Annotated in this window: 66 protein-coding genes and 4 tRNA genes (1 of these 70 running past the window's edge); 41 read left to right on the forward strand and 29 right to left on the reverse strand. The window is 34.0% G+C overall.

Annotation, left to right across the window (positions count from 1 at the left end; translation table 11 throughout):
• The 3 genes from WDZ98_RS04615 to WDZ98_RS04625 form a co-directional block, all read right to left on the reverse strand.
• A partial coding sequence (locus tag WDZ98_RS04615; RefSeq protein WP_368059478.1) for an Ig domain-containing protein occupies positions 1-772 on the reverse strand: 772 nt, incomplete at its 3' end.
• Between the two features lie 79 nt (positions 773-851).
• The gene (locus WDZ98_RS04620; protein ID WP_368059476.1) at positions 852-1268 is read right to left on the reverse strand and encodes an archease; all 417 of its coding nucleotides are present in this window, start codon (positions 1266-1268) and stop codon (positions 852-854) included.
• 39 nt (positions 1269-1307) lie between these two features.
• Positions 1308-1673, reverse strand: a complete 366-nt coding sequence (locus WDZ98_RS04625) for a VOC family protein (protein WP_368059474.1) — start codon at positions 1671-1673, stop codon at positions 1308-1310.
• Between the two features lie 87 nt (positions 1674-1760).
• Here WDZ98_RS04625 and WDZ98_RS04630 point away from each other — a divergent pair, with 87 nt between their 5' ends.
• Positions 1761-2711 carry an alcohol dehydrogenase catalytic domain-containing protein gene (locus WDZ98_RS04630; RefSeq protein WP_368059472.1) on the forward strand — a complete coding sequence of 317 codons (951 nt, stop codon included), beginning with the start codon at positions 1761-1763 and terminating at the stop codon, positions 2709-2711.
• A gap of 217 nt (positions 2712-2928) precedes the next feature.
• Here WDZ98_RS04630 and WDZ98_RS04635 read toward each other — a convergent pair whose 3' ends face one another.
• The gene (locus WDZ98_RS04635) at positions 2929-3180 is read right to left on the reverse strand and encodes a hypothetical protein (RefSeq protein ID WP_368059470.1); all 252 of its coding nucleotides are present in this window, start codon (positions 3178-3180) and stop codon (positions 2929-2931) included.
• A 163-nt stretch (positions 3181-3343) separates the two neighbouring features.
• Between WDZ98_RS04635 and WDZ98_RS04640 the strand changes: the two genes are divergently transcribed.
• Positions 3344-3889 carry a DedA family protein gene (locus WDZ98_RS04640; protein ID WP_368059468.1) on the forward strand — a complete coding sequence of 182 codons (546 nt, stop codon included), beginning with the start codon at positions 3344-3346 and terminating at the stop codon, positions 3887-3889.
• 620 nt (positions 3890-4509) lie between these two features.
• Here the strand turns inward: WDZ98_RS04640 and WDZ98_RS04645 are convergent.
• Positions 4510-5982 (reverse strand): ATP-binding protein, encoded by a 1473-nt coding sequence (locus tag WDZ98_RS04645; RefSeq protein ID WP_368059466.1) that lies wholly within the window; start codon positions 5980-5982, stop codon positions 4510-4512.
• Between the two features lie 62 nt (positions 5983-6044).
• Positions 6045-6701 (reverse strand): uracil-DNA glycosylase, encoded by a 657-nt coding sequence (locus WDZ98_RS04650; RefSeq protein ID WP_368059464.1) that lies wholly within the window; start codon positions 6699-6701, stop codon positions 6045-6047.
• Positions 6702-7091: 390 nt separating this feature from the next.
• Between WDZ98_RS04650 and WDZ98_RS04655 the strand changes: the two genes are divergently transcribed.
• On the forward strand, positions 7092-8612 hold the full coding sequence (locus WDZ98_RS04655) for an ABC transporter substrate-binding protein (RefSeq protein ID WP_368059462.1): 1521 nt from the start codon (positions 7092-7094) through the stop codon (positions 8610-8612).
• A 200-nt stretch (positions 8613-8812) separates the two neighbouring features.
• On the opposite strand, the gene WDZ98_RS04660 is transcribed toward WDZ98_RS04655, so the two are convergent.
• From WDZ98_RS04660 to WDZ98_RS04670, 3 genes are read right to left on the reverse strand one after another with little or no spacing between them, the layout of a single operon-like run.
• On the reverse strand, positions 8813-10054 hold the full coding sequence (locus tag WDZ98_RS04660; RefSeq protein ID WP_368059460.1) for a sorbosone dehydrogenase family protein: 1242 nt from the start codon (positions 10052-10054) through the stop codon (positions 8813-8815).
• A 7-nt stretch (positions 10055-10061) separates the two neighbouring features.
• Complete coding sequence (locus WDZ98_RS04665) at positions 10062-11123, reverse strand: thermonuclease family protein (RefSeq protein ID WP_368059458.1); 1062 nt, start codon at positions 11121-11123, stop codon at positions 10062-10064.
• 41 nt (positions 11124-11164) lie between these two features.
• Positions 11165-11584, reverse strand: a complete 420-nt coding sequence (locus WDZ98_RS04670; RefSeq protein WP_368059456.1) for a hypothetical protein — start codon at positions 11582-11584, stop codon at positions 11165-11167.
• 761 nt (positions 11585-12345) lie between these two features.
• On the opposite strand from WDZ98_RS04670, the gene glnA reads away from it, so the two are divergent.
• Positions 12346-13791 (forward strand): type I glutamate--ammonia ligase, encoded by a 1446-nt coding sequence (gene glnA / locus WDZ98_RS04675; protein WP_368059454.1) that lies wholly within the window; start codon positions 12346-12348, stop codon positions 13789-13791.
• Between the two features lie 16 nt (positions 13792-13807).
• Here the strand turns inward: glnA and WDZ98_RS04680 are convergent, their stop codons facing one another.
• Complete coding sequence (locus tag WDZ98_RS04680; protein WP_368059452.1) at positions 13808-14026, reverse strand: hypothetical protein; 219 nt, start codon at positions 14024-14026, stop codon at positions 13808-13810.
• A gap of 50 nt (positions 14027-14076) precedes the next feature.
• Positions 14077-15060, reverse strand: a complete 984-nt coding sequence (locus WDZ98_RS04685; RefSeq protein WP_368059450.1) for an aldo/keto reductase — start codon at positions 15058-15060, stop codon at positions 14077-14079.
• Positions 15061-15094: 34 nt separating this feature from the next.
• Between WDZ98_RS04685 and WDZ98_RS04690 the strand changes: the two genes are divergently transcribed.
• From WDZ98_RS04690 to hisS, 3 genes are all read left to right on the forward strand, one after another.
• Positions 15095-15694, forward strand: coding sequence for an HD domain-containing protein (locus WDZ98_RS04690; protein WP_368059448.1), 600 nt, complete (start codon positions 15095-15097; stop codon positions 15692-15694).
• 24 nt (positions 15695-15718) lie between these two features.
• The gene (locus tag WDZ98_RS04695) at positions 15719-16138 is read left to right on the forward strand and encodes a hypothetical protein (RefSeq protein WP_368059446.1); all 420 of its coding nucleotides are present in this window, start codon (positions 15719-15721) and stop codon (positions 16136-16138) included.
• 81 nt (positions 16139-16219) lie between these two features.
• Entirely contained in the window at positions 16220-17503 is a 1284-nt protein-coding gene (gene hisS, locus WDZ98_RS04700; RefSeq protein WP_368059444.1) for a histidine--tRNA ligase, read from the forward strand.
• Here the strand turns inward: hisS and WDZ98_RS04705 are convergent.
• Entirely contained in the window at positions 17484-18149 is a 666-nt protein-coding gene (locus WDZ98_RS04705; RefSeq protein WP_368059441.1) for a translation initiation factor IF-6, read from the reverse strand. The two genes, hisS and WDZ98_RS04705, sit on opposite strands and share 20 nt — an antisense overlap.
• A 128-nt stretch (positions 18150-18277) precedes the next feature.
• On the opposite strand from WDZ98_RS04705, the gene WDZ98_RS04710 reads away from it, so the two are divergent.
• The 3 genes from WDZ98_RS04710 to WDZ98_RS04720 all read left to right on the forward strand — a co-directional run bounded on the left by WDZ98_RS04710 (position 18278) and on the right by WDZ98_RS04720 (position 19597).
• Complete coding sequence (locus tag WDZ98_RS04710; protein WP_368059439.1) at positions 18278-18787, forward strand: ferredoxin family protein; 510 nt, start codon at positions 18278-18280, stop codon at positions 18785-18787.
• A 105-nt stretch (positions 18788-18892) separates the two neighbouring features.
• A complete protein-coding gene (locus WDZ98_RS04715) occupies positions 18893-19441 on the forward strand; it encodes a ferredoxin family protein (protein ID WP_368059437.1) in 549 nt (182 codons plus the stop codon).
• 72 nt (positions 19442-19513) lie between these two features.
• Positions 19514-19597, forward strand: a tRNA-Ser gene (locus WDZ98_RS04720).
• 2 nt (positions 19598-19599) lie between these two features.
• Here the strand turns inward: WDZ98_RS04720 and WDZ98_RS04725 are convergent.
• Positions 19600-20550 carry a replication factor C small subunit gene (locus WDZ98_RS04725; RefSeq protein WP_368059435.1) on the reverse strand — a complete coding sequence of 317 codons (951 nt, stop codon included), beginning with the start codon at positions 20548-20550 and terminating at the stop codon, positions 19600-19602.
• A 193-nt stretch (positions 20551-20743) separates the two neighbouring features.
• Here WDZ98_RS04725 and WDZ98_RS04730 point away from each other — a divergent pair, with 193 nt between their 5' ends.
• Genes WDZ98_RS04730 through WDZ98_RS04750 form a run of 5 tightly spaced genes read left to right on the forward strand, consistent with a single transcriptional unit; the run spans position 20744 to position 26685 of the window.
• Positions 20744-21274 carry a hypothetical protein gene (locus WDZ98_RS04730; protein WP_368059433.1) on the forward strand — a complete coding sequence of 177 codons (531 nt, stop codon included), beginning with the start codon at positions 20744-20746 and terminating at the stop codon, positions 21272-21274.
• Positions 21255-23342, forward strand: coding sequence for a minichromosome maintenance protein MCM (locus WDZ98_RS04735; protein ID WP_368059431.1), 2088 nt, complete (start codon positions 21255-21257; stop codon positions 23340-23342). Before WDZ98_RS04730 ends, WDZ98_RS04735 begins: the two co-directional genes overlap by 20 nt.
• A complete protein-coding gene (locus WDZ98_RS04740; RefSeq protein ID WP_368059429.1) occupies positions 23339-25465 on the forward strand; it encodes a DEAD/DEAH box helicase in 2127 nt (708 codons plus the stop codon). Before WDZ98_RS04735 ends, WDZ98_RS04740 begins: the two co-directional genes overlap by 4 nt.
• A complete protein-coding gene (locus WDZ98_RS04745; protein WP_368059427.1) occupies positions 25466-26458 on the forward strand; it encodes a glycosyltransferase 4 family protein in 993 nt (330 codons plus the stop codon).
• Positions 26455-26685: a hypothetical protein gene (locus WDZ98_RS04750; protein WP_368059425.1), complete on the forward strand. Its 231-nt coding sequence runs from the start codon at positions 26455-26457 to the stop codon at positions 26683-26685. The genes WDZ98_RS04745 and WDZ98_RS04750 overlap by 4 nt, the downstream gene beginning before the upstream one ends.
• On the opposite strand, the gene WDZ98_RS04755 is transcribed toward WDZ98_RS04750, so the two are convergent.
• The 6 genes from WDZ98_RS04755 to WDZ98_RS04780 all read right to left on the reverse strand — a co-directional run bounded on the left by WDZ98_RS04755 (position 26682) and on the right by WDZ98_RS04780 (position 30891).
• Positions 26682-27158 carry an acyltransferase gene (locus WDZ98_RS04755; protein WP_368059423.1) on the reverse strand — a complete coding sequence of 159 codons (477 nt, stop codon included), beginning with the start codon at positions 27156-27158 and terminating at the stop codon, positions 26682-26684. The genes WDZ98_RS04750 and WDZ98_RS04755 overlap by 4 nt on opposite strands.
• Positions 27159-27162: 4 nt before the next feature.
• Entirely contained in the window at positions 27163-27432 is a 270-nt protein-coding gene (locus WDZ98_RS04760; RefSeq protein ID WP_368059421.1) for a Trm112 family protein, read from the reverse strand.
• Positions 27429-28364 (reverse strand): Gfo/Idh/MocA family protein, encoded by a 936-nt coding sequence (locus WDZ98_RS04765; RefSeq protein ID WP_368059419.1) that lies wholly within the window; start codon positions 28362-28364, stop codon positions 27429-27431. The genes WDZ98_RS04760 and WDZ98_RS04765 overlap by 4 nt, the downstream gene beginning before the upstream one ends.
• Positions 28365-29282: a branched-chain amino acid transaminase gene (locus tag WDZ98_RS04770; RefSeq protein ID WP_368059417.1), complete on the reverse strand. Its 918-nt coding sequence runs from the start codon at positions 29280-29282 to the stop codon at positions 28365-28367.
• Positions 29283-29380: 98 nt separating this feature from the next.
• Positions 29381-29995, reverse strand: coding sequence for a hypothetical protein (locus WDZ98_RS04775; RefSeq protein ID WP_368059504.1), 615 nt, complete (start codon positions 29993-29995; stop codon positions 29381-29383).
• 50 nt (positions 29996-30045) lie between these two features.
• Positions 30046-30891: a ferredoxin--NADP reductase gene (locus tag WDZ98_RS04780; protein WP_368059415.1), complete on the reverse strand. Its 846-nt coding sequence runs from the start codon at positions 30889-30891 to the stop codon at positions 30046-30048.
• A gap of 126 nt (positions 30892-31017) precedes the next feature.
• Between WDZ98_RS04780 and WDZ98_RS04785 the strand changes: the two genes are divergently transcribed.
• A tRNA-Ala gene (locus WDZ98_RS04785) sits at positions 31018-31091 on the forward strand.
• On the opposite strand, the gene WDZ98_RS04790 is transcribed toward WDZ98_RS04785, so the two are convergent.
• A complete protein-coding gene (locus WDZ98_RS04790; RefSeq protein ID WP_368059502.1) occupies positions 31073-31630 on the reverse strand; it encodes a HEAT repeat domain-containing protein in 558 nt (185 codons plus the stop codon). The two genes, WDZ98_RS04785 and WDZ98_RS04790, sit on opposite strands and share 19 nt — an antisense overlap.
• Positions 31631-31746: 116 nt before the next feature.
• Between WDZ98_RS04790 and WDZ98_RS04795 the strand changes: the two genes are divergently transcribed.
• Positions 31747-32034, forward strand: a complete 288-nt coding sequence (locus WDZ98_RS04795) for a DNA-binding protein (protein WP_368059413.1) — start codon at positions 31747-31749, stop codon at positions 32032-32034.
• A gap of 24 nt (positions 32035-32058) precedes the next feature.
• On the opposite strand, the gene WDZ98_RS04800 is transcribed toward WDZ98_RS04795, so the two are convergent.
• Both WDZ98_RS04800 and WDZ98_RS04805 read right to left on the reverse strand, forming a co-directional pair.
• A complete protein-coding gene (locus tag WDZ98_RS04800) occupies positions 32059-32907 on the reverse strand; it encodes an oxaloacetate decarboxylase (RefSeq protein WP_368059500.1) in 849 nt (282 codons plus the stop codon).
• A gap of 193 nt (positions 32908-33100) precedes the next feature.
• Positions 33101-33610: a PadR family transcriptional regulator gene (locus WDZ98_RS04805; RefSeq protein ID WP_368059498.1), complete on the reverse strand. Its 510-nt coding sequence runs from the start codon at positions 33608-33610 to the stop codon at positions 33101-33103.
• A gap of 95 nt (positions 33611-33705) precedes the next feature.
• Between WDZ98_RS04805 and WDZ98_RS04810 the strand changes: the two genes are divergently transcribed.
• From WDZ98_RS04810 to WDZ98_RS04825, 4 genes are read left to right on the forward strand one after another with little or no spacing between them, the layout of a single operon-like run.
• Positions 33706-35418: a succinate dehydrogenase/fumarate reductase flavoprotein subunit gene (locus WDZ98_RS04810; protein ID WP_368059411.1), complete on the forward strand. Its 1713-nt coding sequence runs from the start codon at positions 33706-33708 to the stop codon at positions 35416-35418.
• On the forward strand, positions 35419-35850 hold the full coding sequence (locus tag WDZ98_RS04815; protein ID WP_368059409.1) for a succinate dehydrogenase: 432 nt from the start codon (positions 35419-35421) through the stop codon (positions 35848-35850).
• 1 nt (position 35851) lies between these two features.
• Complete coding sequence (locus WDZ98_RS04820; protein WP_368059407.1) at positions 35852-36196, forward strand: succinate dehydrogenase; 345 nt, start codon at positions 35852-35854, stop codon at positions 36194-36196.
• 2 nt (positions 36197-36198) lie between these two features.
• The gene (locus WDZ98_RS04825) at positions 36199-36966 is read left to right on the forward strand and encodes a succinate dehydrogenase/fumarate reductase iron-sulfur subunit (protein WP_368059405.1); all 768 of its coding nucleotides are present in this window, start codon (positions 36199-36201) and stop codon (positions 36964-36966) included.
• Here the strand turns inward: WDZ98_RS04825 and WDZ98_RS04830 are convergent.
• Complete coding sequence (locus WDZ98_RS04830; protein ID WP_368059403.1) at positions 36963-37286, reverse strand: metal-sulfur cluster assembly factor; 324 nt, start codon at positions 37284-37286, stop codon at positions 36963-36965. The genes WDZ98_RS04825 and WDZ98_RS04830 overlap by 4 nt on opposite strands.
• Before the next feature lie 49 nt (positions 37287-37335).
• Between WDZ98_RS04830 and argH the strand changes: the two genes are divergently transcribed.
• The 3 genes from argH (at position 37336) to WDZ98_RS04845 (ending at position 40224) form a co-directional block, all read left to right on the forward strand.
• Positions 37336-38796, forward strand: coding sequence for an argininosuccinate lyase (gene argH, locus WDZ98_RS04835; RefSeq protein ID WP_368059401.1), 1461 nt, complete (start codon positions 37336-37338; stop codon positions 38794-38796).
• Between the two features lie 743 nt (positions 38797-39539).
• Positions 39540-39722, forward strand: coding sequence for a DUF1059 domain-containing protein (locus WDZ98_RS04840; protein WP_368059399.1), 183 nt, complete (start codon positions 39540-39542; stop codon positions 39720-39722).
• Positions 39723-40122: 400 nt separating this feature from the next.
• Positions 40123-40224, forward strand: coding sequence for a zinc-ribbon domain-containing protein (locus WDZ98_RS04845; RefSeq protein WP_368059397.1), 102 nt, complete (start codon positions 40123-40125; stop codon positions 40222-40224).
• Positions 40225-40333: 109 nt separating this feature from the next.
• On the opposite strand, the gene WDZ98_RS04850 is transcribed toward WDZ98_RS04845, so the two are convergent.
• Positions 40334-40407 (reverse strand) — tRNA-Lys (locus tag WDZ98_RS04850).
• 96 nt (positions 40408-40503) lie between these two features.
• Here WDZ98_RS04850 and WDZ98_RS04855 point away from each other — a divergent pair.
• The 3 genes from WDZ98_RS04855 (at position 40504) to WDZ98_RS04865 (ending at position 42520) form a co-directional block, all read left to right on the forward strand.
• Positions 40504-40581 (forward strand) — tRNA-Asp (locus WDZ98_RS04855).
• A 124-nt stretch (positions 40582-40705) separates the two neighbouring features.
• A complete protein-coding gene (locus WDZ98_RS04860) occupies positions 40706-41431 on the forward strand; it encodes a hypothetical protein (RefSeq protein WP_368059395.1) in 726 nt (241 codons plus the stop codon).
• Between the two features lie 12 nt (positions 41432-41443).
• Positions 41444-42520, forward strand: a complete 1077-nt coding sequence (locus WDZ98_RS04865; RefSeq protein WP_368059393.1) for a glutamyl-tRNA reductase — start codon at positions 41444-41446, stop codon at positions 42518-42520.
• A 5-nt stretch (positions 42521-42525) separates the two neighbouring features.
• Here WDZ98_RS04865 and WDZ98_RS04870 read toward each other — a convergent pair whose 3' ends face one another.
• From WDZ98_RS04870 to cas5, 4 genes are all read right to left on the reverse strand, one after another.
• Positions 42526-42693, reverse strand: coding sequence for a DUF1059 domain-containing protein (locus tag WDZ98_RS04870; RefSeq protein WP_368059391.1), 168 nt, complete (start codon positions 42691-42693; stop codon positions 42526-42528).
• Between the two features lie 90 nt (positions 42694-42783).
• Complete coding sequence (locus WDZ98_RS04875; RefSeq protein ID WP_368059389.1) at positions 42784-43626, reverse strand: FAD-binding oxidoreductase; 843 nt, start codon at positions 43624-43626, stop codon at positions 42784-42786.
• Between the two features lie 122 nt (positions 43627-43748).
• Complete coding sequence (locus WDZ98_RS04880) at positions 43749-44549, reverse strand: inositol monophosphatase family protein (protein WP_368059387.1); 801 nt, start codon at positions 44547-44549, stop codon at positions 43749-43751.
• 865 nt (positions 44550-45414) lie between these two features.
• The gene (cas5, locus tag WDZ98_RS04885; RefSeq protein WP_148704107.1) at positions 45415-45498 is read right to left on the reverse strand and encodes a CRISPR-associated protein Cas5; all 84 of its coding nucleotides are present in this window, start codon (positions 45496-45498) and stop codon (positions 45415-45417) included.
• Positions 45499-45756: 258 nt separating this feature from the next.
• On the opposite strand from cas5, the gene WDZ98_RS04890 reads away from it, so the two are divergent.
• The 5 genes from WDZ98_RS04890 (at position 45757) to WDZ98_RS04910 (ending at position 50886) form a co-directional block, all read left to right on the forward strand.
• On the forward strand, positions 45757-46914 hold the full coding sequence (locus WDZ98_RS04890) for an AAA family ATPase (protein ID WP_368059494.1): 1158 nt from the start codon (positions 45757-45759) through the stop codon (positions 46912-46914).
• Positions 46911-47222, forward strand: coding sequence for a hypothetical protein (locus WDZ98_RS04895; RefSeq protein WP_368059385.1), 312 nt, complete (start codon positions 46911-46913; stop codon positions 47220-47222). The genes WDZ98_RS04890 and WDZ98_RS04895 overlap by 4 nt, the downstream gene beginning before the upstream one ends.
• Positions 47223-47325: 103 nt before the next feature.
• Positions 47326-48873, forward strand: coding sequence for an acyl-CoA carboxylase subunit beta (locus WDZ98_RS04900; protein WP_368059383.1), 1548 nt, complete (start codon positions 47326-47328; stop codon positions 48871-48873).
• A gap of 6 nt (positions 48874-48879) precedes the next feature.
• Positions 48880-50367: an acetyl/propionyl/methylcrotonyl-CoA carboxylase subunit alpha gene (locus WDZ98_RS04905; RefSeq protein ID WP_368059381.1), complete on the forward strand. Its 1488-nt coding sequence runs from the start codon at positions 48880-48882 to the stop codon at positions 50365-50367.
• Positions 50368-50373: 6 nt separating this feature from the next.
• The gene (locus WDZ98_RS04910) at positions 50374-50886 is read left to right on the forward strand and encodes an acetyl-CoA carboxylase biotin carboxyl carrier protein subunit (RefSeq protein WP_368059379.1); all 513 of its coding nucleotides are present in this window, start codon (positions 50374-50376) and stop codon (positions 50884-50886) included.
• A gap of 6 nt (positions 50887-50892) precedes the next feature.
• Here WDZ98_RS04910 and WDZ98_RS04915 read toward each other — a convergent pair whose 3' ends face one another.
• Positions 50893-51357, reverse strand: coding sequence for a redoxin domain-containing protein (locus WDZ98_RS04915; protein WP_368059377.1), 465 nt, complete (start codon positions 51355-51357; stop codon positions 50893-50895).
• 155 nt (positions 51358-51512) lie between these two features.
• Between WDZ98_RS04915 and WDZ98_RS04920 the strand changes: the two genes are divergently transcribed.
• The 9 genes in view from WDZ98_RS04920 to WDZ98_RS04960 are tightly spaced (at most 40 nt apart) and all read left to right on the forward strand, a layout consistent with a single transcriptional unit that may run on beyond the window.
• Positions 51513-51845 carry an NADH-quinone oxidoreductase subunit A gene (locus WDZ98_RS04920; RefSeq protein ID WP_368059492.1) on the forward strand — a complete coding sequence of 111 codons (333 nt, stop codon included), beginning with the start codon at positions 51513-51515 and terminating at the stop codon, positions 51843-51845.
• A 40-nt stretch (positions 51846-51885) separates the two neighbouring features.
• Positions 51886-52410, forward strand: a complete 525-nt coding sequence (gene nuoB / locus WDZ98_RS04925) for an NADH-quinone oxidoreductase subunit B (RefSeq protein WP_179363006.1) — start codon at positions 51886-51888, stop codon at positions 52408-52410.
• Positions 52410-53000, forward strand: a complete 591-nt coding sequence (locus WDZ98_RS04930) for an NADH-quinone oxidoreductase subunit C (RefSeq protein WP_368059490.1) — start codon at positions 52410-52412, stop codon at positions 52998-53000. Before nuoB ends, WDZ98_RS04930 begins: the two co-directional genes overlap by 1 nt.
• Positions 53001-53002: 2 nt before the next feature.
• Positions 53003-54139 carry an NADH-quinone oxidoreductase subunit D gene (locus WDZ98_RS04935; protein ID WP_368059375.1) on the forward strand — a complete coding sequence of 379 codons (1137 nt, stop codon included), beginning with the start codon at positions 53003-53005 and terminating at the stop codon, positions 54137-54139.
• Positions 54140-55438: an NADH-quinone oxidoreductase subunit NuoH gene (gene nuoH, locus WDZ98_RS04940; protein ID WP_368059373.1), complete on the forward strand. Its 1299-nt coding sequence runs from the start codon at positions 54140-54142 to the stop codon at positions 55436-55438. It begins immediately after the preceding gene.
• On the forward strand, positions 55438-55935 hold the full coding sequence (locus WDZ98_RS04945) for an NADH-quinone oxidoreductase subunit I (protein WP_368059371.1): 498 nt from the start codon (positions 55438-55440) through the stop codon (positions 55933-55935). The genes nuoH and WDZ98_RS04945 overlap by 1 nt, the downstream gene beginning before the upstream one ends.
• On the forward strand, positions 55928-56440 hold the full coding sequence (locus WDZ98_RS04950) for an NADH-quinone oxidoreductase subunit J (protein ID WP_368059369.1): 513 nt from the start codon (positions 55928-55930) through the stop codon (positions 56438-56440). The genes WDZ98_RS04945 and WDZ98_RS04950 overlap by 8 nt, the downstream gene beginning before the upstream one ends.
• Complete coding sequence (nuoK, locus tag WDZ98_RS04955) at positions 56421-56726, forward strand: NADH-quinone oxidoreductase subunit NuoK (protein WP_368059367.1); 306 nt, start codon at positions 56421-56423, stop codon at positions 56724-56726. Before WDZ98_RS04950 ends, nuoK begins: the two co-directional genes overlap by 20 nt.
• Positions 56726-57671, forward strand: partial view of a NuoM family protein gene (locus tag WDZ98_RS04960; RefSeq protein ID WP_368059365.1) — the 5' portion only. The gene runs 608 nt beyond the window's last position; only the first 946 of its 1554 coding nucleotides appear in the window; its start codon is at positions 56726-56728; the stop codon falls past the right edge of the window. The genes nuoK and WDZ98_RS04960 overlap by 1 nt, the downstream gene beginning before the upstream one ends.

The following is a 57671-nucleotide window of genomic DNA, read 5'->3' on the forward strand; positions in this document are numbered from 1 at the left end:
TGTATCTGTCAACGTAGCTTTGCGGATCTATTGTTTCATCTACAAATGAAGCAATTCCTAATGGCTCTACTGGTGGAGGAGGTGGAGGTGGAGTTGTTACAGGTGGAGGTGTTGTTACTACTGGTTTGTCTACAACTGTTACGGTAATTGTTTCTCTATCTTCTAAAACTCCTGCTTTAACTATAATATCAAATACATATCCGCCAGATTGTGTATTAGTTGGAGTCCAAGTGAATACTCCTGTATCTTTGTTAATTATTGCACCGTTAGGCTGTTTATCAAGACTGAATTGTTCATCTATAATTTGAGAGTCTGTAATACTAGCTGTAAAAGTTAGTTCAGCTGTTTCATCTACTTGTTTATTTCCAATTGAATTTAAAATCACTTCATAATCTGGTAATAGTGTTGCAATACCATTACCATAATCTATCTTGATTACTGTTCCATTTTCTGGAATCTGATATTCTGTAAATACAGTGATTTCATAGATTCCTTTAGTTTGAAATAGGTCATCTGCATTTACTGGAAGAAATGAAAACTTTCCGTCATTGTCTGACATTGCAGTTCTTGTAAGTTTTTCAACTGATGGTCCTTTCATTGATGCAAGAAGTGTTACTTTGTTTATGTCATCAACAGTTCCTTGAACTGTAAATTTACTATCAATTGAAAAAGAAGCTTTGTCAAGAGTGGCACTAGTTACTTCTGCATGAACCGGAACGATCATTAGTAAAACTAGCGAAAACATTGCCACTAATCCTACTGTCATTTTCATAATATTAGCTCTAAACTCGAGTCTTTTAAAAAACACGTATAACTTGTTCTATGAATTTGCAAAGAATTATTCACAAAATCTACAAATCAAGCAAAAATCTCATGTAAACACCATCACCTTCTCTAATTTCCATGTCGTAAAACGTTGGAGCCTTGATTTCCACCTTGAAATTGTGCTTTTTGACATCTAATGTCTCGCCATATGCTATTGCATCAATGTTGTATCCATTGTTTTTCTCAATGTCAAATTCTAGTCTTTTTATTGCAAATCCTTCAGTAATTAGCACAAATGGGATTTCCTCAAGCCAACTAAATAAAAGATATCTCAAGTCTTTGCCTTTGGCAGAAAATTTTCTCTCTTCTTTTTCTTCCACTCTGTCTTGATCAAGTGTCAAATTGATTTCTGCATTAGCAGCTACTGCAAATGCTTCTTTGAGATCTTTTGCTGTAACCTCAATAATGGCATCAGTTGCATGATCTAAAAACTTGTAACTCAATTGAAATTTTGTAATCTTTCTGATTATTAATTCAGTCTATTACTCTGCTGTTTCATCCATTTCTATAATTCCAAACATGTTTCCTTCAGTATCCATACATTGTGCAAACCATCCAACTTTTAGAATTGGCATCTTTGGAATAATTATCTGACCTCCTTTCTCTGAAATTTTTTTGGAATATTTGTCAATTGATGGAACATTAATTGTATTAGTAATTCCAATCTGTCCTAGCATTCTCTTTGATAGTCCTCCATTGATTCCTGGTTCTTCAGTTCCAGTTGTTGCCATCCAATAATCCATTGATCCATCCCATTTCTCAAACTTCCAATTAAATACTTGCTTGTAGAATTTTTGTGCTCTTTGAGGATCATCAGCTGGAATGTCAAAGTGTGATATTCTTGGCATATTGGTATGGATATGCTAAATTATTTAAGATTAATCTTCTTTTGATAATTTCACTATTTTAAAATTGGAATGATTTGTAATCATTTTGTGAAAGCCACATACTTTGATGGAAAAAATCTAAACTATGATGATAATTACCCTGCATCAAAATCTGGTGAAACCTTAGTTAGAGTTAACTTGGCTGGAATTTGTGGAACTGATTTAGAGATACTAGATGGTTACATGAAATATCATGGTATACTAGGCCACGAGTTTGTAGGAATTGTGGAAAAATCTGAGAGTCCTGAATTAATTGGAAAACGAGTTGTAGGGGAGATTAATGTTGGATGTGGTGTTTGTGATTCATGTAAAAAAGGAATGGAAAGACATTGTCCTAACAGAACTGTACTTGGAATTCTAAATCGCAATGGTGCATTTGCTGAATTTCTCTCACTACCTGAAAAAAATCTACATATAATTCCTGATAGTATAACTGATGAGCAAGCAGTGTTTGTAGAACCGCTTGCTGCTGCATTTGAAATCAAAGAACAAGTCTTACTTCAACCACAATGGAGTATTGCAGTAGTAGGTGATGGAAGACTCGCTCAGCTAATTATCAAAGTTTTAAAATTATCTTGTCCCAACATTACTTGCTTTGGTAGACATCAAAGTAAACTTACAGGTATACTAACTGATGGTGTGAAAATAAAAATTGGCATAGAATCCTCTGATAAACAATCATTTGATTTAGTGGTAGAAGCTACTGGTAGTAATTCAGGATTCTCAGACACTATGAAACTGATAAAACCTCGTGGAATTGTTGTTTTAAAATCAACTATTGCATCTAGGGAAAATCTTGATTTGACTCCGACTGTAGTCAATGAAATTACTTTGGTTGGCTCTCGTTGTGGATTATTCAAGCCAGCAATTGATGCACTTGCAACTGGTATGGTCTCAGTTGATTCTATGATTGATTCTACATATCCACTGGAGAAATTCTCAGAAGCTATACAACATGCAAAAAAACCTGATACCTTGAAGGTTTTTCTAAAACCATAATTTACCTAAATTTCACAAAACATATCAAGACTCTATTCGTCTAACTCGTCATATTTTTCATCTTGAATGTATCCTTCTTGGAGTTCTAATTGATGAGATTCTTCTCTCATTTCTTCTTGATCTTTTGTTAACTCCTTTTCTGATTTAGACATTGGGATAAATTGTAAATCTTTACTTAATATTTTCAATCTTAATTTTCAGATTTGATACTGTAATTTTATTTCCAGCCTTTCCATCTGTCTTTGAATTCTATTTCATTTTTCTTTTCAATGATTTTTCTGCGCTTTTTTTCCAATATTTCCAACTTTTTTTGTAGTCTATTCCATTTTTTCTTGATATCTGCTCGAAATGTTGGATCTTTATTACTTCGATATTTATGCTTGAGTACTACCCATTGTTTTGAAACGTCATTGATTTTCTCATCAACTTTTTTCAAATCATTAATTGCATCTTCTAATTCACTAGTCATTTACTGATATTATGTCGAAATTCTGAACTTAAGCGTATTGTCTAAAACAACTATTACATTACAAATCAAGAGTAACTAGAATGTTTTGACCCAATCTTTAGGCACAAATACGGCTAAATTTTCACTCGTAAGGTAATTTAGTAAGATTTTGTTCTCAGAAACAATGGAGCCACTTGATTCTTTTTTGATATGGATTTCAGATTTCCTTGGAGACCATCTCTATGAAGGAATATTTCTAGCTGCATTACTTGAAACTATAATTCCACCTATTCCAACATTGGCAGTATTTCCAACAGCTGGATTCTTGGCATCACAACAAGGAATTTCTTTGATTGGATTAATTCCAATGATCATACTTGGTGCAATTGGTGCAACTATTGGAACCTCTTTAATCTATCTTATTGCATTAAAACTTGGACGAGTTGTTTTACTGCGCTATCTAAAATATGTCAAAGTATCAGAAAAAAAATTAACTAGAGTTGAAGTGTGGTTTGAAAAATACGGAGATAAGGCAGTATTTCTTGGAAGAATGGTTCCAGTAATGAGGGAGATGATCTCAGTTCCTGCAGGATTACTAAAAATGAGAATTCCAAAATTTATAATGTATACATTTGCAGGTTCTTGTATTTGGTCTACTGTAACAATTTTGTCTGGATATTATTTTGGTGAGACAATTGGACTTACCACCACAACATCACTTTTACCCTAAATATTTCACAAATATTTTTTAATATTCTCCTACACCGTTCTAGCATTCAATTTCTAAATTCTCTAATATTTATAATAAAAAGATTGGAACTTAAGACCAGCAACGATTAGTTACCTGGTGAAAGCTCCAACTAAATATGATGATCATATCATAGTATTTAGATCATTCTGATGATTAATCAGTATATGTTATATGCAAAATATTTTTGATAAAATAACTAGCCAACAATTTGATAGTAATTTTAACTAAAATTAGAAACGAGGATTATTGGAAAACCCATGATTTTAGATGCTTCCATCTTTTTCATGTTATCCTTTCTATCTCCCCACTTCCTCAAAGCTTATTCTTTGAATTTCAGCAGTCCTGATAGACCTCGTCATTAATCATATGTAAGAATAGAATTTAAGCAATACTGAATAAATTCTTTACATTCATTTGATTTTTTAATAAAATCAATACAAATTTTCATAATTTCATTGATCTGCTTTATTATTCATAATTGCATAATAATACCGAAGACAGAACATAGTGATATTCAAAGCACAGTATCCTATTGTCGTGTTACATGTCAACGCATACGGCTTGGCATGTAAAGGATATCAGTAGAAATCTTCTGTCTTCTATTTTGTTAATTTTTCAATGCTTGTTGGCAACTCAATGATAAATCTAGTTGGATTATTTTCGACTGATATCATTCCATGATGTTGCTCTATTAGTGATTTACAACTTGCTAATCCTAATCCTGTTCCTTCTTGTTTTGTTGTAAATAATGGCTCAAAGATTTTTTCCATTATTTCTTTCGGAATGCCTGGGCCACTATCTTCAATCTGAATTATTGCTTTATCGTCTCTGATCTTTGAACTGATCTTAATTATGCCATCATTATTTATTGCATGCATGGCATTAATTATTAGATTGATTAAAACAACTTTGATTGCTTCAAAATCACATTCTATTTCTATGTCTTCAGATATAATCTCAAATTTAACATCTTTAGATGCTGATATATCCCTCATTACAGAATCTAATATGTCTTTTAGTGAAGTTTTCTCAAATTTTAATGGCTTTCCTTTGATAAAATCAAGTACATTATCTATTTGATGTGTGATTCTATACATTGCTGAATCTACTCTCTCAAATCTTTCAATCTCTTCAGGAGTCAAATTCGTATTTTTTGCCTTTATGATATCTAATGTTACTTTGATTACTGTTAGTGGATTTCTAATATCATGTGCAAGACGAGATGCAAGTTCTCCTATTGATGATAATTTTTCTTGCATTAGTATTTTTGATTTATAATTTTCAAGTTCTAAAGACATTTTATTTAATGAATCAGCAATATCGTTTACATCCGTATTTGAATATCTTGTATACATTTTAACAAAGTTTCCCTTTGCGATCCTTTCAGTCATATCGATTAGGTCTTCAATAGGTTTTGAAACAAATTTTGTTGTAAAAATTACTATTATGGATGTTGTAATTATGGCAATAATTGCTGAACCACCAAATATTATTTTTATTCGTTCTTCTATTTCATTTACATTGCCTTGAATTTGTTCTATGGCAGTGACTTCCATTCTAGAACTCTTATCTATTACTTTGTGAAAATCTATCTTTGCCTCTTCTAATAATGAAATAATTTCATTATTGCTAATTTCATTATTTTGATATTGTTGAAATATTTTATCGTGAGTATCTACTGATTGTCTAATCATTGATACACAATCTATGATCCGTTCTCGAGCTTCTTGGGATGCAACAAACTCCCCATTTGACTTTGTAGTATGTACAAGTGAATAGTAATGATCGATATTCTTGTTTAATTCTGCTCTTGTTATTTGGTAAATCTCTGCAAATTCCTTATCATGATCATGTGATGTCTGATCATTAATCATTTGCATGTTTATCATGTGCATTTCTTGGAAATTTAGCTTGATTTGTTGAATTATTGTGATTATAGGAATACTCATTAATTTATGATATTCTGAAATTTCTTTGATTTCTTGAGAATATTGCCATTGCATGAAACTTGTAATTCCAAAAATTACAAAAAGTATCCCAATTCCAAAAATGACTAGTGTTTTTGTCCTCACGTTTTTTCTAATAATTGATGAGTTTTAAGCACTATCTGTCTAATTCATTATTTTTGAGCCTATTATTTTGTCAACCTCTTGGCTTTTGCAAATACTGCAGACCACTGGCTCCAAGTTAGTCTACCTGTTTGTGTGTTTTGTTTTGATGGATGGTACGATGTGAGAATCTTAAACTTATCATAAGAGAATAGTTTGTTATGACCAAACTTTTCTGGTTTTACTTTGTATAGTTTACATGTAGCGTCATATGCAATTTTTCCAAGACACAATATCACAGTAATGTTTTTTAGAATTTCTTTTTCTTGTTTTATGTATTCAAAACAAGCATCCATCTCTTGTCGTGTTGGTTTGTTTTGAGGTGGTGCACATCTAACTGCAGCTGTAATGTATGCATTGTGTAAAGTCAATCCATCATTGGAATGTTGACTGGTAGGAATTGATGCAAATCCATATCTGTGCATTGCTTTTGCTAACCAATCACCTGATGAATCGCCTGTAAACATTCTTCCAGTTCTGTTTCCACCATGAGCAGCCGGTGCCAGTCCTACAATTAGCAACTTTGCATTTACATCTCCAAATCCTGACAACGGTTTACCATAGTATTTTTCTTCTTTGAATCTTTTTACCTTGTTTTTTGCAATGTCTCTAATGTAGGATGATAATCTGGGACATTTTTTGCATCTCGTAATTTTTTTATTTAATGACTGAATTGTATTCAACTAGAATCTGTTTTGTTAAATTATTGTATTTATTTATTTCAAAAAATAGAATCAATGATTCCATTTTGAATCAAACACAAAAATATATTTTAAAAAAATCTTTTCAACAATAAATTTTGTAGAAAAATTATGCTTGGTTTGGATCTCTATCTAGATGAATCCCGACAGACTCTGCCCACTGTGATAGTTTCTCTACAAAATCTACATCTTTTAAATGCATGAGTAAACTGGCTAATTTTCTATAAAAGAAATTACTATTCACTTATCTTTTATCCATAAAATAATTCGTGCCTACAGGCGTGAATTTGGCAAAAAAATGTCTCATTTGTTATAATATTTGCGATGCACTGATCCGTTATTCTTTATATTCTGGAATTTTGAATTCAATTAATGAAAAGTACACAACTTCTAAGCGTTGTTTTTTCACTGATTATGTTTACAGGTGTAACCGCCGGTAACGCAGCATTTGCTGAATCAGATGATCTAGACGATATTCTAGAAACATTTTGTGAAATGACTATAGAGGAGCGTAGCGACATCATAGCTAAATTCGGTCTAGATGATTATGCAGAAAAACTTGCAATCATCTGTGACATTGATAATGATGATGAACGTGAAGAAGCCCTTGAATCAGTCATTGATACATTATCTCTAGAAGCAGGAATCGAAGACGAAGCTGACGATGAAACTTATGACGAAACTGATGGAGACGATAAAGATCGTGATTATGTCAGAGATGACAAACCTTACAATCTTGATGACAGACTAGCACATTTCTGTGACATGTCTGATGAAGATAAACGTCAATTCTTTGCTGATCATCCTAGACTTGCACAATTCTCAGAAAGACTAGCAAACTATTGTGGTTTGTCTGACTATTCAAGAGATAGCAAGATCAAAGACTTTATCAGAAACAACATCACTGATGAAGACCGTCAAAAAGTCAAAGAACACGTCAAAGACCTGATGAAAGATCATGTAAAAGACAATCTCACTGATGTAGACTTTAGAGAAAAACTAACTCAATGGTGTGTAATGTCTGACGAAGAAAAACGTGCAACAGCTGCTGAATATGATAAAACAGCAGACCAAGTAGCAAAAGCAGATAGATACTGCACACTTGTAGAATCAGATAGAGCATCTTTCATAGCTGAGAACATTGATGAATTCAGAGAACACATGAAAGCCAGAATGATGGACAAACCACATGCTGATTATGATCGATTCTGTGCTCTAACTGATGCTGAACTTGCAGCTGCAACATTTGATGCAGACTTTGTTGAGCGAGCCTCCAAATGGTGTGAAATGACACCTGAAGAAAGAGAGGAATACAAGAAAGAGCATCATGATGTCATGAAAGACAATATGCATGACAAGATGTCTGACGTTGCAAAAGACAAACTCAAAATGAAACTATCTGACAAGTCAGATCGCCTCAAGGCAATGATCATGACAAAGCATGACATTACTGATGAGAGAACAGACGAAATCAGAATGAAATATGAGGAAAAATACGGTGATCTTAATGAGGTAAAATCTGAACTTAAAATGAAGTTTCAGGATCACATGAAATCTGTCAAAGTCAAACTATCTGATGAGCGCAAAGCTTCAATTCATGATAGACTAGCAGAGATGAAGGCCTTCAAGGCAGAACTCCGCGAAAAAACATCTGAATTAACTGACGAGCAAAAGCAACAACTTAGAGAAGAATTCATTGAAAAGGCAAAAGACATGCAATTAGCATGGATTTCCCCACGTACACAAATTGCTGCCGGCGTTGATGTCGCAGAAGTAGAATGTCGTGAAGGATTCACCTTGGTAATGAAAGCATCAAACGGTGTTCCAATATGTCTTACATCTGACACAGCACTTAGAATGATAGATAAAGGTATTGCAGTTCCTGCAAACTAACTTTTTCTTTTTTATTTATTTTTAAAGTATTGCCTAGTTTATCGGCAATCAGTAAAAATAGTATCTCCCCTGTCTAAAGACCAGTATGTTTGGTGGGAAGCACTAGTTATGGAAATCGTAGGACCTGGAACTGTATACATTCAAACAAAGAATTTCATGGAGTTTGTACGCGCTATAATTCCATTTTTGCCAAAGAGAAACTAATTCTTCAATTTTTTATACACAAAAAATACAATGATCACTCCAACAAGAACCAAACCAGAATATGCATAAATCTCATTTGTGTAATTACCTGATTCTCGAAAATCATTAGGTTCTGGCTTTGTAATTGATTCTTTGATGGTATCGATACCATCCATTGGAACAACTCTTAGAATTCTATCATCATTGATTTCAGGAGATCCACGTCCGTCTTGATTGCTAGTTAACATGTACAGGAATCCATCTGGTCCTGTTTTAACATCTCGTAGTCGTCCAAACTCACCTTGAAATAGTTTTTCATGAGATATGACAGAATTGTTTTGAAAATCAAAATCAATCATGTGTAAATGATTTCCACGAAGTGTTGCAACAAAATATTTTCCAAACCACTGTGGAATTTTATCACCATAGTAAAATTCTGCACCTGATGGGGCCCATGTGTCATCACCAGTATGCAAAATTGGATTCTGCAAACCTTCCATTGTCTCATCACCTATTACATCAGGCCATCCATAATTTGCACCTAAAACTATAACATTGATTTCATCATGTGCAGTTCCTCGCCATCCAGAAGGCCCATGTTCAGTTGCAACTAGATTTCCTGAATCATCCCAATCAAGTCCTTGAGGATTTCTGTGCCCTATGGAATAGATTGGAGAATTCTTCCATGGATTATCTTCAGGTATCGTTCCATCTGAATTGATTCGTAGAATTTTCCCCCCCAATGAATTTAGATCCTGTGATAGTTCTGGGTTACCTGCCTCACCTGTTGTTATGTAGAGTTTTCCATCTGGTCCGAATTGAATTCGTCCTCCATCATGAAACGGACCTCCAGGAATTCTATCAATCAAAACTTTATCTTCATTTAACACTCCATCTTGTAATTGATAACGAACTAGATTGTTTGATGTTGAGAGAAATTCATTGTAAGTGTAATATACATAGATGTAATAGTTCTCTAAATAATTTGGATCCACTGTAACTCCAAGCATTCCCCCTTCTACACCTCCAACGTCTAGTGTTAGTAGTGGTTCTTGTAATAATTGCCCATTTTGAATAGCTCTTAGATTTCCATTTCTTTCAGTAAAGAGAATCATTCCATCTGGAGTCCAATCAATACTCCATGGTATGGTCAAATTTTGAGCCACAGTCTCTACCTTTACCCCAAGTTCAGGATATTCTTGAGCAAATGCCGTTGGAATTATTATTAATAATATCAAACTAGTGATGATCTCTTTCATTATCATTCTATCTTTTCATACATACTTTATTATTTTCACTTGTAATTCGAAATGTTTCTTTTTCGGCACTCCTTCCCTCTCCAGTAAACACATCAATATGTTTTCCAATAATTGATGGTCCAACATCAGATGCTGAGAAAACTATGTTGTTCCATGGCTCAGGCAATGTAGGAATAGTTAATTTTGAATTCTGTTCAATTACTGAACTATCTACTGCAATTGTCCCTACTATGAGATCATTTGCATGAAAATCAAGATATGTGTCAGATATAGTAAATGCATCATCGTACCAACCTAGATAATTTCCGGCGTTTGTTCTTCCCCACCCTTCAATTTTGACAACTTTTACAAAATCTTTCAGATAGTTTTGCTTAACACCATTTACTGAAATTCCCATTGTTTCTCCTGTGTAATCTGTTTCAATGGGTAGAAAATACCCCGTGATATACCAGCCTAAAGTACAATCACTTTGTGTTTGAATTAGACTTGATTCTGTAATTGCACATCCAAATCTTTGAGCCCATGGATAATTTGAAAATTCACTGATACTGCAATACTTTGTAGAAATTTCTGCATGACCATTATACAATAACGCAGAGTTTAATGATTTTCCATTACAAAAGACATTTGCAAGCAGTCTATCATACTGATCAAATAACTGTAAATCATCTTGATCAATTGTTACAAAACTTCCTACAGGACACATTTGAGCAGTAAATAATTTAGCCTCATAGAATCCTGACTCATTTTTCTCTGGAGTATCAACTAATGATAGCCTGATTTTATAATTTGCAGTGTAGATGGTATCACCATCAATTATTTCTGTAATCTTTTGTGAAATACATTTGGATTCTCCAATACATTTATGGGAATCAAAATCTTGATTTGATTGCATTGGTTCGTTCTTGTAAATGCTTTCAAACTGTTTTTGCCCTACTTCTTTAGCTGCAAGTCCTGTCTTTTCACCTGTAACAATATCTATGCCAGTCTGTGATTGATATACTAACGCAGCTGCAATAAACAACACAAAAGGTACAACAATCAAAACTGCAATGATTACTGGTTTCACGTTAATTTTGTAAAAAATATGAACTTAAGAGTTTTGATTAATCATGGTGATGTTAAAACAATGCATTCTCCTTTATACTCTATTTCAACTCCATGACATGCCGCATCTTCAATACCACAGGCATAAGTGACTCCATCTTTTCCACAAACAGGATCATACGCAAAACATTGAATCAAACAAGGCTCAAAATCAGATTCTTGTGGTGTGACAGGCGGATTCTGTCTTTGTTCTTCATCAATACGTTCAAAGCATTTTTTTAATTCATCTGATTGTCCAATGTATTTTTCTCTACATTCTTGTTCAAGATATGTTTTCTGTAGTAATTGCCATGCAGCTTCATCACTTTGTTTCTCAGATATTTTTTCAAGATCTTGCTGTGACGTTGATTGGATTAAAAAACCTGCAAAGATTATAGCCACAATGATGGGAATTACTATTACTATAATTATTACCGGTTTCATTTATTTTCCTTGTTGTCTTTTTTATTAAATATCAAATCAGAATCTCCTTCTTTCTTTTTAAATTCCTCAAACTCTTTTTTTTGCTTCATCATAATCTTTCTATACTCTTCTTCCATGAGATTTCTCAAGGAATTATCAACTTAAGCGTTTAGAGTTTGTTTTTCCCTATCTCGTTTACACAAACTACAATACTCTTCTGTTGAATTACTCTTTATTGGAGTCAAACAATCATTACAATATTTCACATCTGTCAAAGTTAAACCAAGTATATTAGAAATTTACACATCGTATTGGTATTTTTGCCATATCTCCATTTTAAGCCAACAACCATTACACACAGTTGGTATGTCTTTTGTTTGAGAATATGGATAGTTTTGATTACAAATCTTACAGGTAAAATACTGTGTAATCAATTCTGACATGAAGTATTTTTGAAATTATCACCTAAAAGCATCACTACTGAATTACAAGAATCATGACTAATATCCAACCCCTTTCTTTTTTTTGTTCCTCATTTGTGGTCAATTTCAAGATGGATCTCTAGTTTTCTTGGTATATCTAGTTTAACATTACAAATCAGACATCTATAACTCATAGAATCAAAACTAGGTAAATCAGAGTTTAAAGAGACCGGTTATTGTAAAAATCTGTTTTAGATTATTAAAAACCAAAATTTTCTAATTTAAAAATAGTTTTTCTGACTATCTAGACAATTCTGTCTTACAAGACCACATTAGTAAAATAATTTTCTAGTCATACTATTGAATGCAGATCAAGTGTTACAGACTATAGAAAATGAAAATGTGTCATTCATAGATTTTTGGTTTGTAGATATTTTTGGTGAACTTCATAGTGTAGGAATGCCAAGATATGCAATTGACAAAAATAGTTTTGTAAATGGTCTTGAAAAACTAGATGCAAGTTCTATTGTAGGATTCAAATCAGTAAATCATTCTGACATGATCTTGTTACCAGATCCAACATCGTTTAAAATTCTTCCAGGCGATTATGATCCTGGAAATAGAAAAAATGCCAGAATATTCTGTGATCTATATGATGGCAATACAAACAAAGAATCAAGGTATAATCGAGACTCAAGAGGTATTGCACATAAGGCAACAGAGAAACTCAAAGAGTTTGGGTTAACTCACACTTACTGGGGTCCTGAGGTTGAATTTTTTGTATTTGATACAATCAATGTATATCCATCACCTTATGCTGCAACACATTCTGGCGGTGGTTCAGGATATTCCATAGAATCAAAAGAATCTCCATGGGCAAAGGGAAACGTAAGCACTGCAATTGATTTCAAAGAAGGATATTATCCATCACAGCCTAAAGATACTCTTAATGGATTTCGAAAAGATGTATGTGATGATTTGTACAACTATTTTGGGATAAAAATTGAAGCAGAACATCACGAGGTAGCAACTTCTGGTCAATGTGAAATCAATCTAGTATATGATGAAATGATTACCATGGCAGATAATGTAATTGCAGTTAAAAATTTGGTAAAGGTCAAAGCTAAAAGGAAAAACAAAGTGGCAACTTTTATGCCAAAACCAATTTTCGGTGACAATGCATCTGCAATGCATACACATCAAAGTTTGTGGAAAGAAAACTCCAATGTAATGTATGATCAAAACGATAACATAGCACAATTAAGTCAAACTGGAAGATACTATATTGGTGGAATTCTAAGTCATGCATCTGCATTATGTGCAATTTCTAATCCTACAACAAATTCTTACAAGAGACTAGTTCCAGGATTTGAAGCACCTGTTAATGTTTGTTGGGGATTGGGAAATAGATCTGCTGCAATCAGAGTTCCAATGTATAACAGAAATCAAGAAAAAAGCAAGAGAATTGAATATCGTGTACCTGATCCTACTGCAAACATCTATCTTTTAGAATCTGCACTACTGCTAGCCGGATTAGACGGAGTAAAAAATAAAATTGATCCTGGGGATCCTGTTGAAGAAAATGTATACAAGCTATCTGCAGAAAAGAAACGAGAATATCGTATTGGGTCTCTTCCAGTATCACTAAAAGGTGCACTAGATTCTCTGTTAAGTGATTCAAAATTCTTAGAAGAAGTTTTCTCAAAAGATTTTCTTGATACGTATTCTGAATTAAAATACAAAGAATACACTTCATTTGCACAGACTCCTACTGCTTGGGAAGTCTCAATGTATGCAGATGCCTAGTAAGTTATGACTAATTTTACACTGTTAATACGTATTGGTTTGCCAAAATTTTCTTGATATCTTCAATGTATTGTCTTTTAGTGGTCTGAACAAATCTCCAACGCAACTCCATCTCGCCTTCTAGAATTTCATACACTAGATCAATATCTTTACCTGAATCAATCTCTTTTTTTGCTATGATGAGTAGTTCCTGCAATCGCAGTTTCTTTCTCCAAGTGTGCGCACAATCTGTCATTTGATTTTTTGATATCTTAATAATCTAAAAGCATCACTATTGATTCAAACTCATCTGTATTCATCACCGCAATCACCAATAGTGTCAAAAAGATCATTTGATTTTACAGTAACAGAACTAATTGATGAGATATCTTTCTCATCTAGTTTTACACCAAACACTTTGGCATTGTTTTCTTTGTGCTCTACAATTCCTAATCTTGCACCAATAATTACTCCCCCAACTTGTGGTTTATCCAAAATAAAGCGTGTTGCAACATTTGCAATACTACACTGGTGTTTTTTTGATATTTTATCTAATGTTAATAGTAATTCTTGGAATAATTGCCATCCTCCCCATATATCGATCATGTTTTTGTATTTTTGCAGACTGGCTGTAGTTAGATTTCCTCTATGTGGCTCGTCCACACCAAGATATTTTTCAGAAAAAAATCCTCCAAGTAATGTGCCATATGATAGAATCTTTATTCCGTGTTTTGCAAAAAATGTAGCCATCAATTTATCTGGTCTTTGATCTAAAATGGAATATTGAACTTGGTTTGATACAATGTTATGACCATGTTCTTTCATGATTCTTACATGTTCTGTATCAAAGTTTGTCAGTCCAATGTGTTTAATTTTACCTTCATTTTGTAATTTTGATAAATTGTTCATCGCGTCAAGATAACTTTGATTGTTATAATCCCACCAATGAAATTGAATCAAATCAATACAGTTTGTTTTCATTTTTTGCAATGACTGTTCTATATAGTAAGTTACAATACTATTACTCATTGGACCTGGATTCGGAACAAACTTTGTTAGTGCTTGAAAATTATCTCCAATCATTTCTCTAAATTTTCCAATTAATGATTCAGCAGGACCGTAAATGTCTGCTAAATCCCATGTAGTAAATCCAGACTCTTGATATTTTGCCATGTCTAATACTGCAGATTCTAAATCAATCTGGCCATGACCTCCTGCAACCTGCCACATTCCATTTAGAATTCTGCAAATCTCAAAGTCTTTGCCAAGTGTCGTTTTCTCTATTGGCATGATATTGTGAGATTTCTTTGAAATAATAGTTTACTTGGATAATATACAAGACACCATTCAAGGAATGTCAGCCTTGGATCTGGTAAAAAGTGCAGAACTGTTTGCAAAAAGTAAACATGCAGGACAATTCAGAGCAGATAATATCACTCCTTACTCAAAACATCTAGAAGATGTAGTGAACCGACTCAAAAGTTTGGGTGTAATTGATGAGGAGATTCTCTGTGCAGGATGGTTACATGATATAATGAACACCACAGAAACTAGTTTTGATGATTTACATGCCCAATTTGAAAGTGAAATTGCAGTGCTTGTATCATCCCTATCAAAAGACAAGTCATTACCTAGGAAAAAAAGAGAACAGGCATATGTTATTCAACTCAAAGAATCATCGTTTAATGCAAAGCTAATCAAACTATGCGATATCTCTGCAAGCTTGAGTGACTTGAAAAACTATGAAGCGTCAAAATCAAAGAAGATACGAGAAGTAAAACAAGTAAGACATTATCTGAGTGTTATCAAAAATGATCTTTTATCTAATCACAACTATCCCAAAATTCAGGCTCTGCTTGAGAGTGCAAATTTGATTTTCGTACGATACGGTCAGAGAGGCATATCACTTTTAGCTAAATCTTAAATTCATGAATCTTTTAGAAAATTTATGAGTGAAAGCAGAGAGACTAAAGGTGATTTTGAAGTAGAACAAATCGCAAAAAAATATTTCTCAGAGATAGAACATGCAGTTCCACACATCCAACAATCCATATTTGATTTACAAAACGAATCCTACAAGACATGGAAAAATGCAGTAGATGCAAACATTTTACTACAAAAAGAGTTTCTAACAAAAACTGGATTTAATTATGTAATCCCAGACTCTGCAAAATCTATTCTTGAGAATATGCTAAGAGAGGCAGTAAAGTTTAGAGAACTATCTAACAAAATTACTGTTAGCAGCATTGAATCAATAAAGAACAATTTCAAATCATGGAATAATAACGCAGAGTCATTTGTGGATTTGAATAGAAATATAATGAATTATTGGACATCTACTTTACTACCAAAAACAAACCAGTCCTAACTATCACCCTCATGTTTTGGTAACAATCTTAGCATTCATTACAGAAATATCTAAATCACAATCATTTGAGAACTAATTATCTTGGAACTGCCACGTGGAATGAAAGACTTTGAAGGTACAGAAAACGCAAACATTGAACATGTAAGATATCATTTTAAGAAATTATCAAATTTGTACGGGTTTTCATTTATGGATCCATCACCAATTGAGCTGTTATCCACACTTGAGACAAAGTCTGGTCCTGGAATTCGAGATGAGATTTACTATTTCAAGGACAAAGGAGATAGAGAAGTTGCACTACGATTTGATTTTACAATGGGATTGACAAGATATGCAGCGTCTCAAAAATCAATTAAACTTCCAGCCAAAATCTCTGCATTTGGAGGAGTGTTTCGATATGACGAACCCCAAAAAGGAAGATACCGATACTTTCATCAATGGGATGTGGAAATTTATGGTAAAGCCAGCCTTGAATCAGAATCAGAAATAATAGAGATTACATCCAGGTTATTTGACTCATTACTTCTCAAAGATATTGTAATTGATATCAATCACAGAAATTTAGTAGAGTCTTACATCAACAAAGTATTTTCATCTAAAGATCCAGAACTTGTTGCAGATATTCTAAGAGCAGTAGATAAAATTGCAAAAAAATCAAAACAAGATATTCTAAAAGAATTCCAAGAAAAAGGATACGAAACTGAAAAGCTAGAAAAAATTTTAGAGTTTTCACAAATAAAGGGAACAATACAACAAGTAGAGAAAACATTTGATGTGTCTGAGCTAGAATCTTGGGATGAACTAAAGCAGTTATTTGATTCGCTAGAGAACAGAGGAGTTTCAAATATAAGAATTAACTTTGGTATAGTTAGAGGGTTAGATTATTACTCTGGTATTGTCTTTGAAGTCTTTGATAAAAATTCTACTCTAGGTGCACTAGCTGGAGGTGGAAGATATGATACACTAACTAAAGCATTCAACAGAGAAGATATTGGTGCCACAGGAGTTGCAGGTGGTGTAGAGCGAATAATTCTAACAATGCAAGAGCAAAAAATAATTCCAGATATTTTACAAAATAGAGTTGCAGTGTTGTACATTAACGATGATATGCAAAAGGTTGCACATTCTATTACATCTCTGTTAAGACTAAACAACATCCCAACTGATATTGATCTTGCAGGACGCAACATGAAAAAGCAAATGGAGATTGCAAACAATGCAAAATTCTCAATAATTGTTGGACCACAAGAGATTGAGCAAGGAAATGTGGTTCTCAAAGATATGGTAAATGGAACTGAAGGAACAATATCTCTTGAGAAACTAATTGAAGACCCAAAGTCTATTCTTAATTTAGAAAAGCTCTAGTTAACATCATTATTTCAGGACCTGTTGTAAGTGACCCTACCACGATACAGTGATTGTTGGCTAAAATCCCAGATGACACGTATGGAATACCGTTGTTAATTGAGCACTGCTCAATTTTGACGCCTAAAACATTGGCTATGACCTTCATGTCTTCCTCATCTGCCTCTGGATGGATTGCGGCACCTGTCGCATTTGCAATTAGCACCACTCCTGTTTGATTAAATCCTGCAATTCTTTTTTGAATCACCTCAACTCCTAAAACATCTGAGATTGTTTGACAGTCTTGTTTTGATAACCATGGTGATACTATTGCTCCTTTATCATTTGCACAAATTACATTTCCTAGCGCATTAAATTTAGTATCTAAAACACCAACTTGCAAATCAGTTTCTTTTTTCAAATAGTCATATTCATTTTGATAAGCAGTTGTTGGTAACAAAATTCCTTTGTTGTTCATTACTGATAACGCACCAATCAATCGGGTGTTAGCAATTGCAGTGTTGTGAATTTCAATGTTCAAAAATTCTGCAAGCTTGTCCGATTTTGTTTTAGCAAAACCCATTGGGACTAAACCAATGCTGTCATTTACAGTAATGTATACTCCAAGGTTAGGCCCCCTGTACACATCATATTTGATAATATCCATATCATCAGAATTGATCGTTCAGCGTTATGAACGTAGGGGAATTTTTCTTCCTACTATGTCTATAGTTTATCTATGTGTTCATAATTCATTTATCTAGCTTTAAATAAGAACCATAAGAAAATTACAGTATGCCAATAGCAGAAAATTTCCCTGAAGGTCTAAAACCACTTGGAAAAATTAATCTCGATGATGGACATTTCCATATTATGTGGGGTCCAGGCAAAACAACAAACGTTGATGGCTCCCAAGCCGAAATGTTTGCAGATCCAGATGTTGTTGCAGCATATGCCGCAAGAGGCGAAGAACATGTTCCTCTTGGTGTTAGTGGTACAATGGTTGCAGTAGATTGGGATTCTTGTGTCGCTGATGGTGCATGCATCGAAGCTTGTCCTGTACAAGTTTTCCAATGGTATAGAACCGAAAAAGACATTCCAGCAAAAGATGTTATTGGTCAGACTTTCAAAGGAACTGGCAGTGACGTAAAAGATGAACGTAAAGATCTAACAGATAAAGCAGATCCAATCAGAGAACATGATTGTATTTGGTGTATGGCATGTGTTTCAGTATGTCCACCTGCAGCTATCAAAGTTGATCAATCAAATGTGGAAAAACACGAAAGAGCCGCAAAAACTTTGTAATTGTTACAATCTAAACCTGAAAATTTTTGATTTTTATATTTTTTTTTGAATTTAGTCCTAACTAATTTTGTCTAGATTTAAATAATATTCTGAAGTAATCAACTCATGGCAGAATTACAAATACCAGAAGACTTTTGTCACAATGATGTAAAACCAGTAGGAAAAACAAGCCATGCAGATGGTGAGAATTTTCATTGGATTTGGGGCAAAGGAAGAACTGATGGCGCAGCATTCTCAAACGAAGATGTAAAAGCAGCCTATGAATCTAGAGGAGAAAAACAAGTTCCTCTTGGAATTCATGGTACTACTGTTGCAGTAGATTGGGATTCCTGTGTTGCAGCTGGTGCATGCATGAGTGTATGTCCAGTTCAAACATTCGAATGGTTCAGAACCGAAAAAGATATTCCAGCAGCAGATTGCTTGGGTGCAACTTTTGATGGTACTGGAAAAACAGAACAAGATGAAAGATTAGACTATACTGACAAATCAATGCCAATCAGAGAACACGATTGCACTGTTTGTATGGCTTGTCAAGAAATCTGTCCTGAAGGAGCAATTCGTATCGAATCTTCTAACCAAGAATGGCACGAGAAAGCAGCCGGAACTTATGTACTAATGAAGTCCGGATCTGTAAATCCACACGCACACGATTAAAGAATTTTTTCTTTTTTCTTATTTTTCTATTTTACATCAACAGATTTTAATCGCTATTTTCTTAGATTTTTTGCAGAGGTCGCCTAGCTCGGTAGGGCGCGGGCCTTGAGAGCCTGTGTGCGCAAGCATACGGGGGTTCAAATCCCTCTCTCTGCGCTTTACTTTTCTATTTTTGCAAGTTCTGCAAGCATTGCAGCTAGTTGGATTTCAGAATTTGCACCAACTAAAACTCTATAATCATATTTCGCAATTACCTCTAGGATGTCAGACAGCTTGTCGTGTTTTGTTTTGAATACTGCTGAATTGATATATTTTAGAAAATCAGATTCTGACATTCCATAAACTTTGATTAGCTCAATCATTTTCTCTCTTGCTTCTAGAACTTTTCCAGCCAATGCCATCTTTAGAACTTCATCAACGTCACTAGTCTTTGTTAATCCTGCTGAAGCTTTTACATTTTCTTCAGTTACTGCACCAAGACTTGCAGTTGCTTGTAATAGATTAATGGCATGTCTCAAGTCTCCTTCAGAGTAATCATAAATTGCCTTGAGGCCCTTTTTGTCTGTCTTTACTTTCTCTTTTTTTGCAATTTCTTCCAGTCTACTAATAACATCTTCCTCTGGAATTGATGTAAACTTGAATGTAGCACATCTGCTTTGGATAGGATCAATGATTTTTGAGATATTGTTAGCTATGAAAATAAATCTGCAAATCTTTGCAGTGTCTTCTATTATTCGTCTCAGAGCTGTCTGAGCATCAGATGTCATCTCATCTGCTTCGTCTAAAATGATAATTTTAAAAGGAATCTGATCCATTCCGGCAAATCTTGAGAATTTCTTTACCTTCTCTCTTACCATTCCAATTCCTCTCTCATCTGATGCGTTTAGCTCAAGTGTGTAGTCTTTAGCAAAGTCTCCTAGAATTTGTCTTGAAATACATAATGCTGCAGTTGTCTTTCCAACACCGGCAGATCCTGAAAACATCAAGTGTGGCATATCTGTTGGATCTTTGATTAATGCTTCAAGACTACCAATTATTTCAGTCTGGTTTACAATTTCAGAAAGTTTTGTTGGACGATATTTTTCTACCCACATACCGGTTGCAGACATGTGTATCAAGTGCTAAATCCCATTAATAAATCCGAATTGGTTATTGTGATATACTATACTTTAAAATCAAAATTTACCGTAATTTGTACTGCGATCAGCCTGAAATTAATTAGGATCAATTGATCTCACTAAATTGTTAACAGAATTGATCGATCCGATACTTGAGGATCTAAATGAGGATAAGTGATCTCAAATGGAAATAGATAAAGTAGAAAAAGTACATTCTATAGGATACCGTCTAAAGGATGCTAAGTTTACAGTTAATCAAGATTTCAAATACAACGTGGCTGGTATGAAAATTGAAGGAACTCAGGGAGACACAAATAACATGCCTCAGTGGGTTGGAAAGATTCTATCTGATAATAAAATAGGATCTTTGGATACACCTGATATGATAACTGAGCTAAAACAAGCACTATCAAAAGAAAAGATGGTTGGTGAATACCAAATATCTATACTTGATCCTCACTTTTACATCAAACTAAAAGAATCAATGAAAATACTAAATCGTGATGATTTTGACAGAGTTGAAAGTATGATGTTAGAATTATTCCGAATGCGAAGAGGTAAACTAGTAAAACTTGCAGATTCCATTAAACTCAATTCTGAACTATACAACAAACTAACTGTTGAAGAAACTATTTTTTACAAAACAATTCATGATAATAGCGTAGAATTTGAAAAACAAATAACAGGAGATCTAAATGAGCAGCGCTCAAACTAGTACATTTACAGATTCTGCATTATCAGATAAAGTAAAAGAATTCCTCACTAGATTCAAGGATCGAAATGGCATCTACAAGTATGTTGATGCAATCGACGAGATGATGCCAAAAAATGCAAAATACATCATTGTTGATTACAATGATTTGGTTGTAGAACCACAAATTGAGATTATATTTTCTCAAAATCCTGATAGATTATTTGATGCATTTTCTAGAGCAATCAAAGAAGCATTACAAACAAGATTTAGCGATTATGCTGAAAAGATCAAAGATGAAGTTCGTGTAAGACTAATTAATTTTCCACTCGAGCGTAGTCTAAGACAAATCAATGCTGAAACCATTGGACACATCACAAGTGTTTCAGGTATGGTAGTTAGAGCATCAGAGGTAAAACCACTTGCAAAAGAACTAGTCTTTGTATGTCCTGATGAGCATAAAACCAAAGTAATTCAACTCAAAGGAATGGATGTAAAGATTCCAATAGTATGTGATAACCCAACTTGTAAACACAGAGATTTTGAATTAAAGCCAGAAGCAAGCAAGTTTATTGATTTTCAGATTCTGAGATTACAAGAACTTCCTGAGGACTTGCCTCCGGGACAACTTCCTCACTACATTGATGTTACAATTAGGCAGGATTTAGTAGATAATGCAAGACCTGGTGATAGAATTATCCTTACTGGTGTAGTAAGAGTGGAACAAGAATCTGTAGCAGGAATTCAGAGAGGTCATAGTGGATTGTACAGATTAAGAATTGAGGGAAACAACATTGAATTTTTGAGTGGACGTGGTTCCAAAACTGATAGAAAGATTGGAAGAGAAGAAATCTCTCCTGAAGAAGAAAAACTCATCAAGGCTCTCAGTCAAAGTTCTGATGTATATCAAAGATTAATTGATTCATTTGCTCCACACATTCAAGGTCAAGCATTAATCAAAGAAGCTATTCTCTTACTAATTGTTGGTTCTAATCAGAGGTTATTAGGTGATGGAAGCAAGATTAGAGGTGACATTAATATATTTCTTGTAGGAGATCCTGGTACTGCAAAATCCGAGATGCTAAAGTTTTGTGCAAGAATTGCGCCAAGAGGACTGTACACTTCTGGTAGAGGTTCAACAGCTGCAGGACTTACAGCTGCTGTAGTCCGAGACAAAACGGGAATTATGATGTTAGAAGCTGGTGCCGTTGTACTAGGTGATCAAGGTCTTGTAAGTATAGATGAATTTGATAAGATGAAACCTGAAGACAGAAGTGCTTTACACGAAGTCATGGAACAACAATCAGCAAGTATTGCAAAAGGTGGTATTGTAGCTACACTAAATGCAAGAACTTCAATTTTAGCTGCAGCAAACCCAATGTATGGAAAATATGATCCTTTCAAGAATATTACAGAAAATGTCAACTTACCAATACCTCTGCTTACAAGATTTGACTTGATCTTTGTTGTAAGAGATATTCCTACAAAAGAAAGAGATGAAAAGATTGCAAGACACATAATTCAAAGAAACACAACAAAAGGAACTGACAAAAAATCTGTAATTGAAGTTGACTTGCTAACAAAGTATCTCTCTTATGCAAAACGTGGTGTTCCAGATTTGACAAAAGAAGCTGAAGAGAAAATTTTATCGTACTATCTACAAATGAGAAATGTAGAATCTGAAGAGATGATTACAGTTACTCCTAGACAATTAGAGGGAATTATCAGACTTTCAACTGCCAGAGCCAGACTCCTAATGAAGGACAAGGTAGAGGAAGAAGATGCTGATCGTGCAATATTTCTGATTCAGAGCATGCTTCAGGATGCCGGTGTTGATGTCAATACTGGCAAAGTCGATCTTGGTGTATTACAAGGAAAACCAAGAAGTGAAGTTTCAAAGATGCAGTTGTTCATGGATGTACTCAAAAGTCTAGAAGGTGATAACAAGGTTCCAGTCGATGAGAAAACATTTGTCAAAGAGCTAGAAAAGAGTGAAAAATTCTCAGAGGAGGAAGCAAGAAACTATATCAGAAGAATGCTCAGAGAAGCATCTATTTATGAATCAAAACCCGGTCACTATAACCGAGTATGAACATAGAGAAACTAGAACTTTCTGATTCTGCAATTGAATTTTTAAAATCACAGGGTTTTACAAAATTATATCCACCACAAGCAGACAGCGTAAAGTCTGGACTGCTAGATGGTAAAAGTATTCTGGTGTCTGCTCCTACTGCAAGTGGAAAGACTTTGATTGCAATGCTTGCCATGCTTAACTATCTTTCAAAGAACAAAGGTAAAATAATTTATCTCAGTCCCTTACGTGCACTAGCTGCTGAAAAGTTTATAGAATTTAAAAAATTAGAAAAAATATCACTAGGAAATAAAATTAAAGTCGCAATATCTACAGGTGATTTTGAAACCATTGAAAAAAATTTAGACAGTAGCAACGTATTGGTTTTAACAAATGAAAAAATGGATTCAATTATTCGACATGGAACAGAGTGGGTTGAAGAAATTGGTCTAGTTATTTCAGATGAAGTGCATTTGATTGGGGATGAAAGCAGAGGTCCAACACTTGAGATGATTCTAACGCAACTAAAATTATTAGATCCAAAGCCTCAGATTGTAGGTCTTAGTGCAACAATTACCAATTCTGATGAGATTGCAAACTGGCTTGGTTGCACACTGGTAAAAAATGACTGGCGACCAGTCCCGCTAACTGAGGGAGTATGTGATGGGGGGCAAATAACGATGAATGATGGCAAAACCTTTGAGATTGAGCGTAGTCTGAGGGGAACTCCCATTGATTTAGGCGTACAATCAGTACAGCAAGGAGGTCAGTCTCTAGTGTTTGCAGAGACTAGAGTTCGCTCAAAAGCACTTGCAACAAAAGCAGCTGATGCCATCTCTCAGATACTAGAAAAAAAAGAAATTATAGAACTAGAAAAAACATCAAAGAAAATTCTATCTGAAAACGAACACACTGAATTGGTAAAGACACTTGCATTGCTTGTAAAAAAAGGAGTTGCATTTCATCATGCAGGATTGAACCAAAAGTGTCGAGAAACAATAGAGACCGAATTTCGTAAAGGTACAATCAAACTATTATCCTCTACTCCAACATTAGCTGCAGGTGTCAATCTTCCTGCAAGACGAGTTGTAATATCAAATGTAAATAGATACAATGCAAAAGTTGGGGCAAACAGACCAATCAGTATTTTGGAGTATAAACAGTTGTGTGGAAGAGCAGGAAGACCACAGTATGATGATTATGGAGAATCAATAATTGTCGGAAACGGAAATACTGAGGATCTAATGGAGTACTACATTAACGGAGAGCCAGAACCAATCGTATCTAAAATCACCGATGACAAATCTTTGCGAACTCACATACTTAGTGTTATAGTCACACATCCCGGAATAAAAAAAGAAGAAATTTTAGAGTTTTTTTTGCAAACATTAGGTGGATTACAATCAAGAAAACCAACAATAAAATTTGCAATTGATATTTCTCTGCGTTTTCTTTCAAGCAAATTTCTAATAATCAAAAAAGGTGATAGATATGCAGCCACTGAATTTGGAAAAAAAACATCAATGTTGTACATTGATCCGCTAACTGCAACATACTTTAGAGATTCAATAGAAAATATATCTCAAGAAAGAAAGCATACTTTTGGATTTTTACATTTAATTACAAACTGTGAAGACTTTTTCCCAAAATTCTCACTACGACAAAAAGACTATGAATCAGCAAGCTTGATGATAGAGAACAACTCCTCTCAACTCTTAGAGCCAATCTCAGAATATGATTGTTCAAGGAGTCTATTGGCCTTACAGTTTTGGATTACTGAATCCACTGAATTATCACTCTCAGATAACCTAGGAATAGAGTCTGGAGATATGCATAGGATGACTGAGAGTGCAAATTGGCTTGTATACTGCCTTAGGGAAATATCAAAACATGTTGAGCGAGCAGATTTACTAGAAGAACTAGGTGATTTGAGAAAAAGAATTGTTTATGGAATTCGAGAAGAATTGCTTGATCTAGTCAGGATTAAAGGAATAGGTAGGGTCAGAGCAAGAGCTCTTTACAAACACGGAATCAAAACTTTGGATGATTTGAGGAAGATTCCTGTGAATAAATTGGCAGATATTGATAAAATCGGTTCAACCATTGCAGATAAGATAAAAGACGAGTCACGAAAGGTTAGATAATTGACTGAGTTACTTATTCCTGCTGTAATATCATGTATTGTTGCGTTTTTTGTTGTGTATTTTATGACACCACCACTCATCAAAGTTTTAGAAAAAAGAAATTTTGCAGTAAAAGATATGAACAAAATAGAAGATATAATGGTAGTAAGACCTGGCGGACCATCAATTATCGCAGGAATCATTGCATCTGAGATTATTCTCTATGCATTTTTGCAACTCAATGAAATTCTTGCAATAATTATCACAACATCTGCAGCATTTGCAATTGGATATGTAGATGATAGAAGAGTAATGAGTGGATGGTTTAAACCTGCAGCACTTGCTGTTGCTGCAATTCCAATCATTGTTTTTGGTACATATGATTCAGAACTTGCGTTTCCGTTGTTTGGAGCAGTACAAATTCCAGCACTATATCTTGCATTGATAATCTTTATGATTCCAATTACTGGAAACACGATTAATTCAATTGATGTGTTAAACGGTGTTGCAAGTGGTTTTATGGTAATTGTAAGTTTTACATTATCTATCTGTTTGTTTATTGTACAAAATTATGAAATTGCAATAGTTAGCTTGCCGCTTGGTTTTGTCTCATTGGCATTTTACAAATATCATAAAATCCCAAGCAAAATTTTTCCTGGAGATTCTGGTGCACTAACACTAGGTGCAATGTATGGCGCAATTGCAATTGTAGGTGGCGTAGAAATCATTGCAGCAGTGGCACTATTGCCTGCAGTGATAAACTCATTTTTATTCTTGTCAAGCGTAAAACGCATAGTAGAACACAGAGAGATCAAGGGAAAACCAGTAATATTTACTAATAACAACAGATTAGAGGCAACAAACGACAAGACTGCCCCAATAACTTTGGTAAGATTGATTCTTGCAGGAGGACCATTGTCTGAAAAACAAATTGCATTTGTAATTTTCAAACTAGGAATATTTTCAGGAATCTTGGCAATAATTACAGCGTTTATGATGGGTGTCTCTCTTTGAAATCCGCGTTGTTTGGATTTTTGTTTGGAATGTGGGTCTTGATAATTATTGGAGGTGGAATTCTAGTTACAATTTTAGGACCAATTACTATTACTGGTTTTGGTGACCTTGATTGGTTTATTGGATCTGTAGTTAAAGGAGTAATTGCAATTGTTCTAGTTGTAATTTGGATTTTGATTCTATCAAAACTAAAAAACTTTATTTTCAAAAAAGAGATAAAGTCTTAACTTTCTTTCCACCGTCTTTGTTTCTTGTCGTACTCTGCTCTGGTATATCTGATTGTAGCTGGTGAACCAATAACCACAGAATCTTCAGGAACATCTCTTGTTACAACAGCACCCATTGCAACAACACTGTTCTTTTTTACAGTAACTCCTGCCTTGATTACTGCACGTGCACCAATTATTACATTATCTTCAATTGTAACTCCTATCATTTTGTCACACATTGGATAAGGATCATTTGTTAGTACTACTGCTGGACCAATGAAGACGTTTTTTCCAATTCTTGAAAGTGGTGGAATATATGCTTGACCTTCAATCTTTGTGTTTTCACCAATTTTTACATTATAATCAATATGTGCAAGGGATCCTATTTTCACATTATCTCCAATCTCTACATTGTCCCCAACATATGAAAAATGCCAAATACTTACATTCTTCCCGATTTTTGCTTTTTCTGAAATAAAATTAGTAACCATTATCTCACAAATGCCATGGGTTTGCCTTTGTAATAATTTTTTCAGGTAATTGATCTTTGTTCTTTTTTAGAAACTCCATTTCTTGTTTTTTGTTTCGTAGCTCGTCAGGAAGCATGATTGGAATTTCCTCAATTATCGGATAAAATCTAGAGCATTTTGGGCAAAATAGAGCTCCTTCTGAGACAACATTGTCTTTTTCTTTAATTTCAAATAATTCTAAAGGATGATTTTTGTCAATTGGGCATGCCAAAATATCCATCATTGTTTTGTTCATTTTAGATCCAGATAGATGGGAATTCCTTTTTGACTAGATAAAAGTGCAGCTTCGGCAATTTTAGTAACATTAACTGCTTGTTGTGCTGTTACTACTTGATTGTTTTTACCTTCAATTGCTCCAAGAAAACTCTTAATCTCTAACAGTAACGGCTCTTGTTTTTCATTTTGAACTGTTTGAGTCTCTTCATCTTTTTCTACGATTATTTCTTGACTGATAAAGTCTGATGAAATTATTGCATCTGAACACACTGCACTGAACTTTCTAACTTTTTTTGGAGTAATCCAATTTGATGAAATAATTGCTACTTTGTCATTTTTATATCCTAACATAATGCTTGCAAAATCTTCATGTTCATGTCTTATTTTTCCTGCTCTAGCAAATATTACCTGAGGCATATCATCAAACAACCAATTTGCAGTATCAATGTCATGTACTGAAGTATCATAAATAATTCCAACATCTTTAATGTGAAGAGGCATTCTATTCTCTCTATGAAATTCAAGCATAACTAATTCGCCAAATTTTTTCTCTTTGACCATTTTTTTTACTACATCCACTGCAGGATTGAATCTCTCTATATATCCACAAGTCAAAACAACTTTATTTTTTTCTGCAAGTTTTGCAAGTTTTTCACCGTCTTCTGATTTGTAAGTCATTGGTTTTTCCACAAAGACATGTTTTTTTGCCTCTAACAATTTTTTTGCAATTTCTGTGTGTGTTGATGTTGGTGTAACAACAAATGCACCATCAAATTCTTCAGAACGCAGCAATTCATCTAGTGATTCATAATGGTTTACTGAATATTTCTCTCCATATTCCTTGCTTTTCTGAGAATTAGCATCACATACTGCTACAAGTACACCTAATTGTGACAAAATACGTGTGTGATTCTTTCCCCATCCACCAGTTCCAATCTGAACAATTTTCATCTAATACACCTCAGTTAACCAATGAGTGTAATCATCATTTTTGTTCATTACTATGTTGTAATATTCTTGCATCATCTTTAGTGTGATGTCTCCTGGTTTACCGTCTCCTATCTTCTGTGAATCCATTGACACAATTGGTGTTATCTCTGCTGCAGTACCTGTCAGAAAGATCTCATCTGATATGGTTAACTCACTTCTTGTAATGTCTCTTTCAACAACATCTATGTCCAAATCCTTTGCAATTTTTATAACTGCATCACGAGTAATTCCCTCAAGTGCAGATGATGCAAGTGACGGTGTTACCAATTGTGCATTTCTTACGATAAAGATATTCTCTCCTGGTGCCTCACTGACATTTCCGTTATGATCAAGTAATATTGCTTCATCAAACCCATTTCTTTTTGCCTCTTGTGTTGCAATGATTGAATTAAGATAATTTCCTCCCATCTTTGCTTGTGGTGGAGTAGATATATCTGAGAATTTTCTCCAAGATACAACTCCTGCAGTAATACCATTTTTGTTAAATAAATCTCCAAAAGGAAATGTAAAGATTGCAACGTTTGTAGGTGCTTTCTCTGTTACATACAGATTAATTCCATAATCACCTATAAAGTAAAATGGTCTTATGTAGCATGATTTTGTTATCTTGTTTTTCTTACAAATTCCAATTATTGCATCTGTAATTTCTTGATCTGAGAAATGAAGTATAATGTTGTAAAACTGTCCTGACTTTCTAAATCGTTTTACATGTTCATCTAATCTAAACACGTTGAGATTTTTTCCATTCCAATATGCCCTTATCCCTTCAAATATCGATGTTCCATAGTGAAGTGCATGTGTTGTGATTGGAACTTGAGCTTTTTCTGTAAGGATATACTTTCCATCAAACCAAACATATTTTGAAAGTGGAAGTTTCATAGGAGCAATTTATGGTATGTGTATTAATCTATTTTCAATATTTCAAATTTTGTATAGTATTTTTAGCCACAACAATACACGAAATGTCTGATAAATAATTATGAACTAGTTTTTCGATCATATCCTTCTTTAGGAAATTTCATTCCTACAACTCGTGTAGTCATGTCTTCACTTTTTGCAAATTTTTCTACCACATTCCAATCCTCCTCAATTATTTTTGCTATTTTTTCAGGAACATCTTCTTTCCAAGAAGATTTTTCATTTAGTACTGCATCATACAGTTTCTCTTTAACTGATGTGGCAGAAAGAGATTTTCTCTCACCAATTTTTGGCTTTAATCCATAAAATTTTAGCATGTATCCCTCTATTTTGTCTCCAGTATATGAAAAAAATTCTCCTTCAACTCCTCTAAGAATTTGTTTTCTCAATTTCCATGATTTTGGGGTTAATAATGGAGGCAAGTATTTCTTAAATGGAGCAAAAAACGCATAGTCATCTGTGATTTGGATGGAATCACCAAATATTGAGACTAGCATTTTCTTTCTAGTCTCAAAGTTAAATGGAAAACTTTTACTGTTAACCTCTCTGTTCCCATCTTTGAAAACCACTGGCATCACTTTGACAATGTCTGCTTTCTTTTTTAACTCTGAAATAATTTCAACATGTGCATTTGTAACTGGATTTAGATGTGCAAGATATAATGCCGTAATCAACTTTATCACCTAAATGATTCTCATATTTCAATGATTGATTTTCTAAAATTTTATCCGTATGATTCGTATTTGACTTCAAAACTACCGTCTTCACGTTTGCTGTGCTCTGTAACAAATCCTTTGGGATTCAAAAAGTCCATCACACCATCGATTGTTCCTTGCCATCCACAAACATAGAATATTGTATTTTCTTTAGTTATTTTATCGCCAATTAATTCTTCTAATGGGGATAGTCCATTTTCCCTTGGTCTAAGAAATGTCTCGACTCTTCCAACTTGACCTGCCCATGATCTGTTAAACCATTCTTGCGGTCTACTGATTGCTGCTCTATATTTGAAATTCCATTCATCTTTACCTCTCGCAATGCTCTCGTTTTCAAGTTCAGTTAGCAAATCCTTGTAACTTAATTCATCAACATAGCTTGCACCATGTAGCACAACGATTTCTCGTTTATCACCTATATCGTGAAGGTGCTGTGCAAAACTTACAAATGGTGCAAGGCCTGTTCCACCACCAATACACACAATTCGTCTGTTGTCTTTTTCACCATTGGCAAATTCTTCATTAATCAATAAAGCTCGACCCGTGGGTTTTAACCAAAGAATTTCGTCTCCTTCTTTTGTATTGAATATTTGGGTGGTTAATCTTCCTGGAAGTGGTTTTCTTACCCATCTAATTACAAGTTCAATATAGTCTCTATTTTCTGGATGAGATGCTATTGAATATGCTCTTCTAACAATTTTTCCATTTTCTACTGGATTTGGTAAACCTAGTGTGATGAATTGTCCTGCTTGATAATCTGGAACAGGACCATCTTTTGGAACTAGTCTAATAATTACAAGATCTTCTTTTAATAATTGAACATAAGTGACGGTCGCTTTGTTATCTACTACCATAACGATTGAATCAACATTTGCACGGTTAAATATATTGTGTTAATTTCATACATCGGCTATCTTCTAAAACCGCTAAACGTTAATAACCAATTTGAAAAACGAATCTCAATCAGAATTCTGATTGTTGGGCCGGTCGTCTAGCCCGGTAGGATAGGTGCATGGCATGCATCGGATCAAGGGTTCAAATCCCTTCCGGTCCACTTATTTTTTTAATCAAAGTAATCATCTTTTCTATATCAAAATCATTTTCATTTAAAATCTGTTTTATCATTTCTTCTGAAATCTCAATTTTTAGATCAATAACTGCATGTAATGCACTTTTTTTTACTTCTATATTGGAATCAACCAATGCTTCAAGAAACACATCTTTAGCTTCTTTCGCCTTTAGATGTCCTAGCGCTCCAAGTGCACATGATCTGACCATTGATCTTTCATCTTTTACAAGTTTCAATATCTCAGGAATTGCAGATGTTTCATTTCTGTTTGCTAATGCCAATGATGCATAACCTCTGATATTCTTACTTGTATTCTTTAAAGCATTAATCAAAAAATTTGAAATGTCGTTTTCATTTAATATTAGTGAGCTAAATGCTTCACCTCTAACTTCAATACTATCATCGTCTAATTTTGAAATTATTTTTTCTAAAATTTCTGGATTGTCTGTATTGTTTAGTATCTCTAAAATTTTGATTTTTTCTAAACTATTTCCTGATTCTAAAACTTTCGAAATATTTTTCAAGTTCTGACTAAATTCCATTTTTCTGGTTAATAATACTTCAAATTTTTGAATATTTTTTTAATTTAATTCAAAAAAACCCTTTTAGCTTTAAATTATCCTTAAATACCAACTGTTGCATGTCAAATGAAACCCGAGACACCGTATTCATTGGTAAGAAACCATTGATGGCATATGTGACATCAACGCTAATTCAATTGGCAAACTTACCATCCGTCAACATCAAAGCTAGAGGACTCAGCATAGGACGTGCTGTGGATGTAGCTCAAATCATTGCAAGAAAGACTGAAAATGCAGGCTACTCTATCGGAGAAATCAAAATTGGCTCAGAATCTCTAGAGTCACAAGACGGTAGAAATAGAAACGTTTCAACAATAGAAATTGAAGTAAAGAGAAATCAAAACTAGATTCTTTACTTGAAATTTTTTATTTTATTCTCTTTTTAATTTACCATACTTTGCTTCCATCTTTCTAAATTTAGAAAGCTCAACCAAGTCGTTAAACTGATCAAAATTTACAACTTTTTCTTTATACTTTAAAGTATTTCCAGATTTTTTCAATTCTTTTAGAATATTCATTGTTGCAAATGTATTGGCATACAATACTGATAACGGATACAGAATTATGTTAAATCCCATCTTGCTTAATGTTTCAGCTGAACTTAATGGAGTGGCTCCACCTTCAATCATATTTGCAACTAGTGGCGCATTGATTTCTTTTCCTATCCGCTTCATTTCATCAATGGATCTTGGGGCTTCCACAAAAACCGCATCTGCTCCTGTTTTTTTATTTTGTTGTCCTCGTTGAATTGCTTCATCTAATCCTTCAGTTGCTCTTGCATCTGTTCGTGCAACAATGATGAAATCTTTACTCTCCCTTGCATCAATTGCAGCAGATAATTTTTCAGTGTATTCTTGTTGTGAGATCACTTCTTTTCCTTGCATGTGGCCACATCTTTTTGGCCATCGTTGGTCTTCTAAGAATATTCCAGACGCTCCTGCAGATTCTAATTCTTTTACTAACTTCCATACGCTTAATGCGTTTCCATATCCTGTATCTGAATCAACAATCACAGGAACTGATACTGCTCTGCAAATTCTTCTTGCATTGTCAACAGTTTCTGTAGCTCCGATAAATCCATAGTCTGGCATTCCAAATAATGTTGCAGATGTTCCATATCCTGTTTGAAACATTGCATCAAATCCTACTTTTTGAGCAATCTTTGCACCTAGTGCATCATAAACGCCTGGAATGACAAGTGGTTTTTTTGATTTTAACATAATTTTCAAATTTTTCATGATTGTGTTCTTTAACTGAATTATTTATGATTTTACAATAGTATCATTGTGAAATATCCCGCGTTTTTGTTTCTAGAACTGAAGCCATCCACAAATTATGGATTTTTGTTATCTAATACGTAATCTCATTAGTATTTCTAAAAAACTGATTGATTTTTACCTTTTAATATCATGATCATTCTATTTTGATCTCTTTTCCTTTTGGTTTGGATTTTTTTTCATTAATTTTCTTTAATTCTTCTTCAAGGAATTTCTTGTATTTTTGAGTCTCATCATCAGTCATGTTTGTAAAATTTGAACTAAGTATAGATCCCAGTGCTGACATTTTTTCTAGAAGATCTATTGCTACAAATCTTCCAACATTGCCTAATCTGAACAAGACTTCTAATTGTTTTTTAACGATATCATTTACCTTGTCTACGTCATCTGCTGTATCTTTTCCTTTCTGTGTTAGTTGATATCTCCCATCTTTTGTTTCATCAATCAATCCCTCATCAAGTAACCTTCCTAACAATGGGTAAATCAATCCAGGAGATGGTTTCCAAATACCGTTACTTTGCTCTACTGCATAATCTATGATCTCTTTTCCTGTATGTGGTGTTTTTTTCAATAATTCCAAAATAAAATATCTTGAAAAGCCTCTTGGAATTGAACTTCCTACTCTCTGAAACCATTCAGAAATCATCACTAGCGATATCACTAGTGATATATTTTAATATTTTGGATTATGCCTAGCAATTACTACATATTTATCCCGCCCAAAGCAAGTTTGACTGAAAAATGGTTGATTCTATAGAATTTGATTTGATTATTTGTGGTTCTGGTCTTGCAGGTTTACGAGCTGCAATAGCTGCTGCAAAAAAAGGGCCAAATCTCAAAATCGGCATTGTCTCAAAAGTACAAGTAATGCGTTCTCACTCTGTTTCAGCAGAAGGTGGCACTGCAGCCGTACTTTTTGAAGATGAAGGTGATACAATTGAATCTCATATTTACGATACCGTCAAAGGGAGTGATTTTCTCGCAGACCAAGATGTTGCTGAAAGACTATGTGTTGAAATGCCACAGGAAATTCATCAATTAGATCATTGGGGAATGCCATGGTCAAGAAGAAAAGATGGTAGAATTGATCAACGTAATTTTGGTGGTTATAGTTTTCCAAGAGCAACATATGCATCTGATAAAGTTGGTTTCTTTGAAATGCAAACTTTGTATGACACTTGTCAGAAATTTGAAAATATTGAATATCTTAACGAATGGTTTGTAACTTCTATCATTCATGATGGAAAAAAATTCATGGGAGTTACTGCAATTGAATTAGGCTCTGGTACATTTTACACAATTAAAGGAAAAGCACTCATTGTTGCTACAGGCGGTGCAGGACGATTGTACAGCTTTTCAACTTATGCACTTTCCTCAACTCCTGACGGATTAGATATGGGATTGCGTGCTGGTATGGCTCTCAAAGACATGGAGTTTGTACAATTCCATCCAACAGGAATTTTGCCTTCTGGAATTTTAATTACAGAAGGTGCACGAGGAGAAGGCGGTTATCTTCTTAACAATAAGGGTGAACGATTTATGAAAACATATGCTGCTGGTAAAATGGAATTAGCTCCACGTGATATTGTATCAAGAGCAATCATGACTGAAATTCAAGAAGGTCATGGATTCAAACATGAAACTGGAGTTGATTGTATGAAGCTTGATTTGAGACATTTGGGAGATGAAAAAATCAAGGAGAAATTAGGTGGTATTAGAGAAATATCTATAAAATTTTCTGGTATTGATCCTGCTACAGATTTACTTGATATTAGACCTGTTTGTCATTATATGATGGGTGGACTTCATACTGATATTGATGGTGCCACAGAAATTCAGGGAGTTTGGGCAGCCGGTGAAGCCGCATGTAATAGCGTTCATGGCTCAAATCGTTTGGGTGCAAATTCAACTTCAGAGTGTATAGTTTGGGGTAAAATCACTGGTGAATCAGCAGTTGAATATATTCAAAAGAATCATTCTTCAAATCCTTGGCCTCATCATCTGGTATCTGCTGAAGAAAAACGAATCTATGATGGAATCTTTCGAGGTAATGGTGATGCCAACCCATATGAAATTAGGCAACAACTTACTGATACTATGAATGATAAAGCATATGTCTACAGAAATGAAACCAATCTTGTTGAAGGTCTTAAAAAAATCCGTGAATTAAAAACACAAACTTGGAAACATGTTGATGACAAAGCAAAAGAGTACAATACTAATTTTGCAAATGTGATGGAACTTGATTCTATGTTTAGAGTAGCAGAGATTGTATTGTTGGGCGCGATAAACAGAAAGGAATCTCGTGGTGCACATGCAAGAACTGATTATACTAAACGGGATGATGCCAACTTTTTACATCACACACTTGCTTACTATGATCCAAATGAACCAATAATGAAAACATATCCAGTAACAATAACTAAGTATCAGCCAGTGGAGAGAAAATACTAGATGCCACAAGATGAACATAAAGAAGGTATTGGAGGAATGATTAATCCACGTAGATACGGAATTGAACGTGTTGCATATTTGTTAATGCGATTAAGTGGATTGGGGCTGCTTGCATATTTCATTGGCCATATTTATGAAACTAGCAGTATTCTAAGAGGGCAAGTAGGATGGAATGAATTTCTTGAATTAACTCAAACTACAGAAGGACATGCAATTTTAGCAATTGTAATTGCAATGTGTGTATTTCATACTGTAAATGGAATTCGAGTGATGTTAGGTCATGGTGGAGTAGGTGTAGGAAAACCTGCTAGACCAGACTATCCATATGATCCTGCATCACAGAACTATCGACACAAAATAGGAATCTATTCCGCAATAGTTCTTGCAGCAGTTGCAATGATGTATGGTTTAGCGGTAATGTTTGGTGAATAAAATGAGAGAAAGCACTATTATGAAAATCCATTATGGGACTGCTTTAGCAGCAGTAGCTCTGGTGGCAGTTCATATATTGATGCGTCTTACGCAGGGATTTGCAGAATCTTTAGAGTATGAGAGCGTTCTTGCTAACTACAAATTCATCCCATATGCTATAATGTTGGAACTAATTCTCATCTTACTTTCTGTTCATGGATTTAATGGACTAAGAGTTATTTTACTGGAACTAAAACAGGGCAGACTGTATGAAAAAGCAGTTTCTTATGGATGTCTTGCAGCTATGATTGCACTAATAGCATATGGTTCAAGAACAATTATTATGACTAACATGGGGATGGTATAGAAGTGGCACAAGTATCTGGTATTGCAAATGAGCAAGCATCAACACCATTGTCTTCCTCAAAATCTATCATTCTTAGAATTTCAAGATATAATCCTGAACATGATGATTCTAGTAAATTTATGGAGTTTTCTGTTCCATATGAGAGATGGACAACTGTTTTAGAAGCAATTCTTGAAGTGAAAAAATATTTTGATCATTCAGTTGCAGTGCGTTATTCCTGCAGACAAGCTACATGTGGTTCATGTGGAATGATAATAAATGGAAAGCCTAGATTAGCATGCTTTACAAAAATTATTGAACTCAATTCCAATATTGTAACTGTCGAACCAATGAATAATTTCCCAATAATTCGAGATTTGGCAGTAAAGTTTGAACGATTGTTTGACACACATCAAAAAATCAAACCATATCTAATCAGAGATGACACAGAATTATCATCTGATGAAAAAGAGTTTTTGCAATCTCCAGAAGAAGTAGAACAATACATCCAATTTGCAAACTGTATCAAATGTGGTTTATGTAATTCTGCATGTCCTACAATGGCAACTGATTCTTCTTTTGTTGGACCTCAGGCATTAGCTCAAGCATATCGATATGTCGCTGATAGTCGAGATAAAGGAAAAGATTCCAGATTAAAAATAATTGATGATTCTCATGGAATATGGAGATGTCATTTTGCAGGCTCTTGTAGTCAAGTATGTCCAAAAGGAGTTGATCCTGCTATGGGAATCCAACTACTTCGTGGATATTTACTAGGTTTTAGAAGTTAACCTGTTTTTTTTGGATTTGGACTATTGTTTACTTGGTTATTAATCTGTTCAGCCATAAAATGATTTGAAACATTAACTTTAACATCATCCACTCCATCTACCTTCAAAAGATTATCATGAATATCTTGACAAATCTTAAAACCAAATACTGCTGGACAGAATGGACTGGTAAGATGCAAATCAACTTTAACATTGCTGTTGTTGATATCTACTTCGTCAATTAGTTCTAGTTCAACAATTGATGTATTGATTTCAGGATCTACTATCTTTGATAATTCATCAAATAATTTTACTCGTAGCTGTTTGATATCTTGGCTCATGTCGGCAAAAGCGTCGATGCTATATATAACCATTTTAGAACACTAGGTAATGTATCGTTCACGTCTTGGTACTGATTTGAGTGATATTACTTTAGATTATGTTTCATCAATTGATGATGATTCTGAAATTGCACTTTATGATATTCTTGGAAGTCAAGCTCATTCTTTGATGCTATTTCAAAATAATATCATTACAAAAAATGATGCAAAAAAAATTTTATCATCATTAGAGAATTTGAAAAATGAAAAATTTGATTCATCTTCTGGCGCAGAAGATATTCATGAACTGATTGAATCTCTAGTCATAAAAAAAGCAGGTATGGCAAGTGGTGGAAAAATGCATACTGCAAGATCACGTAATGATCAAGTTGTATTAGATATTAGAATGAAAATTCGAGATGATGTTAATATTATTTGTAATTGTTTGTTAGATACAATTGAATCTCTTGTTTCTGTGGCTAAAAATCATCAAAAAACAATCATGCCGCTTTATACTCATCTTCAACAAGCTCAAGCAGGTTTGTTCTCTCATTATCTTTTAGCCCAAGCAGATGTTCTGTTTCGAGATTTTCAAAGATTGTTTGGAACATTTGATAGAATTAATCAAAGTCCACTTGGTGCTGGACCTGTTGGCGGTACAAGTATCTCGATTGATAGACACAGCACCGCAAAAATGCTTGGATTTGATACAGTTGTTGAGAATTCACTTGATGCAACAAGTACACGTGATTTTGTAGCAGAATATGTTGCAATGATTTCTATTCTGATGACTAATCTAAGTAGGATGTCTGAAGATTTTGTTATTTGGTCTACTGCTGAGTTTTCTTTTATTGAACTCTCAGATGAATTTACGTCTCCCTCAAGCGTAATGCCTCAAAAAAAGAATCCTGATATTTTGGAATTAACTAGAGGAAAAACTGCTGAAGTAATTGGAAATTTAACTGCAATTTTAACTACTGTAAAAGGTTTAGCATCTGGTTATGGGCGTGATTTACAACAAATAAAATCCTCAATATGGGAAACATCAAAAATTTCTATTAGTGCACTGTTGATTATAAAATCAATTCTTCTCACTATGAAAGTAAATAAAAAACATATGAGAAAAATTACAGAGTCAAGCAATCTTATTGCATTGGATATTGCTGAAAAATTAGTTCAAGAAGGAACACCATTTAGAATTACTCATAAAATTGCAGGAATTCTAGTGCAACTCTCACACAATTCAAAAAAATCTATTTCAAAATTAACCTCCGCAGAAATAAAAAAATCTGTAGAAGGTACTGATGTTGATCCAAAAATTGTCTCCAAAATTATTTCTTCAATAACTGTTGTTTCGTCATTGAAAGACAGAAAATCATATGGTTCTTCAGGTTATGATGAACAAAAAAGAATGATTTCTGACAGAGTCCAAAAAATACATGCTTGCAGATTGGATATGTCTAAAAGAGAAAATAAAATTGTTCTGGCACTTGAAGATTTAGCAAAACAAGTATCTCAAATAATTAATTAATTAGAATAACGATGAATGGCGAGTCTAGTGAGATTTTTTCTTTCTGATTCACAAATTAATTATTGATACATTCATCTTTGAAAAAATGATATATGAATTTCAATAAAATCTGCAATGATTTACTAAAATCAAATTCAAAAATCAAATTTGTAGGAATTTTAGATTCTCGAGGGGGACTATTGCACACAGAATCATGTATAGTTCTACTTTCTTACTATCTAATGAAGAATTCAAAATAATCATATATTATACACCTGATAGATTGAACCGTCTTCAGAATTTACAACATAAATTAGGAACAGTAAAAGAAATCAACAACACATATCTTTAAAAAAGAAAATAATTCCAAGTTAAAGCCTAAACTTAATAGCCTTGAAAAAAGATCTCTAAGTTTAAGATGTTTTGCTTAGAATGATTTGATGACATCAACCTTGAGAATAGAACCACATCAAGCATAAATTATTAGAAATACTATAACAGTTAAGACAAAATAATAAATTGCTATTTAAAACTAATCTTTTGTAATTTGCTCCAAAAACTCATTTCTAATTTATTAATTTGAATGTGTTATAACCTTTCATTTATTTTCTTTTCAAAAATAGTTTAAGCCCTTTGGGAATTGATTTTTAATTTATCTGATGCTGTTTCAACAGTTTAAAACCATACAATATTTTATATGAAATTAAACAAATATTCAGATATGACATACTGATGCTTATATTTTTCTTTATAGATTGTTCTTTGTGGTTATTATCAGGTGTGACGAATGTGGATTTGACTGCGAATTTACTACATCAGGAAATATCGAAAAAATAGTCTTCGATTATTGGGATCATATGAATAAAGATCATGGGATTGAATATTCCCCAGAAACTTTAGCAAGATATGTAAAAAAGAAAACTCCAATTGAAATTCCATCAAACTAGAAGGATTCCATTTTTATTCCTAACTTGGTACATGGAATTGATTTTTGATCCACTTTGGAATCAATCATTTCTTCTAACGTCCATCCTCTTTATGCATTGATCTAACATGATAAAATTATGATTGGAAGAAAGATGCGATTTTTCGTACCTATCAGACCAAGTAGAAGATCTTCAGATGAAGATGAATAATATGAACAAATCAAAATGTGAACATTATTGGACTCCCAATGGATCTTGTTTTTGCATACATTGTGGATTAGACATTGACAAAAATACCCCCTTTGTTAGTATGATCAAACGTTAAGGAAATCTTATTTTTTATTGAATTTCTTTTAGTGAATAATACATTGTTTGACATATTTCTAAAAATTTTTAAATAAAATAAAGTACTAATCATTTTGTGAAACCTCAATCCTGTAGAAATTGTGGAAAAGAACTATTCCAAAATCAAAGAGTTTGTCCTCATTGTGGTAGGGATAGTGGTTATGACGATATTGAGTAATGTTGAATTATCATCCAAATTGATTTAGAGAATTCTATTAACTAAATCCAAAAACTGTCTTCACTGAAATATAATGCGGCGGATCATATTCCAAAATCAATAAGGGTAGCGGGTCTAGTGGGATTCGGACCCACGACAACCGGATTAAAAGTCCGGTGCGCTACCTGGCTGCGCCATAGACCCTCGTAAAAAATGCTCTCACTGTATAATTTAGTCTTTTACAAAAGATTTTGTTGTGACAGAAACTTTTAATCTGGCAATCTGACTCAATCAACTTGTGCCCTTGTAGTATAGCCCGGTCTAGAATTCGGCCCTGTCACGGCTGAGACGCGTGTTCAAATCCCGCCGAGGGCGCCATTATTTCTATTTTCATTGTTTTCAAATTTTTTTCTAACCGATCAAAATAAAATTTACAGATATTGTCTTGGAAATGATTGATCTCACAAGAATATTAAAATTCAGGCAATTTTAGTAAATTCTGATGTCTGAAGAGAAAAAAGAATCTGAAGTAGAAACAAAAACTAAAGATTCAGTGTCTGAAAAGCCATCAATTGATAAAACTACAAAAATTGAATCTAAAGATAGAGAAGATAAAATCGCAGCAGAAACAAAACTGTCAGAAGCTGCAATACTAATAGCTGAAGCAGCAGCCAAAGCTGTTGAAGAAGCTGAACTTGCAGTAAAAGAGGCTTTAGCAAAAGCAGAAGCCGCTAAAGCTGCAGCAGAAGCTGCAGCAGAAGAAGAATACAAAGCCATCGCAGCTGAAGTCAAAGCTGATGCTGCCAAAAAATCTGATTACACCTTTAAGAGACAAGGCGAAGAAATCTTTAGAAGAGAAATGGGTGAGCCTGAATTCTTTTTAGATAAAAAAGATAGGTTTCCGAGACCTATTCTTACTGCAGATGAGCAGGAATCTCTTACAAGACAAGCAGAAATTCCACAAGACAGTACTCCTAGATACATTCCTGAACATGTTCTTAGTCCAGAATTTGGCGGCGTTTCAAATTATGAACGTGGAGTTAATTCATTTTTGGAAGAGACTAGACAGAAACTTGACAAATTAAAAAATAATCCTAATGCATCTGCAAAAGAAATTAGAGAAACTGAAAATGAAATCGTTTATTTGGAATCCTTACATGAAAATTTCTTTATTGGAATGAATGTTTTTAGAACAGCAAAAGGCGGACGAGATAAGCTTAAAGCATGATAGGTGAATGAGTTGGGACAAGTAAATTTTGACGTAATGAATGCGAGAGTAACTTTCAAAAATGTTCCAATACATACAATTTCAAAATTTTCCTTCAAAGATGTTGCAACTGCATGTGCAGAATTTAAAAAAATTCCAGGTGTTGATGAGTGTATTATCATTCAAACAGCAACTAGAGTTGAAATTTTTACAGTAAGCAATGTGGAAATTGATGACTCTCCTGATGCAAGAAGAGCAGAAGGCAAAACACTTGTATTAAATAAAATAAAAGATACTTGGGTATCTTTATCATCATTAGAACAAATCGATATTGATCATTTTGATCAAACACTTGAGGTATACAAAGGCGATGATGTATATCTACATCTTTTACGATTGGCATCTGGATTGGATTCATTAGTTGTTGGTTGGCAAAGTGTCTTTAATGATATTGTTAAAGCATTGGCAGATGCAAAGAGTGCAGGCGTATCTGGAAACATTCTTAATAAATTATTTGAAAATGTAATTCGCTTAGCTTCACGTATGAGAGATACTACAGGAATAGCAAAAGATGTTGTTTCATTAGGTGATGTAGCAGTAAAATTAGTTGATGAAAAAGCAGGACTTGACTCTAAGAAGAAAGTGCTGATAATTGGTACTGGTGAATCTGCTGCCATGCTTGCAAAAACCTTGAGCACAAAAGGAATTCCATTTGATGTAACAAGTAGAACTTTATCTCGCTCTACTGGTTTTACAACAATTATTGGTGGAAATCCTGTAGATTTTAATGATGTTTTAGCAGGATTCGATAAATATGATATAATTTTTGTAGCAACCACCTCTGATTATTTCTTAATCACATATGACAGAATTAGACTAGTAATGGAAGAAAAGAAAAAAGGCACATTGATTTTAGACTTGTCTGATCCTAGAACTGTTGATGAAGGAATTACCGCACTACCTGGAATCAAATTATTATTCAGAGATCAAATCGCAGAAATATTTGACGAAAGTGTACGCTCTAGAATTGGAATTGTTCCTGCTGTAGAAAAAATTATTGAAAAAGAATTACCAGTTTTATCTGCTAGAATGAAACGACTAGATGCTTAATTTTGTTATAATCCCTGTTTTCTTAAAAGAAATTGCATAATTGCTTCTTTAGAATAATCTATTCCATGTTCTTCATCAGTATGATTTCTAAAATTTTCAATAACCGATTCCATTTCTCCTTCTGCTACAAAATCACATTCAAACCCATAATCATTACACTTGAGTTTTGCCATAATTTTGTAAAATACTCTGAATATAAAAATCCACCATTTGTGATCCTTCGTACTAGATCAAAAAATAAGAATTATTAATAATTTATTTTTTTATCCGTATGATTCATACTTGATTGCAAAGCTTCCATCAGGCTTTTTTTCATGCTCTGTAACAAATCCTTTTGATCCAATAGACTCAATCACTCCATCAATTGTTCCTTGATATCCACAAATGTAGATAATTGTATTTTCTGGAGTTATTTTCTCTCCCACCATTTCTTCCACAGGTGATAATCCTGTTTTTTTATCCGGTGTAAAAAATGATTCAACTCTACCTACATGACCATTCCATGATCTATTGAAGTATTCTTTTGGTCTACTAATCGCAGCCCTATATCTAAAATTCCATTGGTCTCTTCCTCTTTTCTCACTTTCCATCTCTAAATCTGTCAAGAGACGCTTATAGCTTAATTCATCAACATAACTTGCACCATGTAGAACAATTACTTCTCGTTTATCATTAACATCATGGAAATGTTTTGCAAATGCAATAAATGGTGCAATACCAGTACCTCCACCTACACAAATCACTCTTCGGTTATCTTTTTGCCCATTAGGTAGTTTATCACTAATTTGTAATGCTGCACCTGTTGGTTCTCCAAGATATACTGTATCTCCAACGCTTGCATAAAATAATTCAGTAGTTACTCTACCTGGAAGTGGTTTTCTTACCCATCTAATTACAAATTCAAAATAATCTCGATTCTCAGCATGTGATGCTATTGAATATGCTCGTCTAACGATTTTTTTTTCTGATGGTATTGGGAGACCAATTGTTAGAAATTGACCTGTCTTATACTGTGGCATTCCATTTTCTGGTACTAATCGTATGACTACAAGATCTTCTTTTAATAACTCTCTATAGGTTATTTTAGCTTTCATCTCAGTTACCATACGAAATGTTTTTTTGCGACTTTAGATAAATATATTTCTGTTATAGTTTGCTAATTTGTTTTGATTGCTGTTCAAAATTATCAAATAAACTCAAAATTAATCCCAATGAATCAATTTGTCATCTAACTGTCAATCTGTGACATTATTTCATCAAGAATTTCTTGATTTGCTGCTGCAACAAAAGAAACTCTTGTTTCATAACTTAGATCTGCATCAAGTGGTTTCAAATATGAATCTAATAGTAATCCTCCAGATTCTTTAACAATCAGATAACCTGCCGCAATATCTTGAATTCTAATTTTATTTCGCAAATCGATGAAAATATCCATTAACCCTCTTGCAAATAACGCCATTTCTAGAGCGTTGGCACCAAAATGTCTGATATGATCATGTTTTTCAAATATAGGATGTAGTCGTCTCATCAGATCTGCTGATGCACCAGATGTATTAATTCCAATAATCTTGTAAATTGGATCTTTACTATGGACTTTGATTTGTTTATTGTTAAAAAAAGAACCATTGCCTTTTGAAGCCCAATACATTTCACCATTTGATAGATTTGTAATTACACCATCTGTAACTGAACTGAGTTTATTTTCCACAGCAAATGCTAATGAACTACAGAAAAAAGGAACTCCTCTTACAGCATTAGCAGAACCATCAATTGCATCCATGATGATAAATCCCTTTGGATTATTTGATAATTCTACGCGTCCACACTCTTCACCTAACACAACACATTCAAAATTTACTTCTCTTAGATAATCTAAAACAGTTTTTTCAGCAATAATGTCTATGTTCCTTGAAATATCTCCTCCTGCACCAACACCAAAATCTCCTGCAGCATTTTCTGTTCCTGCAAGATCTTTTACATTTTCATAAATTCTATTTGAAGCTTCTCGAAGAATTTCTATTACTTCCACGATGTTAATTTGACCTTTCGTAATTTAAGTGAAGAAAAGATTTGTTTTGAAAGCATAAATAACAACAAGTAAGCTTAACGTTTGTGAGTGGTAAGGATCAATCTGTTGTAAGCAAAGAAGCCTTGATGAGCACAAAACCTGGGAAACAAATAATGAAACAAGCATTATTCAAATCAAAAGGTTACAAATTATTTAACAAATACAAAGAAGAAACAGAAAATGAATTTCCAAACTTTGCGCAAAGATTTGCTCAAGGACTTTTACATGAAATAAAGTCTGACTCTAATCCAAATTCTACTCAACAAGCGTTTGGTAACGAGGTAGGCTCAACTGAAATCATACTAAACGCATCTGAAATTGAGCCTATAAAATCAAAATTGGAAAGTCTTGAAGTAATGCAAGATAGAGTAAATCGAATTCTAAATTCAAATTTTGTAAAAATGACATTCCCTGTTTTTAATGGATTATTTGATGCTGCAGCAGAATATTCCGGAAGAGATGATCCTCAATTAAAACAAGATATGGTTGAAGGACATATTCTTGCAATTGATCTTAGTGAACCAATGGACAGAATTGTCGATAAAGACGAAGATTTAGAATTTCTTGATGATTACAAATTGATGAATCCATACATCTTGAAATTAGCTAGAGACAAAATTTCTAAAGGTGGAGAACAAGTTCTAAAAGAATTTGAAGAGGGATTTAAAGATGCTCGAGTTGGACAATATCTAGATGAGAAATTAAAATCAAAACCCACACAAATTACGGAAGAGGAGATGACACTCTCTTACAAAAAATATCGTGCAGTAATGGGAACTGCTGGTAGAAATATGGCTTTAGCAGAAAGACCGCTGGCTGAAATTTTCTATTTGGGTATGGCAAGAGCCGCAGAAGGTGTTGGATGTGGAAATGAAATTGAAGATTCGATTAAAAATGGATTTGTAAAAATTCCTTCTTGGCCCCTTTACTATTCCTTACTAGCAAATGATGTCAAAAAAGGATTTGAGATAACAATGGAAAAAAGTAATCTGTATTTACAAGATGCTCGACTCACACTTGATTTATTGCCTGATGAATTCTCTCACAAAGAATTTTTAGAATTTTTATTTTTAACTGTTGAACATTATAACCAATATTGGTACAATAAATTACAAAAAGCCAATAAATGGTCCGAGTTTACATCTAAACTCCCAAAGTGATTGCATTGATGTGGTCTGAAAAATACCGACCTCAGATTATTTCTGATATGGTGGGAAACGAGGAAGCACGGGCAGCAATTATGGAATGGTTTGCAAAATGGAAAAAAGGTACTAAACCATTACTTTTAGTTGGTCCTCCTGGAATTGGGAAAACTACAATGGCCTATCTTGTATCTAAACAATTTGGATATGATATGATTGGACTTAATGCAAGTGATGTTAGAAGCAAATCTCGAATTAATGAAATTCTTACGCCTGTTTTAGGTAATGTAAGCGTATTGGGAACTCCTATGATTTTTGTCGATGAAGTAGATGGAATTCATGGTCGTAGTGATTACGGTGGTGCTTCCGCTCTTATTGATATTTTAAAAGAACCAACAATCCCAATTGTTCTTGCAGCTAATACTGATGCATCAGATAAAATGAAAAGTGTAAAAAAAGTAGTAAAAACAATCTATTTCAAAAGAATACCTCCTAGACTGTTACGAGTTTATCTAGAAAATATTTTAAAAAAACAAAATGCAACACTAAGCCCAGGTTCAATAATCAAAGTTATTGATAAATCAAGAGGAGATATACGTTCAATGATCAATCTTGCTCAATCTTTCGTTAATGGATTTAATCCTCCTACTGAGAAGTCTTTTGAAAATATCAACGTTGAAGATGGTGTAAATGCTTTCTTTAAAGCAAAATCAATTGAAGAAGCTAGAATTGTTTTATATTCTATGCAAATTGATCCCAGAGAAAAAATTAATGCATTTTATTCAAGTATTATAACTAGTGAATTAGACATTATTACACTTGCAAAATATCTAGAAATAATATCTAATGCCGATATTCTTTTTGGAAAGATAATGAAAACTCAAAATTGGAGATTACTACGTTATCTTAATGACATTTTAATTAAATTATATCAAAATGACAATAGAATAAGATATGCACAATACAATCTTTCTTGGCCGCTACTTAATAGAATTCGTTGGGATGGTGTAAAAATAAAATCATTATCATCAGTTATGGCAAAAAAACTGCATTTGTCCTCAAGTGCATTTGTAACTCTATGTTTGCCTTTTGTTTTGTTTTGTATGAAAAATAAGACTCTTGAATTAGATCTAGAAGAGACTTTTGGAGATATAATTGAAAAGGAGATGGAGATAATACAATGAGTTGGAGAAAAATACCAATGAAATTTCCTGGTACATGTATTGTTTGCAATGAAAAAATATCAATTAATGAAATTGGTCTATGGGCAAAAGGATTAGGCGTAAAACATGAAAAATGTGCTGAAATAAACGAATTACAATGTATTGTATGCGGGGCATCAGCTGGTTGTTCTCAATGTGAGTATCAAGAAAATTGTGATATCCCAAATGTATCCCAATTATGTATTTGTAAGAAATGTGGTGATGAAAAAGATGCTTTTAGTTCCTATCAAAAATCAACCAATAAGAAATTCCCAATTCTTAACTCTTGAAATTATAAAATAAATCATTATTCATGAATTTTGATAAAAATCTCATATACTGATATTTTCAAACTAAATTAATATATGAAACCATTATCGATAGATCACTGTTATGCATTCTGCCAAGATTGAAGGGTATACTAAAAAGAATAACACAGCATTACAAGGTGGTGGTCAAGACCGAATTAAGGCCCAACATGATAAGGGTAAATTAACTGCACGTGAAAGAATCAATCTTTTACTTGATGAAGGTACTTTTACCGAAATTGATCCGTTAACAACTCATCATTATCATGAATATGATATGCAAAAAAAGAAATTTTTCACAGATGGTGTGGTTGGTGGATATGGAAATGTAAGCGGTAGACAGATCTTTGTTTTTGCTTATGATTTCACTGTACTTGGTGGAACACTAAGTCAAATGGGTGCTAAAAAAATTACTAAACTTATGGATCATGCAGTAAAAACTGGTTGTCCTATAATTGGTATTATGGATTCTGGTGGAGCTAGAATTCAAGAAGGTATAATGAGTCTTGATGGATTTGCAGATATTTTTTATCATAATCAATTAGCATCTGGTGTAATTCCACAAATTACTGCAAGTATTGGTCCATCAGCTGGAGGTTCTGTATATTCGCCTGCAATGACTGACTTTGTAATCATGGTAGATAAAATAGGAACAATGTTTGTCACAGGACCTGATGTAGTCAAGACTGTACTGGGCGAAGAAATTTCATTTGATGATCTTGGTGGAGCAATGACACATGGTGCAAAAAGTGGTGTTGCACATTTTGTAGCACAAAATGAATACGAATGCATGGATTACATCAAAAAACTAATCTCATATTTGCCACAAAATAACACTGAAGCACCACCAAAAACTACTACTGATGATGATCCAAACAGAATGGATCATAACTTGATTAACATAATCCCAGAAAATCCATTGCAACCATATGACATGAAAGAAATCATCAACTCTATTGTAGATGATCATGTCTTCTTTGAAGTTCATGAATTATTTGCACCAAATATTGTAGTTGGTTATGGAAGACTAAATGGTAAAGTTGTAGGAATTGTCGCAAACCAACCTATACATCTTGCAGGTGCACTTGATATTGACTCATCAAACAAAGCTGCACGTTTTATTAGATTCTGTGATGCCTTTAACATTCCTATTATCACATTAGTAGATACTCCTGGATACATGCCAGGATCTAATCAAGAACATAATGGTATCATTAGACATGGTAGTAAGTTACTTTATGCATATTGTGAAGCTACTGTTCCACGAATTACTCTAGTTATTGGTAAAGCATATGGTGGAGCATACATTGCTATGGGAAGTAAAAATCTTAGAACCGATATCAATTATGCATGGCCAACTGCAAGATGTGCTGTATTAGGTGGAGAAGCTGCTGTAAAAATTATGTATAGGAAAGATCTCGATGAGGCTGCAGATCCTGAGGCATTAAAGAAACAGTTAATCGATGAATTTACAGAAAAATTTGAAAATCCATATGTTGCTGCTTCCCATGGAACTGTTGATAATGTAATTGATCCTGCCGAAACAAGACCTATGTTGATTAAAGCACTTGAAATGCTTGAAAACAAAAGAGAAAAACAAATTCCAAGAAAACACGGAAATATCAATTTGTGATTAAAAATGATTGAGAAAGTACTTATCGCTAACAGAGGAGAAATCGCTCTACGTGTAATTCGAACATGTAAGAGACTTGGAATTAAAACCGTTGCAGTTTATTCTGATGAAGATTATGATTCCATGCATGTTAAACAAGCTACTGAAGCATACTATATTGGAGAGGCAGCTCCTGCAAAATCATATCTAAACCAAGAAAAGATTCTTGAAACTATACTTTCTTCTGGTGCAGATGCTATACATCCTGGTTATGGATTTCTCTCAGAAAATTCTGATTTTGCAACTAGATGTGAAAAAAATAGTATTAACTTTATCGGACCATCCGGTAAATCCATGGATCTTTGTGGTGATAAAATGCAATGTAAAGCAGCAATGCTTAAAGCTAAAGTACCAACAGTTCCTGGAAGTCCAGGACTTGTAAAAGATGTTGAGGAGGCATTAAAAGTTGCAAATGATATTGACTATCCTGTAATGTTAAAATCAGTTTACGGTGGCGGCGGCCGTGGAATTCGAATTGTTACTAATGATAAAGAATTGCGTGAAGGTTTTGAAACAGTTACAAGTGAATCTATTTCAGCAGTTGGTAAATCTGCAATAATTGTTGAAAAATTCCTTGAAAAAACTAGACACATTGAATATCAAATGTGCAGAGACAAACATGGAAATGCTGTTCATATTTTTGAAAGAGAGTGCTCTATTCAAAGAAGAAATCAAAAGCTTATTGAACAAACACCATCTCCAGTAGTTGATCAACAAACGAGAGATCGAATTGGTGAATTAGTTGTTAAAGCAGCTGAAGCAGTAGACTACACTAACTTGGGAACTGCTGAATTTCTAAGAGCAGATAACGGTGAATTTTACTTTATTGAAATTAATGCAAGATTACAAGTAGAACATCCAATATCTGAAATGGTTTCTGGATTGGACTTTGTCAAACTCCAAATAGATATTGCTAATGGGGAACCATTGCCATTCAAACAAAAAGATCTTAAAATGAATGGTTATGCCATCGAGTGTAGAATTAATGCAGAAGACACTTTCTTAGATTTTGCTCCATCTACAGGACCTGTTCCTGATGTAATAATTCCTACAGGACCAAGTGTCAGATGTGATACCTACCTTTATCCTGGATGTACTGTTTCTCCATTTTATGATTCTTTGATGGCTAAACTTTGTACCTGGGGTCAAACATTTGATGAATCTAGAACTCGTATGCTTACAGCACTTGATGACTTTTACATTCAGGGAGTTGAAACTTCGATACCACTTTACAAAACAATTCTAAATTCCGATGAATACAAGAGTGGTGATCTTTCTACAGATTTTTTGAAACGCTATGATATGATTGAAAGATTAACTAAAGATCTAAAGAAAGAAAAAGAAGCAAAAAGTGAAGCCGCATTAGCTGCCGCAATAATTCATTCTGAATATTTTAAAAGCAGAGTACAAAATAACACTGTTAATAATTCAAATTGGAAATATAAACTGGCTTGATGATTTATGGATTATAAAATACACGATGTTGAAAAATCATTCAATGGCAAGATAATTACAAATCTTGGAAACAATGATTATGTAATTAAAATTAATGATGATGAGCATAAATTAAAAATTATAACTATGAATTCTAAAGGAATTGAATTTATCTTAGATCAAACATATCACAAAGCAAAATATCTTGAACACACTACTAATGAAATGAATATTGTAATTGATAATGTGCCAATTGTTATTAATTTACATACTCATTTTGATGAAATAGTTTACAAAAATACTGGTGGTGCAACAACTGGCAACGCACAATTGGCTTTGAAAAGTCAAATTCCTGGTAAAGTTGTATCAATTGCAATTGCTGAAGGTGATTCTGTAAAGAAAGGAGATGTTGTTTGTACTTTGGAATCTATGAAAATGCAAGTATCCGTTAAAGCACATAAAGATGGAGTTGTTAAATCCATAAAAATTAAAGTAACCAACACTGTTGCCAAAGGCGACGTTATTGCAGAAATAGAATAAAATCTTCTATTTTAAGTAATTTTTAATTTCATCATAATTTGGTTCTTTTAATGGATCTTCTGAAACCCATTTGTAACCAATTTTTCCATCTTCATTAATAATAAAAACAGAACGTTTTGCAGCATTGTAATTTTTTATGTGGAGTAAATCTTGCATCAAAATTCCATAATCTTTGATTGTATTACTTGTGTAATCTGCTAATAATGGAAAATTAAAGTTGTTTTTTTGTGCAAATGCTTTATTTGCAAATGGTCCATCATTACTGATTGCAATTACCTTTGCACCTAGATCTGAAATCTCTTTCCAAGAGTCTCTAAATGAACAAAGTTCTACTTCACATACTGGAGAACTTGCTGCAACTATAAATGATAATATTATTTTACCTCCTTTGAATTCGTCCAAAGTCCTCAATTTCAGATCTATATCTGGAAGTTCAAATCCTGGGGCAATATCTCCTACATTTAATGACATGATCCCTTTTTACTGTTATCCTATTAAGTCCTTTACAAAAATAATTTTTTCTAAAATTTGATCCTAAAAATGAAACATACCTTTTTATACAAAAATTGGAGTGAAAAGCTAAATTGGTCGGGGAATTAGCGGGCAATTACAGTACCGTTGTATTGATGTTTGGCTTTGCCGTAGTAGCTATGGCTCCAGCTTTAATTATATCAAGAATGATTTCTCCACGAAAAAGAAGTAACCCTGTAAAGTTTTTGCCAATGGAATGTGGTCAAGTCCCATCAGGAGAAGGAAGAACTCATTTCATGATGCAATATTACCCGTATATTCTGATGTTTGTAGTGTTTGATGTTATGGCAATTTTCTTGTATGCATGGGGTAGTGTGCTTTTAGAAATTCCAAAGATTGCAACTTTACCAATGATGGGATTCTTAGCGATAATGTTTGGAGCAATGGCATTTGCATTGTATCAATCAGGGAGACGAAGAATATGGTAGTTTTTTATATAATTTGTATTTACGAGGATAGGAGATAAGATTGCTTAAAGATTTAGTAACACCAGAAAATGCAAATGTTTTCATTGGAAAGTTAGGCGATATTTTAGAAAAAGCAATTGATAAACCATTGGGCTATGCCATTAATTGGGGTAGAATTTGGTCACTCTGGCCTGTTCATATTGAAACAGCTTGTTGCAGTGTAGAATTTGGTGCAGCATCCAGTCCTAGATATGATGTTGAAAGATTTGGTATCATTGAAGCATTTGGATCACTTAGACAATGTGATCTAGTTGTAGTTCAAGGAACTATTACAAGAAAAATGGCACCACGTCTCAGATTAGTTTATGATCAAATGCCAGAACCAAAATATGTAATTGCAATGGGAGCTTGTGCAATCACTGGAGGTTTGTATTTTGATTCATACAATGTACTTCCAGGAATTGATGGAGTTATTCCAGTTGATGTCTATGTTCCAGGTTGTCCACCTAGACCTGAAACTCTTATTCAAGGATGTATGTTGTTGCAAGAAAAAATCAAGAGAATGAAGGCTAGGAAGTTTGTATGATGAGTGCTGAAACTGAAAATTCTGTTGCAGATGAAACTCCAGTAGAATCCACATCTCCACCGACAGTAAACAAACCTGAAGCAGCGCCTGTAGACTTGCCTGCATTTGAAAAAAGTATTTCTGATAAAATTGTTGAAAAGTTTGGTGACAAAGTTGAGGTAGGTTTTGTAAAAACAGATCGAGTTAGAATTAATGTCGGTAGAGATAATGTTCATGATGTTGCTGAATTCATTCGTGATGGATTGAACTATGATCATGTTGAATCCGTTTCAGGTGTAGACTATCCTCAAGATAACGAAATTGAAGTAGTTTACCATATAGGATCTTACTCTGATTCTTCACTTGCAAGACAAATTCTAGTTTTAGCTACTAGAGCCCAAAGAGAAACAAATCCAATCCCTGGTACTGATGCAACCCGACTGCCAACTCTTAGAGATATCTTTTACAGTGTAGAATTTCATGAGCGAGAAATTTTTGAAATGTTTGGTGTTTTCTTTGAAGGTCATCCTGATAATAGACGATTACTTTTGCCAGAAGACTGGGCAGATTTACCTCCACTTCGAAAGGACTTTGCAATAAAAGGAAGATAGAGATGACTGTAGAATTACCACCTGGATTAGCACTCCAAAAAGTTGATGAGAGAATAATGACTCTCAATGTTGGACCACAACATCCTGGTTCTGGTCATATGAGAATCATTGTACAAATTGATGGTGATTATATTGTTGCATGTGATCCTGATCCTGGATATGTTCATCGTGGAGAAGAAAAAATGGCAGAATACAGAAACTATATCACAAACATTCCACACTTGGAAAGACCAGTAATTCATGATTCATGTAATGTGTTGTATCCGTATGTTTTAGGTGCTGAAGAACTTCTTGGCATTGAAGTTCCTGAACGTGCAAAGTATGTTAGAGTAATTGCATCTGAATTGAATAGATGTATCTACATAATGTATTGGCTTGCTATCTATGGAATCTTTTTGGGACATTCTACAATGTTTATGTGGCCTGCAGGAGATCGTGAACTCTTAATTGATCTAATGGAAAAAATGACTGGTGCACGAGTAACACATGCACATTTTGTTCCAGGTGGAGTTAGAAATGATTTACCACCAAATTTTGAAGATGTTTGTTTACGTCAAGTTAACTATTTTGAAAAACGCATTAAAGAATACGCTGCAGTATTTTATGACAATCCGATTCTAATTTCTAGAACTAGAGATACTGGTATTCTGTCACGACAAGATGCAATAAGATATGGGACAACTGGTTCTGTACTTCGTGCAAGTGGGGTTGACTATGATCTTAGAATTAAGGAACCATATGATGTCTATGATGAATTAGACGTTCATACCAATGTGTTAAAAGAAGGCGATTCTTACGCAAGATCCAAAATACCTTGGCTTGACATGATGGAAAGCTGTAACATAATTAGACAAGCATTACAAAAAATGCCAAAATCTGGTTCTGTTAGAGTTAAACTAAAACCAAATCCAAAAGGCAAAGGACTTGATTCTGTATACAAACGTGTAGAGTCTGGTAGAGGTTCATTGGGTTGCTATATTGTATCTGATGGAAAACCAGAACCATATAGAGTAAAGTTGAGTGTTCCTTCCTTTAGAAATTTAATTGCACTACCCAATCTTTTAAGAGGAGAAAAACTTGGCAACATGCCATCTGTTTATTGGAGTCTTAATTATTGGCCAGTGGAGGCAGACCGATAAATGTCCGTAATTGCACCAAATTTCAAACTAAGTGAATTTATTAAATCATTAATTGATAATGTGTTTTGGATTTTATTGCTATTAGTTTTAGTTGGTATTCCAGCAGTAATGATGGTTCTATTTGTTATTGAAATGCCTGTAATTGATGGTGAATTACTTACACCATTTCTTGCATTCACATGGTTAGCAGATCCGTCTAGAATTCTTCCTATTGTTCATGCATTCATGGCTACAGATATTTTCAGAGTTATGGCATTTCCAGGATTTGGTTTTGCAGCTTTGCTAGCTGCAGGTACAATTTTCATTGAAAGAAAAATGCTTGCAAAATTACAATTAAGAGTTGGTCCTTTCTACTGTGGAAAATTTGAGGGTATATTACAATTAATGGGTGATGGACTAAAATTAATCTCAAAAGAAATTATCATTCCTGCAAAAGCTGACAAACCAATTTTCTGGGCGGCTCCTGTACTTTTTGTTGCAGCAGCTGCATCATTTGTAGCATTCATTCCAGTTGCTCCTGGTTGGGTTGTTGCAGATGTGGATCTGGGATTACTTGGTGTATTTGCAGTAATTGGATTCTTCCCAATCATAACTATTCTTTCAGCATGGTCTGCAAATAGTAAGTTCCCATTCATTGGAGGAATTAGAGCTTTATTCCAAATGGTATCATTTGAAATTCCACTAATCTTATCTTTGTTGGGAGTTGTAATGTTAACTGGCTCTCTTAATCTATCTGAGATTGCTGCCAGTCAATCTAGCTTCCCATGGATTGTATTTTTACCAATAGGTGCTATTGTTTTCTTTATCACCATGCTTGCTGAGCTAGAAAGAATTCCATTTGATTTACCAGAAGCTGAAAGTGAAATTGTAGCTGGATGGTTAACTGAATTATCTGGAATGATGTATGGTCTTGTTCAACTAGGAACATATCTAAAACTATATGCATTTGCAGGATTGTTTGTTGTGTTATTCTTAGGTGGTTGGAATGGTCCAATGGTTGTACCTCCGTTCCCATCAGAAATTCTTACAGATGGAATTGTAATGGGGCCAGTAACTGCAAAAATCCCTGGACTGCCATTATTCACACAAGAGATGCTTAATGGTGCACTTTGGTTTGTTCTGAAAACAGTTGCAGTAATATTTTTCATATTGTTGCCAAGAGGTGTTTTCCCAAGAATCAGAATTGATATGTTGTTGAATCTTGGTTGGACCAAACTTATTGGATTGGCATTCGTTAACATCTTTATTGCACTAGGCTTGCTTTACGCTGGAGTGCTAGGACCAGGAGGATTACAATAATGGGAACTGCAACTGGTATTATTCGTGCATTAAATTCAGGAATCAAACATCTTGCAGTAAAACGATTTACACTTCGTTATCCTGAAGAGAAACTAAAGTTTGTAGGTGATGGATATCAATTTGATCCATCTACTGGTGTTGGAATTGCAGGATTGAAGGGACGCCATATGCTATTTCATGATCACTGTACTGGCTGTCAACTATGTTCTATTGCATGTGAAGGTGTTGCTGAGGCCATTGCAATGGTCAAGGTTCCAGAAGAACAGAAACAAAACAAGAAATCAATCATGCCACAAATTGATTATGGAAAATGTGTTTTCTGTGGTCTTTGTGTCGATGCGTGTCCATTTTATGCACTTTACATGACTAATGATTACGAATTATCATCATTTTCAAAAGAAGGTCTAATCTACACTCCTGCTCAATTACAGGTAAAACCATACGTTGCACAAGACAGCGAAATACAAATCTCTGACAGAGGTGCAACTCATGGCTGATGCGGTATTTCTTGCATTAACTGTAATCACAATTGGTTCTGCAATTGCCGCTCTTGAATTAAGATCATTAATTTATGGTTCTATTGCTTTGATGGGAACTCTTGGTGGAGTTGCTGGATTTTTCTTCTTATTGGATGCACCATTTGTTGCACTGTTTCAATTAGCAGTTTATGTTGGTTCTATCGCTGTTTTAATTTTGTTTACTGTTATGTTGGTAAAAAGAGAATTGATCTTCAAAAAAATCGAAGACAAGCGAAGAAAATTTGCAGGTATAGGTTTGATGCTTGTAATCATGGTAGCCTTAGGTGCAGTGTTTTTGGATTCAGGAATTAAAACAATGACAACTGATGAACCTGCTACTAATTTTAGAGATATTGGTACTGACTTTGTAATGTATTATTGGCCTGCATTAATTTTGATGGGATTAATTTTAGCGGGTTCAGTTACTGGTGCACTAGTTTTAGCAAAACGAGAGGATGTGGAGAATGACCAGCGAGCTAATTGATTTTACACTTGTATCTGTCGCTATGCTTGGCATAGGAATTTACGGTCTTGCAGTTAAACGTAATTTTATCAGGATGCTCTTTGCAGTTGAAATTATCATTAATGCTGCAAATCTAAATCTTGTAGCCTTTGGTAGATTCTTACCTCACAGTGGTGGTCAAACCATGGCATTGTTTTCAATTGCAATCGCTGCAGCTGAAGTTGCAGTTGGATTGTCATTAATCATTGTAGCTTATCGTATGTATCAAAATGTCGATATTGCAGACTTTAGGAGTTTGAAAGGATAATGGAGTATGCGTTATTACAGGCAGTTTTCTTGCCATTACTTTTATCACCAGTAGCATACATTATTGGTAGAAAAATAGGACCAACTCCTGCAATGTGGTTTACATTTGCAATTCTATTGTACACTACAATTCTTGTAATTAATGCTGCACTATCTGGAACTGTAGAGGAGCATTATCCATGGACTGAACAGTTTGGTGAGTTTGGTTTTCTCTTAGATGGTTTAGCATCACCATTTGCAATCATCATATATGTACTATCTACAATCTTGGCACTTTACTCAAAACCATACATGATTCACAAATTCCATGAACAATTTGAAGAAGAACAAAAAATTGTACACTCTGGAACTGGACAGACTTCAATTGTTGAATCATCATCGCTTTCAAATTATGTAAATGCCAAATCTGGACTTTACTTTGCACTATATCTTGTATTTGCAATGGGAATGCTTGGAACAGTTCTTGCAACTAACTTGATTGAATTTTACATATTCTTTGAAGTCATGTTGATTCCTGGTTTCTTTTTAGTTGCTCTTTGGGGCGATGGTCCAAGAAGAAAGATTGGTTTAATGTTTTTGTTTTGGACCCATGCAGGTGCAGTAGTTTTACTATTAGGATTTTTGATGATTGGTCTGACTCTTGGTAGTTTTGATTTTGCAGATATCAAAGAATCTGAAATTCCAGCAGACATTGCAATGTATTCTGCTGTTGCTATTTCGATAGGTTTGGGAGTTAAGCTGGCAGTCTTTATGTTCCATATTTGGCTTCCATATGTCCACGGTTCAGCACCTACACCAATCAGTGCATTATTGTCTCCAGCAATGATTGGAATCGGAGCTTATGGTATTTTCAGATTAATTGTAGAATTCTTACCACTAACATTTGCAGAACTTTCCATTTGGTTCCACATCTGGGGTCTTGTCACTATGATTTATGGCGGTGCAA

The organism is Candidatus Nitrosopumilus sp., from assembly GCF_040878665.1.
Taxonomy (GTDB): Archaea; Thermoproteota; Nitrososphaeria; order Nitrososphaerales; family Nitrosopumilaceae; genus Nitrosopumilus.

Coding starts and splice junctions, on each gene's coding strand:
- WDZ98_RS04625 (WP_368059474.1), bottom strand. CDS start 1,673: ATGCCAAGAATATCACACTTTGACATTCCAGCTGATGATCCTCAAAGA.
- WDZ98_RS04635 (WP_368059470.1), bottom strand. CDS start 3,180: ATGACTAGTGAATTAGAAGATGCAATTAATGATTTGAAAAAAGTTGAT.
- WDZ98_RS04640 (WP_368059468.1), top strand. CDS start 3,344: ATGGAGCCACTTGATTCTTTTTTGATATGGATTTCAGATTTCCTTGGA.
- WDZ98_RS04655 (WP_368059462.1), top strand. CDS start 7,092: ATGAAAAGTACACAACTTCTAAGCGTTGTTTTTTCACTGATTATGTTT.
- WDZ98_RS04660 (WP_368059460.1), bottom strand. CDS start 10,054: ATGAAAGAGATCATCACTAGTTTGATATTATTAATAATAATTCCAACG.
- WDZ98_RS04670 (WP_368059456.1), bottom strand. CDS start 11,584: ATGAAACCGGTAATAATTATAGTAATAGTAATTCCCATCATTGTGGCT.
- WDZ98_RS04680 (WP_368059452.1), bottom strand. CDS start 14,026: ATGACAGATTGTGCGCACACTTGGAGAAAGAAACTGCGATTGCAGGAA.
- WDZ98_RS04685 (WP_368059450.1), bottom strand. CDS start 15,060: ATGCCAATAGAGAAAACGACACTTGGCAAAGACTTTGAGATTTGCAGA.
- WDZ98_RS04695 (WP_368059446.1), top strand. CDS start 15,719: ATGAGTGAAAGCAGAGAGACTAAAGGTGATTTTGAAGTAGAACAAATC.
- WDZ98_RS04705 (WP_368059441.1), bottom strand. CDS start 18,149: ATGGATATTATCAAATATGATGTGTACAGGGGGCCTAACCTTGGAGTA.
- WDZ98_RS04710 (WP_368059439.1), top strand. CDS start 18,278: ATGCCAATAGCAGAAAATTTCCCTGAAGGTCTAAAACCACTTGGAAAA.
- WDZ98_RS04715 (WP_368059437.1), top strand. CDS start 18,893: ATGGCAGAATTACAAATACCAGAAGACTTTTGTCACAATGATGTAAAA.
- WDZ98_RS04725 (WP_368059435.1), bottom strand. CDS start 20,550: ATGTCTGCAACCGGTATGTGGGTAGAAAAATATCGTCCAACAAAACTT.
- WDZ98_RS04730 (WP_368059433.1), top strand. CDS start 20,744: ATGGAAATAGATAAAGTAGAAAAAGTACATTCTATAGGATACCGTCTA.
- WDZ98_RS04735 (WP_368059431.1), top strand. CDS start 21,255: ATGAGCAGCGCTCAAACTAGTACATTTACAGATTCTGCATTATCAGAT.
- WDZ98_RS04740 (WP_368059429.1), top strand. CDS start 23,339: ATGAACATAGAGAAACTAGAACTTTCTGATTCTGCAATTGAATTTTTA.
- WDZ98_RS04755 (WP_368059423.1), bottom strand. CDS start 27,158: ATGGTTACTAATTTTATTTCAGAAAAAGCAAAAATCGGGAAGAATGTA.
- WDZ98_RS04760 (WP_368059421.1), bottom strand. CDS start 27,432: ATGAACAAAACAATGATGGATATTTTGGCATGCCCAATTGACAAAAAT.
- WDZ98_RS04765 (WP_368059419.1), bottom strand. CDS start 28,364: ATGAAAATTGTTCAGATTGGAACTGGTGGATGGGGAAAGAATCACACA.
- WDZ98_RS04770 (WP_368059417.1), bottom strand. CDS start 29,282: ATGAAACTTCCACTTTCAAAATATGTTTGGTTTGATGGAAAGTATATC.
- WDZ98_RS04780 (WP_368059415.1), bottom strand. CDS start 30,891: ATGGTAGTAGATAACAAAGCGACCGTCACTTATGTTCAATTATTAAAA.
- WDZ98_RS04795 (WP_368059413.1), top strand. CDS start 31,747: ATGTCAAATGAAACCCGAGACACCGTATTCATTGGTAAGAAACCATTG.
- WDZ98_RS04800 (WP_368059500.1), bottom strand. CDS start 32,907: ATGTTAAAATCAAAAAAACCACTTGTCATTCCAGGCGTTTATGATGCA.
- WDZ98_RS04805 (WP_368059498.1), bottom strand. CDS start 33,610: ATGATTTCTGAATGGTTTCAGAGAGTAGGAAGTTCAATTCCAAGAGGC.
- WDZ98_RS04810 (WP_368059411.1), top strand. CDS start 33,706: ATGGTTGATTCTATAGAATTTGATTTGATTATTTGTGGTTCTGGTCTT.
- WDZ98_RS04815 (WP_368059409.1), top strand. CDS start 35,419: ATGCCACAAGATGAACATAAAGAAGGTATTGGAGGAATGATTAATCCA.
- WDZ98_RS04820 (WP_368059407.1), top strand. CDS start 35,852: ATGAGAGAAAGCACTATTATGAAAATCCATTATGGGACTGCTTTAGCA.
- WDZ98_RS04830 (WP_368059403.1), bottom strand. CDS start 37,286: ATGAGCCAAGATATCAAACAGCTACGAGTAAAATTATTTGATGAATTA.
- argH (WP_368059401.1), top strand. CDS start 37,336: ATGTATCGTTCACGTCTTGGTACTGATTTGAGTGATATTACTTTAGAT.
- WDZ98_RS04860 (WP_368059395.1), top strand. CDS start 40,706: ATGTCTGAAGAGAAAAAAGAATCTGAAGTAGAAACAAAAACTAAAGAT.
- WDZ98_RS04870 (WP_368059391.1), bottom strand. CDS start 42,693: ATGGCAAAACTCAAGTGTAATGATTATGGGTTTGAATGTGATTTTGTA.
- WDZ98_RS04875 (WP_368059389.1), bottom strand. CDS start 43,626: ATGGTAACTGAGATGAAAGCTAAAATAACCTATAGAGAGTTATTAAAA.
- WDZ98_RS04890 (WP_368059494.1), top strand. CDS start 45,757: ATGTGGTCTGAAAAATACCGACCTCAGATTATTTCTGATATGGTGGGA.
- WDZ98_RS04895 (WP_368059385.1), top strand. CDS start 46,911: ATGAGTTGGAGAAAAATACCAATGAAATTTCCTGGTACATGTATTGTT.
- WDZ98_RS04900 (WP_368059383.1), top strand. CDS start 47,326: ATGCATTCTGCCAAGATTGAAGGGTATACTAAAAAGAATAACACAGCA.
- WDZ98_RS04905 (WP_368059381.1), top strand. CDS start 48,880: ATGATTGAGAAAGTACTTATCGCTAACAGAGGAGAAATCGCTCTACGT.
- WDZ98_RS04910 (WP_368059379.1), top strand. CDS start 50,374: ATGGATTATAAAATACACGATGTTGAAAAATCATTCAATGGCAAGATA.
- WDZ98_RS04915 (WP_368059377.1), bottom strand. CDS start 51,357: ATGTCATTAAATGTAGGAGATATTGCCCCAGGATTTGAACTTCCAGAT.
- WDZ98_RS04920 (WP_368059492.1), top strand. CDS start 51,513: ATGTTTGGCTTTGCCGTAGTAGCTATGGCTCCAGCTTTAATTATATCA.
- WDZ98_RS04930 (WP_368059490.1), top strand. CDS start 52,410: ATGAGTGCTGAAACTGAAAATTCTGTTGCAGATGAAACTCCAGTAGAA.
- WDZ98_RS04935 (WP_368059375.1), top strand. CDS start 53,003: ATGACTGTAGAATTACCACCTGGATTAGCACTCCAAAAAGTTGATGAG.
- nuoH (WP_368059373.1), top strand. CDS start 54,140: ATGTCCGTAATTGCACCAAATTTCAAACTAAGTGAATTTATTAAATCA.
- WDZ98_RS04945 (WP_368059371.1), top strand. CDS start 55,438: ATGGGAACTGCAACTGGTATTATTCGTGCATTAAATTCAGGAATCAAA.
- WDZ98_RS04950 (WP_368059369.1), top strand. CDS start 55,928: ATGGCTGATGCGGTATTTCTTGCATTAACTGTAATCACAATTGGTTCT.
- nuoK (WP_368059367.1), top strand. CDS start 56,421: ATGACCAGCGAGCTAATTGATTTTACACTTGTATCTGTCGCTATGCTT.